The organism is Candidatus Methylomirabilota bacterium (genome assembly GCA_036001065.1).
Taxonomy (GTDB): domain Bacteria; phylum Methylomirabilota; class Methylomirabilia; order Rokubacteriales; family CSP1-6; genus MNEF01.
The window spans coordinates 1-47,049 of record DASYUQ010000203.1; the positions used below are offsets into that span (position 1 = coordinate 1).

Annotated in this window: 37 protein-coding genes, 2 tRNA genes and 3 pseudogenes; 13 read left to right on the forward strand and 29 right to left on the reverse strand. The window is 71.1% G+C overall.

Annotation, left to right across the window (positions count from 1 at the left end; genetic code table 11):
• Positions 1-299 precede the first annotated feature (299 nt).
• The 5 genes from VGV13_19495 to VGV13_19515 all read right to left on the reverse strand — a co-directional run bounded on the left by VGV13_19495 (position 300) and on the right by VGV13_19515 (position 7,030).
• Positions 300-375, reverse strand: a tRNA-Glu gene (locus VGV13_19495).
• A gap of 21 nt (positions 376-396) precedes the next feature.
• Positions 397-470 (reverse strand) — tRNA-Gln (locus tag VGV13_19500).
• A 203-nt stretch (positions 471-673) separates the two neighbouring features.
• Positions 674-946, reverse strand: coding sequence for an HU family DNA-binding protein (locus tag VGV13_19505; GenBank protein ID HEV8643274.1), 273 nt, complete (start codon positions 944-946; stop codon positions 674-676).
• 64 nt (positions 947-1,010) lie between these two features.
• Positions 1,011-6,290 carry a GAF domain-containing protein gene (locus VGV13_19510; GenBank protein ID HEV8643275.1) on the reverse strand — a complete coding sequence of 1,760 codons (5,280 nt, stop codon included), beginning with the start codon at positions 6,288-6,290 and terminating at the stop codon, positions 1,011-1,013.
• 104 nt (positions 6,291-6,394) lie between these two features.
• Entirely contained in the window at positions 6,395-7,030 is a 636-nt protein-coding gene (locus VGV13_19515) for an NIPSNAP family protein (protein HEV8643276.1), read from the reverse strand.
• Positions 7,031-7,179: 149 nt separating this feature from the next.
• On the opposite strand from VGV13_19515, the gene VGV13_19520 reads away from it, so the two are divergent.
• The 3 genes from VGV13_19520 (at position 7,180) to VGV13_19530 (ending at position 10,260) form a co-directional block, all read left to right on the forward strand.
• Positions 7,180-8,634: a menaquinone biosynthesis decarboxylase gene (locus tag VGV13_19520; protein HEV8643277.1), complete on the forward strand. Its 1,455-nt coding sequence runs from the start codon at positions 7,180-7,182 to the stop codon at positions 8,632-8,634.
• Entirely contained in the window at positions 8,559-9,491 is a 933-nt protein-coding gene (locus VGV13_19525) for a UbiA-like polyprenyltransferase (protein ID HEV8643278.1), read from the forward strand. The genes VGV13_19520 and VGV13_19525 overlap by 76 nt, the downstream gene beginning before the upstream one ends.
• 76 nt (positions 9,492-9,567) lie before the next feature.
• Complete coding sequence (locus VGV13_19530; GenBank protein ID HEV8643279.1) at positions 9,568-10,260, forward strand: ubiquinone/menaquinone biosynthesis methyltransferase; 693 nt, start codon at positions 9,568-9,570, stop codon at positions 10,258-10,260.
• Between the two features lie 181 nt (positions 10,261-10,441).
• On the opposite strand, the gene VGV13_19535 is transcribed toward VGV13_19530, so the two are convergent.
• Positions 10,442-11,287, reverse strand: a complete 846-nt coding sequence (locus tag VGV13_19535; GenBank protein HEV8643280.1) for an alpha/beta hydrolase — start codon at positions 11,285-11,287, stop codon at positions 10,442-10,444.
• Between the two features lie 83 nt (positions 11,288-11,370).
• On the opposite strand from VGV13_19535, the gene VGV13_19540 reads away from it, so the two are divergent.
• Positions 11,371-12,783 carry a putative glycoside hydrolase gene (locus VGV13_19540; GenBank protein ID HEV8643281.1) on the forward strand — a complete coding sequence of 471 codons (1,413 nt, stop codon included), beginning with the start codon at positions 11,371-11,373 and terminating at the stop codon, positions 12,781-12,783.
• The gene (locus VGV13_19545; GenBank protein HEV8643282.1) at positions 12,780-13,733 is read left to right on the forward strand and encodes a polysaccharide deacetylase family protein; all 954 of its coding nucleotides are present in this window, start codon (positions 12,780-12,782) and stop codon (positions 13,731-13,733) included. The genes VGV13_19540 and VGV13_19545 overlap by 4 nt, the downstream gene beginning before the upstream one ends.
• A gap of 28 nt (positions 13,734-13,761) precedes the next feature.
• On the opposite strand, the gene VGV13_19550 is transcribed toward VGV13_19545, so the two are convergent.
• On the reverse strand, positions 13,762-16,134 hold the full coding sequence (locus VGV13_19550) for an exo-beta-N-acetylmuramidase NamZ domain-containing protein (protein ID HEV8643283.1): 2,373 nt from the start codon (positions 16,132-16,134) through the stop codon (positions 13,762-13,764).
• 59 nt (positions 16,135-16,193) lie between these two features.
• Between VGV13_19550 and VGV13_19555 the strand changes: the two genes are divergently transcribed.
• Both VGV13_19555 and VGV13_19560 read left to right on the forward strand, forming a co-directional pair.
• Positions 16,194-17,081 (forward strand): complex I NDUFA9 subunit family protein, encoded by an 888-nt coding sequence (locus tag VGV13_19555; GenBank protein ID HEV8643284.1) that lies wholly within the window; start codon positions 16,194-16,196, stop codon positions 17,079-17,081.
• Positions 17,082-17,091: 10 nt separating this feature from the next.
• On the forward strand, positions 17,092-17,541 hold the full coding sequence (locus VGV13_19560) for a hypothetical protein (GenBank protein HEV8643285.1): 450 nt from the start codon (positions 17,092-17,094) through the stop codon (positions 17,539-17,541).
• Positions 17,542-17,704: 163 nt separating this feature from the next.
• Here the strand turns inward: VGV13_19560 and VGV13_19565 are convergent, their stop codons facing one another.
• The gene (locus VGV13_19565; GenBank protein ID HEV8643286.1) at positions 17,705-17,998 is read right to left on the reverse strand and encodes a hypothetical protein; all 294 of its coding nucleotides are present in this window, start codon (positions 17,996-17,998) and stop codon (positions 17,705-17,707) included.
• 126 nt (positions 17,999-18,124) lie between these two features.
• Here VGV13_19565 and VGV13_19570 point away from each other — a divergent pair, with 126 nt between their 5' ends.
• From VGV13_19570 to VGV13_19585, 4 genes are all read left to right on the forward strand, one after another.
• Positions 18,125-19,075: a chromate resistance protein ChrB domain-containing protein gene (locus VGV13_19570; protein ID HEV8643287.1), complete on the forward strand. Its 951-nt coding sequence runs from the start codon at positions 18,125-18,127 to the stop codon at positions 19,073-19,075.
• A complete protein-coding gene (locus VGV13_19575; GenBank protein ID HEV8643288.1) occupies positions 19,072-19,464 on the forward strand; it encodes a chromate transporter in 393 nt (130 codons plus the stop codon). Before VGV13_19570 ends, VGV13_19575 begins: the two co-directional genes overlap by 4 nt.
• 125 nt (positions 19,465-19,589) lie before the next feature.
• On the forward strand, positions 19,590-20,027 hold the full coding sequence (locus VGV13_19580; protein ID HEV8643289.1) for a chromate resistance protein ChrB domain-containing protein: 438 nt from the start codon (positions 19,590-19,592) through the stop codon (positions 20,025-20,027).
• A complete protein-coding gene (locus VGV13_19585) occupies positions 20,011-21,174 on the forward strand; it encodes an MFS transporter (GenBank protein HEV8643290.1) in 1,164 nt (387 codons plus the stop codon). The genes VGV13_19580 and VGV13_19585 overlap by 17 nt, the downstream gene beginning before the upstream one ends.
• A gap of 191 nt (positions 21,175-21,365) precedes the next feature.
• Here the strand turns inward: VGV13_19585 and VGV13_19590 are convergent, their stop codons facing one another.
• The 14 genes and pseudogenes from VGV13_19590 to VGV13_19655 form a co-directional block, all read right to left on the reverse strand.
• Entirely contained in the window at positions 21,366-23,657 is a 2,292-nt protein-coding gene (locus tag VGV13_19590; protein HEV8643291.1) for a GspE/PulE family protein, read from the reverse strand.
• A gap of 27 nt (positions 23,658-23,684) precedes the next feature.
• Positions 23,685-25,367, reverse strand: a complete 1,683-nt coding sequence (locus VGV13_19595; GenBank protein ID HEV8643292.1) for a methylmalonyl-CoA mutase family protein — start codon at positions 25,365-25,367, stop codon at positions 23,685-23,687.
• Entirely contained in the window at positions 25,354-26,805 is a 1,452-nt protein-coding gene (locus VGV13_19600) for an AMP-binding protein (GenBank protein HEV8643293.1), read from the reverse strand. The genes VGV13_19595 and VGV13_19600 overlap by 14 nt, the downstream gene beginning before the upstream one ends.
• Complete coding sequence (locus VGV13_19605; GenBank protein HEV8643294.1) at positions 26,802-27,212, reverse strand: cobalamin B12-binding domain-containing protein; 411 nt, start codon at positions 27,210-27,212, stop codon at positions 26,802-26,804. The genes VGV13_19600 and VGV13_19605 overlap by 4 nt, the downstream gene beginning before the upstream one ends.
• 160 nt (positions 27,213-27,372) lie before the next feature.
• On the reverse strand, positions 27,373-27,747 hold the full coding sequence (locus tag VGV13_19610) for a DUF393 domain-containing protein (protein ID HEV8643295.1): 375 nt from the start codon (positions 27,745-27,747) through the stop codon (positions 27,373-27,375).
• Positions 27,748-27,773: 26 nt separating this feature from the next.
• Positions 27,774-27,968 carry a hypothetical protein gene (locus tag VGV13_19615; protein HEV8643296.1) on the reverse strand — a complete coding sequence of 65 codons (195 nt, stop codon included), beginning with the start codon at positions 27,966-27,968 and terminating at the stop codon, positions 27,774-27,776.
• Between the two features lie 12 nt (positions 27,969-27,980).
• Positions 27,981-29,360, reverse strand: coding sequence for an aspartate aminotransferase family protein (locus tag VGV13_19620; GenBank protein ID HEV8643297.1), 1,380 nt, complete (start codon positions 29,358-29,360; stop codon positions 27,981-27,983).
• The gene (locus VGV13_19625) at positions 29,351-29,704 is read right to left on the reverse strand and encodes a gamma-glutamylcyclotransferase family protein (GenBank protein HEV8643298.1); all 354 of its coding nucleotides are present in this window, start codon (positions 29,702-29,704) and stop codon (positions 29,351-29,353) included. Before VGV13_19625 ends, VGV13_19620 begins: the two co-directional genes overlap by 10 nt.
• 43 nt (positions 29,705-29,747) lie before the next feature.
• The gene (locus tag VGV13_19630; protein HEV8643299.1) at positions 29,748-30,020 is read right to left on the reverse strand and encodes a redoxin domain-containing protein; all 273 of its coding nucleotides are present in this window, start codon (positions 30,018-30,020) and stop codon (positions 29,748-29,750) included.
• Positions 30,017-30,277 carry a redoxin domain-containing protein gene (locus tag VGV13_19635; protein ID HEV8643300.1) on the reverse strand — a complete coding sequence of 87 codons (261 nt, stop codon included), beginning with the start codon at positions 30,275-30,277 and terminating at the stop codon, positions 30,017-30,019. Before VGV13_19635 ends, VGV13_19630 begins: the two co-directional genes overlap by 4 nt.
• Before the next feature lie 21 nt (positions 30,278-30,298).
• Positions 30,299-30,511: pseudogene (locus tag VGV13_19640) on the reverse strand (thioredoxin family protein).
• Positions 30,512-30,523: 12 nt separating this feature from the next.
• Complete coding sequence (locus VGV13_19645) at positions 30,524-30,949, reverse strand: hypothetical protein (GenBank protein HEV8643301.1); 426 nt, start codon at positions 30,947-30,949, stop codon at positions 30,524-30,526.
• A gap of 7 nt (positions 30,950-30,956) precedes the next feature.
• On the reverse strand, positions 30,957-32,438 hold the full coding sequence (locus tag VGV13_19650) for a thiamine pyrophosphate-dependent enzyme (protein ID HEV8643302.1): 1,482 nt from the start codon (positions 32,436-32,438) through the stop codon (positions 30,957-30,959).
• 7 nt (positions 32,439-32,445) lie between these two features.
• Positions 32,446-33,615 (reverse strand): pyridoxal phosphate-dependent aminotransferase, encoded by a 1,170-nt coding sequence (locus tag VGV13_19655; protein ID HEV8643303.1) that lies wholly within the window; start codon positions 33,613-33,615, stop codon positions 32,446-32,448.
• A gap of 59 nt (positions 33,616-33,674) precedes the next feature.
• Between VGV13_19655 and VGV13_19660 the strand changes: the two genes are divergently transcribed.
• Both VGV13_19660 and VGV13_19665 read left to right on the forward strand, forming a co-directional pair.
• On the forward strand, positions 33,675-34,316 hold the full coding sequence (locus VGV13_19660) for an SUMF1/EgtB/PvdO family nonheme iron enzyme (protein ID HEV8643304.1): 642 nt from the start codon (positions 33,675-33,677) through the stop codon (positions 34,314-34,316).
• Between the two features lie 18 nt (positions 34,317-34,334).
• Complete coding sequence (locus VGV13_19665) at positions 34,335-35,279, forward strand: hypothetical protein (GenBank protein ID HEV8643305.1); 945 nt, start codon at positions 34,335-34,337, stop codon at positions 35,277-35,279.
• Between the two features lie 182 nt (positions 35,280-35,461).
• Here VGV13_19665 and VGV13_19670 read toward each other — a convergent pair whose 3' ends face one another.
• From VGV13_19670 to pyk, 7 genes and pseudogenes are all read right to left on the reverse strand, one after another.
• Positions 35,462-36,067, reverse strand: coding sequence for a DinB family protein (locus tag VGV13_19670; GenBank protein HEV8643306.1), 606 nt, complete (start codon positions 36,065-36,067; stop codon positions 35,462-35,464).
• A pseudogene (locus tag VGV13_19675) lies at positions 36,041-36,157 on the reverse strand (glutaredoxin domain-containing protein). The gene VGV13_19670 and the pseudogene VGV13_19675 overlap by 27 nt, the downstream one beginning before the upstream one ends.
• Positions 36,158-36,207: 50 nt before the next feature.
• Complete coding sequence (locus VGV13_19680) at positions 36,208-36,816, reverse strand: ABC transporter substrate-binding protein (protein ID HEV8643307.1); 609 nt, start codon at positions 36,814-36,816, stop codon at positions 36,208-36,210.
• Positions 36,741-37,205 (reverse strand): annotated as a pseudogene (locus tag VGV13_19685) (ABC transporter substrate binding protein). The gene VGV13_19680 and the pseudogene VGV13_19685 overlap by 76 nt, the downstream one beginning before the upstream one ends.
• A 429-nt stretch (positions 37,206-37,634) precedes the next feature.
• Complete coding sequence (locus VGV13_19690) at positions 37,635-38,423, reverse strand: enoyl-CoA hydratase (protein ID HEV8643308.1); 789 nt, start codon at positions 38,421-38,423, stop codon at positions 37,635-37,637.
• Entirely contained in the window at positions 38,423-45,616 is a 7,194-nt protein-coding gene (locus tag VGV13_19695; GenBank protein HEV8643309.1) for a GAF domain-containing protein, read from the reverse strand. Before VGV13_19695 ends, VGV13_19690 begins: the two co-directional genes overlap by 1 nt.
• A gap of 8 nt (positions 45,617-45,624) precedes the next feature.
• Positions 45,625-47,049: pyruvate kinase (gene pyk, locus VGV13_19700; GenBank protein HEV8643310.1), on the reverse strand; the 1,425-nt coding region annotated here is incomplete at its 5' end.

Below are 47,049 nucleotides of genomic sequence, written 5' to 3' on the forward strand. Positions count from 1 at the left end.
CCGGGATCATCCTCGGGCGGTGGCGGCGCCGGCCCCTGCTGCGGCTCTCTCACGAGCAGCTGGTCGCCTTCAGTCCTGACGAGAACGTGACGGTCACCCGCACTCACGATTTCCGGTATCCATCTCACGTCGTATCGTTTCCCCATTTGTCGGCCGCCCTCCCTTTTAGGCCCGCCTCACTTCCGCTGCACCAGCTGCTGCACCAAACCTGTCCGCAAGTGGCCGTTTCGTGTCCTCATCACTCTGAGCGCTCGTTGACCGAACCGCGCGAGAAGTCGCGAAAATACGAGGGAGAAAGGTGGTGGCCCCAACGGGATTCGAACCCGTGTTTCAGCCTTGAGAGGGCCGTGTCCTAGGCCTCTAGACGATGGGGCCGCTGAGCTGGAGCGACTAAAATGGCTGGGGGAGGAGGGCTCGAACCCCCATTACCAGGGCCAGAACCTGGCGTCCTACCATTAGACGATCCCCCACCACCGAGTGGTCATTCTACGCGGGGCGTCGGAGGGCGTCAACCCCGCCAGAGAACCGATGACGCGATGACAAGCCAGTATTCATGCGGGTTGTCACCACATTCGGACGACAAGTTGTCACCACGTCTGAAACGATGCCCAAAGCAACGACAACGCGCTCCCAGAGCGGCTTGTCATCGTGTCATCGGTCTGCGCGAGCCGTTTCAGCGGACGGCGGACTTGAGCAAGCGGCTGGGCTTGAAGCGCGGCGCCTTGGTCGCGGGGATGCGGATCACCTTGCCGGTGCGCGGGTTCCGGCCGTTCCGCTCGGCGCGGCGGGTGACCATGAACGTGCCGAAGCCGCCGAGGGTCACCTTCCGGCCCTTCCGGAGCGAGTCGAAGACGCAATCGACGAACGCGTTGAGGGCGCGTTCCGAGGACACCTTCGAGCCGGCGGAGGCCTTCGCCATGGCGGTGACGAGATCGGCCTTGGTCACAGGCCACTTCTACTCGACGCGAGTCGGCGAAGTCAAGTGAGCGACCGGTCCGAGCGTCGAGCGCTCACGCGAGGAGCTGCTCCACCCCGCGTAGCAGCGCCTCCGCGGTGAACGGCTTCGCGAGGACGGGCGCCTTCGTCTCCTCCAGGAACTTCCACGCGTCGGGATTCGCGGTGTCGCCCGTCACGAACAGGAAGCGGCCGGTCAGCTCGGGCCGCGCGACGGTGGCCGCGCGATAGAACTCCTCGCCGCTGCCGTCGGGCATGCGCATGTCCGACACGATGAGGTCGTAGCCCGTCGTGTGCACACGCTCCAGGGCCGGTCGGCCACCGTCCGAGACGTCCACCCGCCAGCCGGTCTGCGTCAGCAGCGTCGTGACCAGATCCACGATGTCGAGCTCGTCCTCGACCACGAGGGCGTGGCGGCCGGCGCCGATCGAGCGGGGCGCGGCGGCGCCGGGAGCGGCCGGCTCTGCCGCCGCGCGGCGGCGGCCGACGGCCGGGAGCTCGACGGTGAAGACGGTATGGCCGGGGCGGCTCTCGGCGACGAGGCGACCGCCGTGCTGCTCCACGATGCCGTAGGACACGCTGAGGCCGAGCCCGGTGCCCTTGCCCACCGGCTTGGTGGTGAAGAACGGATCGAAGATCCGCGGCAGCACCTCGGGCGGGATGCCGGGGCCGTTGTCGCCCACCTCCACCACCGTCCGCTCGGCGCCGCCGTCGGCGCGGGCGCGCGTGCGGACCCAGATCCGACCACCCGCCTGGCTCCCGAGAATGGCCTGCTCGGCGTTCAGGACGAGGTTCAGGAAGACCTGCTGGAGCTGATGGGCATCTCCCGACGCGTAGAGCGGCTGCACCTCGTGCTCGACGTCGAGGCCGATGCTCGACAGGCGAAGCTGGGCCGTGCGCAGGTCCAGGATCTGCCCCACGATGTGCGTCACGTCCACCGGACCGCGCGTGGGCTCGCGCTGGCGCGAGAAGAGGAGGAGCCCCTGGACGATCTTCGCCATCCGATCGCCCTGGGAGACGATCAGCTCGACCGGGCGGCGGATGTCGGGCGGCAGGTCCTTGGTGAGCATGAGCTGGCCGTGCCCGATCACGACCGAGAGCGGGTTGTTCAGCTCGTGGGCGACGCCGGACACGAGCTGGCCCACCGCCGAGAGCTTGGCCACCTGGACGAGCTGCGCCTGCGTCTCCTGAAGCTCCCGGAGATGGGCCTCGAGCCGCTCGTAGAGCCGGCTGTGCTCGATGGCGAGCGCGGCCGGCGCGGCGAGGATCGTAAGCTGCTCGAGGTCGGCCTCGGTGTAGCGCCGGGCGGGGTCGTGCACCCCGACCGACAGCGCTCCGATCACCTCGTCGCGGATCAGGAGCGGACAGGCGATCACCGCGTGAACGGGCCGCTCGCCCTGGCGCTCGATCACGTAGGCGAGGCGCTCGGGCCATGCCTGATAGTCGTTGACGAGCACGGTCTCCCGGCGGCTGGCCGCCAGCCCGAGCCCGCCCGACCCGAGCGGGATCTCGACACCGGCCTCGCCCTCGAAGAGGCGGTAGCCGGCGCGAATGACGAGGGTGTCGCCGCTCTCGGACATGAGGGCGACGGTGGCGCGGTCGGAGTCGAGCAGCTCGGCGGCCTTGCGGGCGATGAGGCTGAGCCGGTCCTCGAGGCTGAAGGATCCGAGGATCTGCTCCACCACCTCGCGCACGGAGTCGACCTGCCGGAGTCGCTGGCGCGTCTGCTCGTAGAGCCGGGCGTTGTCGAGGGCGAGCGCGGCCTGGTCGGCGAACGCCTCCGCGAGGGCCACCTCCTCGTCGGTGAAGGCGCGCCCGAGGAGGGCGCCGAGGGTGAGGGCGCCGATGATCTCGTCGCCCACACGGAGGGGCACGCCGACGACGGAGCGGGCGCCGGACTGCACGAGGACCTGGCGCAGGTCGTCGGTCAGTAGCAGGGCGGGATCGGTGAGCGCGTCCGTGTACCGCACGGTGCGGCCCTCGACGACAGCCCGGCCCGCGGCGCCGAAGCCGGGAGGAAGCGCGGCACCGAGATGCTCGGCGGTGGACCCGGCGCCGGCCACGGCACGGAGCGAGCCGTCGGGCAGCTTCAGGCGGAGGCGGGCGAAGCTCGCGCGGAACATGGGCAGCACGCTGTCGACGATCCGCCGGCCCACCTCCGCCACGTCGAGGCTTCCCGTGAGCATCCTCGCCAGGCGCGCCAGCTCTTCCGCCTCGCGGCGGCGCCGGGTCGATTCCACGTAGAGCCGCGCGTTCTCCAGGACCAGGGCCGCCTCGTCGGCGAACGCCTGGGCCAGCCGGACGTCGGCCTCGTCGAAGAGGCGGCCGCGCGCGTCGCCGAGGGACAGCGCGCCGATCATGCGGCCCCGGACCATGAGCGGCACCGCCAGCTCCGCCTGGATCCCTTCCTGGTAAAGCCGGGCGCGCATCTCGGGCGAGACGCGCGCGTCGATACGGAGATCGGCGCTGGCCACCGGACGCTCGTCGCGCACGGCGAGGCCGGCGAGCGCGGTGCCCCGCGGGAAGGGCGGACCGCTGGGCGCCATCTGCCCGAACGCGCCGAAGGAGACCCAGGCCTCCAGCTCCCCCGCCTCTCCGAGCCGGAACAGGATGGCCGAGCGGACCGCGAAGAGGGCCTGCAGGCTCTCGACGATCTGGCGCGCGACCACGTCGGGGTCGAGGCTCTGGGCGAGGGCGCGGCCGACGCGGGCCAGCTCCTCCGCCTCGCGCCGCCGCTGCTCGACGATCGCGAAGAGGCGCGCGTCCTCGAGGGCCACCGCCGCCTGGTCGCCGAAGGCCTCGAGCAGGCTCGCCTCGGCGCCCGAGAAGTCGCGCACGGTCTCGTCGGCGACCGACAGCACCCCGATGATGTGTCCCTTCACGCGCAAGGGCACGGCGAGCACCGCCCGGTTGCCGGCGGCGACGATGCGCCGGCGCATGTCGTCGGGGAGGTCCAGGCCCGGCTCGCTCAGCACGTCGCGGCACCACGCGGGGGCGCCGGAGGCGGCGGCGCGCGCCATGATGCCGACCCCGCGCGGAAAGAGATGATCGACCTCGAAATGGTGCTGGGCCCGGCCGCCCCAGGCGACGGCCCGCATCGAGCCGCTGGGCTCCAGGAGGTAGAGCGCCGACGAGACGGCGCGGAACAAGGGGAGGACGCTGTCGACCACGCGCCGGCCCACCTCGCTCAGGTCCAGGCTCTCGGCGAGCATGCGCGCCACCCGCGTCAGCTCCTCCGCCTCGCGGCGCCGCGCCGTCACCTCGGCGAACAGCCGGGCGTTTCCGAGCGCGAGCGCGGCCTGGTCGGCGAAAGTCTGGGCCAGGCGAACCTCGTCCGACGTGAACGTGTGGCCCTCCCGATGTCCCACCGCCAGCACCCCGATCACGGCGTCCTTGACGACCAGCGGCACGGCGAGGGCGGCCCGGAACGACGCTCGCCCGACGCGAGCGCGCGCCTCTGGGGTGAAGACGACGCGGTCGTCGGTGAGGAGGTTCGGCGTGGTCAGCAGGCGCCGCTCGCGCACGGCGAGCCCGACGAGGCCGTGCTCGGACGGGAACGACAGGGGCCGGTCGGCGTGAGCGCCGACGTCGCCGGACAGCGCCAGCGCGGCCAGATCGCCGGTGTCGGGATCGACGCGATACAGTCCCGAGGCGCACGCGCCGAGCAGGGCGAGGATGTTGTCGGCGATCCGGGGCGCCACCAGGTCCGCATCGAGCGCCTGGGCCAGGACGCGGCCCATCTCCGCCACCGCTTCCGCCGCCGCGCTGCGCGCGCGAGCCTCGGCGAAGAGGCGCGCATTGCGGACGGCTACCGCGGCCTGGGAGGCGAACGTCAGGAGCAGCGCGAGGTCGTCGGCACCGAACGTCCGGCCCCGCTCGAGGTTGAGCGAGAGCACGCCCACCAGCTCGTCACCCGCCACCACCGGGACGCCGGCCAGCGCGCGCAGGTCGTGGCGGATGGCCCAGTCGGGCACGAGGACGCGCGCATCACTGGCGACGTCGGGCACGAACAGCGGCTCCCGGTGGCTCGCGATCCATCCGGCCCCGCCCTGCTCGAAGCCCACCATCATCGGCAGCTCGAAGTCGACCACCGAGGGATCGATCGTCCAGGCCCGTCGCACCAGCCGGCGCTCGGCCACCTCCGCTCCCCAGAAGACCACCACCTGGGCGCCGGTGAGCCGCACGAGGGCGTCCGTGATCTGCTGGAGCAAGCGCTCGAGATCGAGCTGCTGCGAGAGCGACAGGTTGATCTCGGCCAGCGCCTCCAGGCGCCGCTGCCGCGCCTCGAGCGCGCCCTCGGTGGCCTCGCGCTCGTCGATCGCCCGGTTGAACTGGTCGGCGAGCTCGGCCAGCTCGTCACTGCCGCGCACGGCGACCGGCGTGGGCTGCCCCGCGGCAAGCCGACGGGCGGCGCCGGTGAGGGAGTGCACCGCCCGCGTCATCTGAAGCCCGATCAGCCACGCGACGAGGAGCGCGAGGAGGGTGACGGCGGCGAGACCCGAGAGGTTCGTGTAGAGACGGCCCTCGACCGGGTCGGCGGCCATCGCGGCCGGAATCGTGGCGAGCACCACCCAGGGCGTCCGGGACAGGCCGGAGATGCCGACGAGGTAGGCGGCGCCGGCGGGAGACGTCCACTCGGCGGCGCCTCCCCGCGGGCGCGCGAGACGCGCGGCGTCCGCGCCGGCGACGAGGCTCGTCCCGCCGGCGACGGTCGCCGCCGCCGAGCGGGCGACGAGCGCGCCGTCGGGGGCCACGACGGTGACGCCGGCGGCGCCGAGCGGGAACACGTCGAGGAAGGTCGAGAGGGCGGCCGAGTCGAGCTCCACCACCGCGACGCCGCGCGGGGCCCGCGTGGCGTCCTGCACGGCGAGGGCGATGGGCACCACGGACCGGCCATCGATCGGGCTCGGCTGCGGGCCGCCGACGACCGGCTCGCCGCTGCGGAGAGCCTCGTGAAGCAGCGCCCAGCGCGGGAGGGGCGGGCGCGACCGTCCGCCGATGCTGCTCGCGAGCACCGTCCCGTCGGTGGAGAGCGCGAGGAAGGCGCGGACGAAGGGATGCGTGGCCTGGACCCGCCGGGCCAGCGCGGCCAGCCGGTCGGTCTCGATGCGCTCGACGTCGCGGAGGGCGGCCAGCGTCTCGAGGTTCTCGATCTGGCCGGTGACGACCTCGTCGAGCTGCCGCGCCACGCCTTGCGCGGTCAGGAGCAGCCGCTCCTGGGCCCGTTCGCGCGCCTCGCGCTGCTCGTGCCAGAACTTGACGAGGGCGCCCGCTACCAGCGGCAGCAGCACCGCCAGCACGAGGGTTACGAGCTTCGCTCGGATGCTCCAGCGCATACGCGGGGGCCGCGCGCTCAGTATAGCGTGGCGGCGCTGGCGCGCGCGCTTGGACCGAGCCCCCTCTCCCCCGAGAACCCCGGGGGAGAGGGGAGGTTGGGAGGCTACCGCATCTTCGAGAACGACGCCGGGTTCAGGATCACCGAGCGCATCTCGGCCAGCAGCGGCGAGGCCTTGGCCACGAAGCCAGCCCACTGGGGGTCCTGGAGCGCCTGGCTTCGGACGTCTCGACGGTGGTTCAGGTCGCGATAGGCCCACATGTGCACGACCTCGTTGAGCTGGGAGACTTCCGTCTGCCAGACGCCGACCGGCTTCGAGTACTTCTGGCGGACGGGCTGGATCTCCTTGAAGAGCCCGAGCCACTCGGCGAGCTTGCCCACCTGGGCGCGATACGTGCGGAGCTCGTAGATGAGCCCCGTCTCGACGGGCGGCTCGAACGGCAGGACGGTGGAGAGAATCTTGTTCTCCTGGGCGAGGAGGAACCCCCGCGTCTGCGGGATGTACTCCTTCGTCCACGCCTCGTTCTTCGACAGCTCCTGGCGCAGCCGCTCGCGCTCGTTCAGATCGGCGTAGCTCCAGAGGTGCACGAGCTGGTTGAGGGTGCCGGTCTCGGTGGTCCAGAAGCCTTCCTGCTTTCCGTAGTTGTCGCCGCGGATCTTGCGGCCAACCTCGCCGGAGAGCTTGAGGTAGTCCCCCTGGGTGCCCGGTCGCAGCGTGTACGTGCGCAGCTCGAAGATCATTGCCGCTCCTTTCGCGGGGGTATCTCGATGGGCGGCCCCAATACTGCGCCGGGCGCTGCGGGCCGTCAAGGTCACCGGCGGTGTCGGAACGCAAGACCTGACCCCGCGCGATGTTGGAATGCAAGACCTGACCCCATATACTCCTCGCGATGGCTTTTGCCGACTTGCGCGAGTTCGTTGGGCACCTGGAGAAGGCGGGGCAGCTCCGGCGCGTCACCGCGCCCGTCTCCCGTGATCTCGAGATCACCGAGATCACCGACCGCGTGTCCCAGGGGCCGGCGGCGGCCAACGTCGCCCTCCTCTTCGAGAACGTGCAGGGCTTCTCGACGCCGGTGCTGATCAACGCGTTCGGATCCGCCCAGCGGATGGCGGCCGCCCTCGGCGTGGAGCAGCTCGACGACCTCGGGGCCCGCGTGGCCAAGCTCCTGGACCTCCGCATGCCCGGCACCTTCTTCGAGAAGCTGCGGAAGCTCGGGGACCTCTTCGATCTCGCCAAGGCCGGCCCCAAGCGCGTGAGCTCGGCGCCGTGCCAGGAGGTGGTGGACACGGCGAATCCGTCGCTGGCCCAGCTCCCGATCCTCACGTGCTGGCCGGGCGACGCCGGCCGCTACATCACGCTGCCGCTGGTGTTCACGCGGGACCCGGTGACCGGGGCCCGCAACGTCGGCATGTATCGCCTCCAGGTCTTCGACGACCGCACCCTCGGCATGCACTGGCAGATGCACAAGGGCTCGGCCGAGCACGAGCGCGTGGCCGTCGAGACCGGGCGGCCGCTGATGGAGGTGGCGATCGCGCTGGGCGGCGACCCGGTCGCGATCTACTCGGGCTCGGCGCCGCTGCCGCCCGGCGTGGACGAGATGGTCTTCTCGGGCTGGCTCCGCGGCGCGGGGGTGCCGATGGTGCGAGCGAAGACGGTGGACGTGGACGTGCCGGCCGGCGCCGAGTACGTCCTCGAGGGCTACGTCGACCCCACCGAGCGCCGCGTGGAGGGCCCCTTCGGCGATCACACCGGCTACTACTCGCTGGCGCGCGAGTACCCGGTCTTCCACCTCACCGCCGTCACGCGACGCGGGCGTCCCCTCTATCCGACGACGATCGTCGGCCGCCCGCCGCAGGAGGACTACTGGCTGGGCAAGGCCACCGAGCGGCTGTTCCTGCCGATCATCAAGATGATGCTGCCCGAGGTCGTCGATCTGAACATGCCGGCCGAGGGCGTCTTCCACAATCTGGTGATCGTGTCGATCAAGAAGCGCTACCCGGGCCACGCCCGCAAAGTGATGATGGCGCTGTGGGGAATGGGACTCATGGCCCTGGCCAAGACGATCGTCGTCGTCAGCGACCACGTGAACGTCCACGATCTGTCCGAGGTCGCCTGGCGCGCCACCGGCAACATCGACCCCAAGCGCGACCTGATGATCCTGGAGGGTCCGATGGACGACCTCGATCACGCGGCGCTGCGCCACCGCTACGGCGGCAAGCTGGGGGTCGACGCCACCGACAAGGGGGCGCTCGACGACATCGTCCAGCCGTGGCCGGACGAGATCGTGATGAGCGAGGAGATCCGAGAGCGGGTGACGCGCCGCTGGAAGGACTACGGGTTCTGAGCCTGGCCGGCACGAAGGTCGCGCACGTCCTCGACGCGATCAAGTTCGAGCACACGGTCTTCGCGCTGCCCTTCGCCTACATCGCGATGGTGCTGGCGGCGCGAGGCTGGCCCGGCTGGTGGACCGTCGTCTGGGTCACGGTGGCGATGGCAGGCGGGCGCACATGCGCGATGGCCACCAACCGAGTCATCGACCGATTCCTCGACGCGCTCAACCCGCGCACGGCGGCGCGCCACCTGCCACGCGGCGTGCTGCGCGCCTGGGAGCTGAAGGCGCTGGCGGCGGCAGGCGCCGCCCTCATGGTCGTCGCCGCCGGGATGCTGAACCCCCTCTGCCTGGCGCTGGCGCCGCTGGCGCTCGTGTTCCTCCTCGGCTATTCCTACACGAAGTACGTCACGTGGACGTCCCACTGGATCCTGGGCTTCACCGACGGCATCGCCGCCGGCGGGGGCTGGATCGCCGTCACCGGGCGCCTCGATCCGCCGGCGCTCACGCTGTGGTTCGCGCTGACCGTGTGGATCGCCGGCTTCGACCTGATCTACGCCTGCCAGGACGTCGACTTCGACCGCGCCCACGGGCTTCACTCCGTGCCCGCGCGCTTCGGCATCGCCGCCGCGCTCACCATGGCGCGCCTCAATCACGCGCTGACGGCGGTGGCCCTCGCCGCGCTCGGCTGGATGACCGGCCTCGGCCCGCTCTACTGGGTCGGCTGGCTCGTCATCGTGGCGCTCCTCGCGTACGAGCACTCGCTGGTGCGCCCCCACGATCTCTCGCGACTGAACATCGCGTTCTTCAACGTCAACGGCTACATCGCGGTGATCGCCTTCATCGCCGTCCTCGCCGGACTGGAATGGTAGTGCGAGCCGCAGGGCGGCCAGGGGCGGGGGCCCCTGCGCCCGAGGCGAGCCTGGGGACACTCGTGCGAGCCGAGCCGTGAGCAAAGCGCGCGACGTCCGCGTGATGTTCACGCGCATCGCCGCCCGCTACGACCTGATGAACTCCCTCATGACCGCCGGACGCCACCACGCCTGGCGCCGCCTGGTGGCCCGGGCGGTGGCCGCCGCGCCGCCCGGCCTCGTGCTCGACCTGGCGACGGGCACGGGGGACCTGGCGCTGGCCATCCATGACCGCCGCCCAGAGCGTCTGGTGGTCGGCGCCGATTTCTCCGAAGGGATGCTCCGCCAGGCCCGCCCCAAGCTCAGCGCGCGGCGCGCAACGCGCATCCTCTTGCTCGCCGCCGACGCGCTGGCCCTGCCCTTCGCCGACAAGACGTTTGCCTGCGTCAGCTCGACCTTTCTCCTGCGCAACCTGGAACATCTCGGGCGGGGCCTGGAAGAGATGCGGCGGGTGACGCTGCCGGGCGGACGGGTCGTCGCCCTCGACATCGTACGGCCGGCGATCCCGCTCTGGGGCACGCTCTTCGGCTTGTACTTCCACCGCGTCGTCCCCGCCATGGGCGCCCTGGTGGCCGGTAACCGCCACGCCTACACGTACCTGCCGCAGTCGGTCGACCGGTTCGTCACGCCGGCCGAGCTGGCCCGGATGATGGCACAGACGGGACTGCGCGACGTCACGTATCGCACCCTCGGCCTGGGGACGGTCGCCCTCCACATCGGCATCGCCTAGTGCCGGTCCAATTAACTTCGCCATACTTCGTTCTCGGTCGGCGCCGGTCCTCGACGTACAACCGCGTACGCCTCCGGCCGGCGCCTCCCTCGGGCCTCGTCTGGCTCGTTACTTGGACCGGCACCGCGGGCACCCGTTGGGGCATCGCCGGAACTAGTTGGAGGCGCACTAGTCGGGCCGGTCAGCCCAGCGAGGCCAGGAACCCGGCGAGCACCTCGACGAACGCCTGGGGGGCGTCGAGCACGAGATGATGATACGCGCCCGGAATCCCCACGAGCGTGGCGTGCGGGATTGCCGCCCGCATCCGCTCGGCCAGCTCGGGCGCCAGGATCGGGCTCCATTCGCCCCGCACGATCAGCGTCGGCGCGCCGATGCGCCCGAGCAGCGCCCACGTGTCCGCGGGCCGACGTAGCCGATTGCAGTCGGGGTCGAACCGGTACGTCCACCCGCCAGGGCGCGGGACGACGCCCGCCCGGGCCAGATGCGCGAGCAGCGCGGGCTCGGCAACGGTCTCGCGGGGAAGCAGGCGGAACACGGCCACAGCCTCCTCGAGTGTCGGATGGAGGCGGAGGGCCCGGTGGCCCCGCTGGCGCAGGCGATTCAGGCGCTCCTCGGGGATCGATGGCCGCGAATCGATGATCACCAGCGCCCTCACCCGCTCCGGGTGCCAGGCCGTGAACGCCATGGCGTTGTGGCCACCCATCGAGTGCCCCACGACGACCGCGCGCGGCCAGCCCAGCGCGTCCAGCACGCCGCGCAGGTCGCCGGCGAACTGCTCGGTGCCGTACACGGGGGGATTCGGCCAGTCGCTCTCGCCGTGGCCACGTTGATCGAGCGCTACGACGTGAAAGCGGTCTGCGAACGCGGGTGCGACACGGTCGAACCAGTGGGCGTGGGCCGAGCCCCCGTGAAGGAAACAGATCGCGGGCTGACCGGGCGCCCCCCACTCCAGCAGGTGCAATCGGAGCCCATCGACGCTCAGGGTTCGGCTCCGGGCCGATTCACAGCCGAATTGTAATTTTGTCACCGCGTGATTGTACTGGATGCAGGATGTTGGTAAGATTTTTATTGGATCGAGTACATCACGTCGCTACTGTCATGACCGAAGGAATGAGCGAAGTTCCCACGCAGTCCGCGAGCCGCCACCTTCTCGATGGCGGCTACGCGCTGTTGCTGTTGGCGGTCGCCATCGTCTTCGGTTACGGGCTGCTCCTCCCCACCTCTCTCCGGGCAAGGACCCTGCCCTTCAAGGAAGCGGCGTTCAGTCTGACCACGGGGCGCGTCGAAGCGCCGCGCCCCGTCCGCACGTGGCCGGCGCGCGTCATCGGTCGGATCATGGACGCCGAGCGCAAGCCGCTCGCCGGCGCCTCGGTGACGGCCGCCGGCAAGGAGAGCCGCGTGAACGCCGAGGGCACGTTCGCGCTCGACGCGCCGCCGCCACCAGACACCCCGTTGGTGGTCAAGCTCCCCGGCTACGAGAGGGTCGTGGTGCAGCCCACCCACGGGTCGATCGAGGTGGTGCTGAAGCCGCAGATGGTCAAGGCGGCCTACCTCACCTACTACGGCGTGGCCGACCGCGGCATCCGCGGGCGCGTGCTCGAGCTGCTGGCGAGGACGGAGCTCAACGCCGTCGTCATCGACATCAAGGGTGACCGCGGCTGGATTCCCTACCGGACGGAGGTGGCGGCAGCCCGGGCGGCCGGCGCCCAGGGCCCGGTGATCATCAAGGACTTCGACGGCATGATCGCCGATCTCAAGGCGCGCGGCATCTACACGATCGCCCGCGTGGTGACGTTCAAGGACAACGTCCTGGCCAATCACCGCCCCGATCTCGCGATCATCGACGCGCGCACCGGGCGCCCCTGGGCCGACAACGAGAAGCTGGCCTGGGTCGACCCGTTCCAGGAGGAGGTCTGGAGCTACAACCTCGCCATCGCCAAGGAAGCCGCGCGCAAGGGGTTCGACGAGATCCAGTTCGACTACGTCCGCTTCCCGACCGATGGCCGGATCTCGGCGGCGCAGTACTCGAAGCCCAACACCCGCGGGACGCGACTACCGACGATCGTCGCGTTCCTGGAGCGCGCCCGGCGCGAGCTGGGCGCCCTGGGCGTCTTCGTCGCCGCCGATTTCTTCGGCTACACCGCCTTCAACGAGAACGACACGGACATCGGGCAGCGGATCGAGGAGCTGGCGCCACACCTCGACTACATCTGCCCCATGGTCTATCCGTCGGGCTACCACCTGGGGATCCCGGGCTATCCCAATCCCGTCGATCACCCGTACGAGGTCGTCTACGAGAGCGTGAAGCTCATCCGCAAGCGTGCCGGGGGGGCCCAAGTGCGGCCGTGGCTGCAGGACTTCAAGGACTACGCCTTCGACCGGCGCGTCTTCGGTCCGGTCCAGATCCGCGCCCAGATCCAGGGCGCCAACGACGCGGGGGCGCTGGGCTGGATGCTGTGGAACCCCCGCAACGACTACACCGGCGCGGCGCTGCGCCCGAAAGGATCGCTCGCCGCCAAGTGATCCGCCTCCTCGCCGTCACCTCGCTGCTCGCCGCCGCTCTGGCCCCCCCCGCCCTCGCCCAGTCGCGGATGCCCAACGAGCTGGGCCGCGTCATGATCCTCGAGTACCACAAGATCGATTACCCCGAGGAGCGCTGGACCCGCACCCCCGAGAACTTCCGCCGGGACCTCGAAACGCTGTACGCCCGCGGCTACCGTCTGCTCGCCCTCAACGACCTGCTCGACGCCCGCATCGCGCTGCCCGCCGGCATGACGCCGGTGGTGCTGACCTTCGACGACTCCTCGCCAGGCCAGTTCCGCTACCTCGAGCGCAACGGTACCCTGGAGATCGACCCGAAGTCGGGCGTCGGCATTTTGGAAACGTTCTTCCGGGAGCGCCCGGACTTCGGGCGGGCGGCGACGTTCTTCGTCCTGCCCGGCGCCAGCCGCCCGAACCGGCTGTTCGATCAGCCGGAGCACGAGGGCCGCAAGCTGAAGCACCTCGTCCGGCAAGGCTACGAGATCGGCAACCACACGCTCTGGCACGCGAACCTGGGCAAGTACGAGGAGGCGACCGTGCGTGCCCAGATCGCCGAGGCGCAGGTGTGGATCCAGCGCCACGTCCCTGACTACCGCCCGCGCACGCTCGCGCTGCCGCACGGCGTCTATCCCCGGGAGGTCGGCTGGGCGCTGCGCGGCACCGCCAAGGGCGCCACCTACAGCCACGACGCCATTCTGATGGTCGCCGGCGGCGCGGCGCCCTCGCCGTTCTCGCGCGGGTTCGACCCGGCCCGGCTGCCCCGCATCCAGGCCCTCGAGCGGGACCTGGCCTACTGGCTGGCGTACTTCGACCGCAACCCGGACGAGCGCTTCGTGAGCGACGGCGATCCCGCGACGGTGACGGTTCCCGCGAAGTGGCGCGAGCGCCTCCGCACGTCCATGCCCCGCGCCCTCCGCGTCATTGAACGCTAGCGCGCCCCCGTCGCGAGGTCGAGGGAGGCTACGGGTAGATGAGATACGATGCCCGCCGATTCAAGAAGCTCTCGCGCTCCATCTCCGCCCAGCCCACCAGCCGGTCCAGCGGCTCGCTCCTGAGGAAGGCCCACATCGTCGGCCGGTGGACCAGGAGAAGCTGGATGTTCTCCGGCCTGAACTGGTCGCGATGCTGAGTCCGTAGCGCGCTGGCCAGCGCGAAGGCGACGGTCACGGGGCGGATCGCCTCGCGATCGGTGACGACGAGCCGCACGCCCCAGCAGGTGACGCGGGCGTAGCTGTCGTCGGTGGGCGTGAACATCACCGGCTCGAAGCGGAGGCCCGGCAGACGCTGGGCGTTCAGGGCGTCCGCGAGCGCGTGGGGATCGATCCAGGGCGCCCCCACCAGCTCGAACGGCGTGTCCGTTCCCCGCCCGACCGAGAGATTGGTCCCCTCCAGCAGCCCGATCCCGGAGTAGAGGAGCGCCTGCGTCACCGAGCGAATGTTCGGGGACGGGTTCACCCACGGCAGTCCCGTCTCGTCGTACCACCGCGACCGCTCCCAGCCGGCCACGGGCACGACGGTGAGCGAGACGGCAAGCTTGCGCTCGGCGGCCACCAGCCGCGCGAACTCGCCGATCGTGAGGCCGGTGCGCACCGGCAACGGATGGGGGGCGGTGAACGACCGGAGATCGGGATCCATCACCGGCCCCTCCACGATACGACCGGTGATCGGGTTGGGCCGGTCGAGCACGATGACCGGGATGCCCCGCCGTGCTGCCTCTTCCATCACGTACACGAGCGTCGTGAGGTAGGTGTAGTACCGCACGCCGATATCCTGGACGTCGAAGACCAGCACGCTGACCCCCCGGAGCATCTCGGACGTCGGGCGGCGGGAGGGGCCGTACAGGCTCCAGATCGGGGTCCCCGTCAGCGCGTCCCGCCCGTGCGGCACCTCCGCGGTCGCGTCGCCCGTGAGGCCGTGCTCCGGCGAGAAGATCGCCGCCAGGCGCACGCCCGGGGCCGACGCGAACAGGTCGATGGCCCGCCGCCCCCGCGCGTCGATCCCCGTCTGGTTGGTGATGAGCCCGACGGCGTGGCCCTGAAAGGGCGCGAAGTTCTGCGCGACGAGGACGTCGAGCCCGGTCCGCACGACCCCGGCGGCGCGGGACGGGAGCATCAGCCGGGCGCCGCTGCCGGTGTCGCCCTCGTCGGCGGCCGGCCCGGTGGCGCTGGCCACCGGCACGGGCAGAGATGGGGGCATGAACAGCGCGGCGCCGACCGCCGCCGCCACGCGTATCCGGAGCTCGCGGATCCTGGCGGCGCCGCCTCCGCTCGGATGCACGCGGTTGGTTAGCACGATCATGTAGGTCCGGGTCGGCGGGTCGACCCACACTGCGGTGCCGGTGAACCCGGTGTGCCCGACCGATTCCGGCGGAAAGAACGGCGACATCGCGCGGGAAAACGACGAGGACATGTCCCAGCCGAGCGCGCGGGCGCCGTCGACGTCGGGCGCGCGCGCCCACATCGTGTGGACGGTGGAGTCGCGCAGCACCCGCCGGCCGTCCAGCTCCCCACCGTTGAGGAGCATCCGGCAGATGCGGGCCAGGTCGGCCGCCGTCGAGAACATGCCGGCGTGACCGGCGACGCCGCCGAGCAAGCGAGCGCGCGGGTCGTGGACCTGGCCCTGGAGCAGCGCGCCGTTCTGGAAGTCGGTCGGGGCGACCCGCGCCCGCATCGCCCCGCTGGGGCGAAACGCGGTGTCGCGCAGCCCCAGCGGGCGGACGAGGATGTGCTCGAGATAGCGGTCGAGGGGCTCCCCGCCCACGCGGCGAACCACTTCGCCGAGGAGGATGAAGCCGGTGTCGCTGTACTGGAAGCCAGTGCCAGGTGAATAGTCGAGCGGCCGCTGCGCCAGCGCCCTGGCGGCGGCCGGGAATCCGCCGTTGAGGGTCCCGTTGGCGGGCAGCGCGGGGAAGCCCGCGCTGTGCGTGAGGATCCGATGGATCGTCACCTGCTCGAACGACCGGCCGCGGAACTCGCGGAGATAGCGGCCGAGCGGCGCGTCGAGCTTGAGGGCGCCGCGCTCGACGAGCGCCATGACGGCGACGGTCGTCCCCAGCGGCTTCGTCAGCGATGCGATGTCGAAGATGGTATCGGCCGTCATGGGCACCGGCGCGGGGACGAGGGTGCGCCAGCCCCAGGCGCGGTGGTACAGCGTCTCGTCGCCGCGCCCCACCAGCACCACCACGCCGGGAATATCGCCCGACGCCACGGCGTCGCGCGCCGCCTCGTCGACCCCGGTGAAGTCGGGCATGTCGGCGAAGACCTGGGAGGACCCGGTCAGCGCAAGCGAGACGACGACCGCGATCAGGAACCGAACGCCGTGAGCCGAGCGCACGGTGCGATCTTACCACTGATATATCCTTGTGTTAGGGTTAGAGGCGTCTTATGCAGTGTGTGTTCGTCACCGGGGCGACGGGGTTCGTGGGGCGGGCCGTCATCCAAGCCCTTCGAGCCGACAGGTACACGGTCCGCTGTCTCGTTCGCCGGGGGTCCGAGCGCGACCTGCAGGGACTGGGCGCCATCGAGCGCGTGGAGGGCGACGTCCTGGTTCGGCGCGGCCTGGAGGAGGACATGGCGGGCTGCCAGGCCGTCATCCACCTCGTCGGCATCATCCGCGAGCGCCCGGCGGTCGCCTCCACCTTCGAGCTGGTGCACACGCAGGGCACCATCAACATCATCGAGGCGGCCGCCGCGGCCGGTGTCCGCCGGTATCTGCACATGAGCGCGCTGGGCACGCGGCCGGGCGCGCGGTCGCGCTACCACCAGACGAAGTGGGCGGCGGAAGAGGCGGTGCGCGCCAGCGGGCTCGGCTGGACGATCTTCCGCCCGTCGATAATCTACGGCCGGGGCGACGCCTTCATCACGATGCTGGCACAGCTGGAGCGGCGGCTGCCGGTGGTGCCGGTCATCGGCACCGGCCGCCAGCGATTGCAGCCGGTGCCGGTGGAGCACGTGGCCGAGGGTTTCGCGGGCGCGCTGGTCCTGCCGGGGACGGAGAAGCAGACGTACGAGGTAGGCGGGCCGGATACGGTCACGATGGTCGAGCTGCTCGATATGATCGCCGCCGCCCTCGGCCGGCGGCGGGTCCGGAAGGTCTATATCCCGCTGAGCGTCATGCGTCCCCTGGCCCGCGTCCTTCATCCGCTGCCCGGATTTCCGGTGACGCCCGACCAGCTCCTCATGCTCCAGGAAGACAACGTGTGCGATCCGGCCCCCTTCTACTCCACGCTCGGCATCCGGCCCGTGCCGCTCGCGACCGGCATCGGCCGGATGCTCGAGTGAGCCGATCGACGTGCCCTTCCGGACCCGACCGGGGCAGCCGCGCGACCTCCTGGCCCTGGTGGACAGCGAGCTGCGGGAGCGGATCGAGGACGCGGTCGACCAGGTGAGCCTCGACGTGATGGTGCAGACGCGTCGCGCGCGCGGGCTGCCGGCGCCAGCGGTGGACAGCGCGCGCGATCGGAAGGAGTTCAGCGCCGGCGTCCGGAAGTTCCTCGAGCGGCTGCGCACCGTGCTCTTGCCCGAGCTGGCCGCGGAGCGGCAACGCAAGGCCGAGGAGGCCCTGGCAGGCGCCGCCGGAGAGGACCCGATCCCTCGCCTGGTCAGTGTCCAGGCGGTGCTGGCCAAGGAGCTGCCCGACTACTGGCAGCGCTTCGAGGTCGTCCGCGTGGCGTACACCTCGGAGCAGGTCGAATCAGGCCGCGAGCGCCGGGGGCTGCTGGGCCGGCTCTTATCCCGCTGAGGGATGTGCGGGCTGGCAACGACAGGGCCGCCCGCCAGAGCGCAGGCCCGATGTCGATCGAGTCTCTCGCCCGGGTGGGGCCGCCGATCACGCCGAGGACCCACGCGGAGCAGATCGCCAAGACGACCCGGCTCCAACGGGAAGAGGCGGCCGACTCCCCTGACTACGCGGCGTCGCTGATCCGGCTGACCTCGGTGATGACCTCGGGTGCCGCTGACTTCCAGGCGGCCAGGGCCCAGAGGTTCTCCAGGTCCTCGAGGGAGCGGCGCCAGCGGCCGTAGCCCTCCAACATAGCGGCCCGGACGGCCGCCATCTGACCCTCGACTTCGTCCAGACGCTTCCGCAGCGCCGGGTTGCGGGCGGCGATAGTCTCCAGACAGCCCCCGGGCACGGCGCCTGCCAGGCGGTCCAGGAGACCGCTCGCCTCCTCGTTCAGGACCTTCTCGAGTCGGTTCATCGGGACACCTCCCACCACCCCCGGCAAACCCGGGGCCCATATACTCGTCACGTGATGAGTTATATGTCAAGCGATCGGCCTGGGGGAGCTTGCCTTGATGTAACACTTGATGTACTCATGTAACCAATGATGCAGGACACGACCTGGCTCGTCTTGATCGTGAGTCTGCCCCGCGAGCCCTCGAGTCTGAGAGTGCGGGCGTGGCGGCGGCTCCGCGCGCTGGGCGCGCTGGCCCTCAAGAACGGCGTCTGGGTCCTGCCCGCCAGCGCCGAGAGCACGGAGCAGTTCCAGTGGCTGGCCCAGGAGGTTGGGCGCGACGGCGGTGACGCCACTCTGCTCCGCGTCGAGCGCGTCGAGAACCTGAGCGAGGAGGACATCGTCCGGCGCTTCCGCCAGGCGCGCGAGGCGGACTACCGCGCGCTCGGCGAGCGCTACCGCCGGCTCCTGCGCGCGCTCGACCGCGCGCGGCGGGCGTCCGAGCGCGCGCGCGCCCACGAGGAGGCGGCGCGCCTGGCCCGCGAGCTGAGCCGCCTGCGCGAGATCGACTACTTCGAGGCGCCGGCGGGCGTGGAGGTGCTCCGGGCCAAGGAGGCGGTGGACGCGCGGCTGGCCTCGCCGGCGCCTCCGGCCCCGCCCGCCGGGCGGCTGCGCGAGCTGCAGGGCCGCACCTGGGTCACCCGCCCGCGGCCGCACGTCGACCGTCTGGCCTCGGCCTGGTTCATCCGGCGGTTCGTCGATCCCGAGGCCCGCTTCGTGTTCGCCGCGCCGGAGGACCGGCCTCCCGACGCCGTGCCCTTCGACATGGTAGGGGCGGAGATCGGTCATCACGGTGACCGCTGCACGTTCGAGACCCTGCTGGTCATGAGCGGGCTCCAGGACCCGCGCCTGGGCGCCCTGGCCGAGATCGTCCACGAGGCCGACCTGCGCGACGGCAAGTTCCCGCGTGAGGAGGCCCGCGGGCTGGACCTGACGATTCGCGGCCTGCTGGCCGCCACCCCCGACGATGACGCGGTGCTGGCCACCGGCTTCACGCTCTTCGAGGGCCTACACGCCGCGCTAGGAGGAGCCGGACGATGAGCACCACCACCATTGGGTTTCATGGCTGGCACCACGCCACGGACCTGGGCGTGGCCGGGGCCATGCTGGGGGCGTTGATCGCGACGTACTTCACCTTCATGCCCTGCTTCCTCTGCATCTTCCTGGGCGCCCCCTACGGGGAGCAGAGCCGGGGGAACCGCCTTCTGGCCGGGGCCCTGGCCACGATCACGGCCGCGGTGGTGGGCGTGGTCCTCAACCTGGCGATGTGGTTCGCGCTCCACGTGCTGGTGCCCGGCGGCCGCCTGGACGCCTTCGCGCTGGTGGTGGCCATGGCGGCCTTCGTCGCCCTGCAGCGCTTCGGGTGGGACATCGTCCCGGTCGTCCTCGGCGCCGCCGGGCTGGGCCTGATCTACCGGATGATCGGATGACGCGCTCGAGAAAAGACTGAGGAGGCCGTGATGCATCACCAGATCCTTCCGATTCCCTGTAAGCCGTGGACGCTACACTGGCTGCCCGAGCGGCTGGCCCCCGGGACCCGCGAGGAGGTCGCCCCATGAAGTGGGTCACCCGAGAGAAAGCGAGAGTGGATCGCATCGCCTGTCCCTGGCTGGTCAGCCGCTTCGTCGATCGTGAGCCCGTCTTCCTCTTCGTGCCGCCCACCGAGGTGAGGCGGGTGGCCGAGCGGGAGGGCGCGATTCCGTACGACGTGCCGGATGTCGAGCTGGGCCACCACGGCGACCGGTGCTCGTTCGATGCCTTCCTCGAGAAGTACGGGCTCGAGGATCCCGCGCTGCGGGCGCTGGCCCGGATCGTCCGCGGCGCGGACACCGACGCCCGGCATCTGGCGCCGGAGTCCCCCGGTCTCTACGCGGTCGCCTCCGGCTTCCGGACGATCGCGGCCGACGACCACGACAACATGCGGCTGCAGTTCCCAGCGTACGACGCGCTCTACGCCTACTGCCAGGCGCGGGTCCGTGGCGGCACCGCCTGAAGTCATCGCCGTCTTCGCGGCGAAGACCGCCCGCACGTTCTGCTACGGCTTCCTGGGGATCGTGCTCCCCGTCTATCTCGGCGAGCTGGGTGTCGGCCCGCTGGGGGTGGGCACCGCGGTGACGCTGACCCTCGCCGCCAGCGCGGCCCTGACGTGGATGGTGCGGAGGCCGGCCGAACGCTACGGTGCGCGCGTCGCCCTGCTGGGGCTCGTGGTCCTGAGCGCCCTGTCGGCGCTCATGCTCCTGGCGTCGCGGAGCCCGTGGGTGGTCGTGGCCGCGGCGATGCTCGGCAACGTCGCCGTCGGGACCGGGGAGACCGGCCCGTTTCTGACGATCGAGCAGGTCGTCGTCGCGCGCGCGGTGACGGGCGTCCGCCGGACGACGCTCCTCAGCGTCTACAACCTGCTGGGCTACGGCGCGGCGGCGCTCGGCGCCGCCGCGGTCCGAGGCGTGGCCGGGTACGATGCCCTGTTCCTGCTCTTCCTCGCCGGCGCCGCCCTGCAGGCGATCGCCTACCGGTTCCTCCCCCCCAGGGCCCGCGCCGCGGCCGCGCGGCCCCACGGTCCCCTCACCTCGGCGCCGCTGATCCGCCGGCTGGCCGCGCTCTTCGCGCTCGATTCCTTCGCGGGGGGCTTCGTGCTGCAGTCGCTGGTCGCGTACTTCCTGCACGTGCGGTTCGGGCTCGACCTGGCTGCGCTCGGGCTCATTTTCTTCGTCGCGCAGCTCCTGACCGCCGCCTCCCTCCTGCTCGCCGCTCGGTGCGCCGCGCGGTTCGGCCTCCTGGCCACCATGGTGGTGTCGCACCTGGCCTCGAACGTCTTCCTCATCGGGATGGCGGCGGCCCCCAGCGGAGCGGTGGCCGTCGCGCTCTTGCTCCTCCGGCAGCTGCTCTCGCAGATGGACGTCCCCACCCGGCAGGCTTACGTCATGGCCGTCGTCGAGGACCACGAGCGCGAAGCGGCTGCCAGCACCACCAATCTCGCGCGGACGCTCGCGCAGGCGATCACCCCGGCGCTCACCGGCTGGACGATGCAGGCGCTGGCGCTGGCGGCGCCCTTCGTGCTGGGCGGGGGCTTGAAGATCGTCTACGACGTGCTCCTCTACTTCACCTTCAAGGACGTGAAGCTGAAGAGCGAGACGCAGTAGCGCGGCCCCGGTCGGGGATGAGCCCGCGAGCCCCGTGATGCTCGACGCGGAAGTAGCACGCGAGCGGGGTGGGGACCGATCCTGCGAGAGCCGTAGCTTCTGGACGCCGTGGCGGCTCGGGTGACGGAATGGGCGCTTGGCGGCGTTGCCAGCGTGCTCGAGCAGGATCGGTCCCGACCCCGCTCGACTTGCTACTTGATCGCGGCGGCTTTGACTTGTCGGTGGTCGGTGAGGCCGCTGAGCGTCTTGAGGATGCCGTCCTGGACGAGGGTGGTCATGCCCTCGGCCTTGGCCTGCGCGAGCATTTCGGGGACGCGCGCCTTGGTCTGGATGAGGCGTTTCATCTCGTCGGAGGCCAGGAGCAGCTCGTGGATGCCGGCCCGCCCGCGGTAGCCGGTCTTGTTACAGCTCGGGCAGCCCTTGCCCCGATAGAGCTTGAACTTGTCGTCGTACTTGGGGCCGAGCGCCTCGAACTCCTCTTTGCCGTAGGCTTGGGCCAGCGCCTCGTACTCCGCCCGCTCCGGATGGTACGGCCCCTTGCAGTCCTCACAGATGCGCTTGACGAGCCGCTGGGAGAGCACGCCGAGCAGCGCGTCGGCGAAGTTGAAGGAATCGAGACCCATGTCGAGCAGGCGCACGACGGTCTCCACCGCGCTGTTCGTGTGCAACGTGCTCAGAACGAGGTGGCCGGTCAGCGAGGCTTCGATGCCGGTGGCGGCCGTCTCCTCGTCGCGCATCTCGCCGACCATGATGACGTCCGGGTCGGCGCGCAGGAAGGCCCGCATGGCCGCCGCGAAGGTGAAGCCGATCTTGGTATTCACCTGGACCTGGCGCAGCCCGTACTGCGTGATCTCGACGGGGTCCTCGGCCGTCCAGATCTTCCGATCGGGCTTGTTGATGTAGCCCAGGACCGAATGCAGCGTGGTCGTCTTGCCCGATCCGGTGGGCCCCACGCAGAGGATGAGTCCGTAAGGCTTCTGGGCGACGGCCTTCAGCTCTCTCAAATTTCGCTCGGTCATGCCCAGCTTGTCGATGGGGATCGGCTCGTTGGACGCCAGGATGCGCATGACCACGTCCTCGTTGCCGCCGGCGGTCGGCACGGTGGCCACGCGGAGCTCGATCTCCCGGTTGTCGGGGAGCTTGAACTTGATCTTGCCGTCCTGGGGCTTGCGGCGCTCGGCGATGTCGAGCTGGGCCATGATCTTGATCCGGGCCACGATCGCCCGCCGGTAGGCGCCGGGGATCTTCTGGTACTCCATGTTGGAGCCGTCCACCCGGATGCGGATGACGGTGTCGCGCTGGGACCCGTAGGGCTCGATGTGGATGTCCGACGCGCGGGCCTTGTGGGCGTCGACGACCATCTGGTTGGCGAGCCGGATGATCGCGCTGTCGTTCTCGTCGACCTCGGCGCCGCTGATCTCCTCCCGTTCGACGGTGTCCTCGGCCTTGAGGTCGCCGAGGATCTCGCCGATCGTGCCCTTGGCCGCCAGCTCGCCGCCGGCGGTGGAGAGGAACTCGAGGATGTCCTTCCGCAGCCCGACCGCCAGGTTGATCTTGTGGCGCGGCAGGAGCTGGTGGATCGCGTCGACCTTCTGGATGTCCTGGGGATTGTCGACGAGAACGGTGAGGCCCTGGTCGTCGCGCCGGAGTGGCAGCCACAAGGCCTTCTTCAGATACTCGAGCTTCAGGTCCCGCATCAGGTCGGAGGGCGGAGCGATCTTGTCGTCGAACTCGACGAAGGGGCAGCGGTAGAACTGGCTGAGCGCCGTCCCCAGCTCCGCCTTGGGGACCTTGTACTGCTCGAACAGGACCGTCTCCACATCGGTCTGCTTGCGGCGGGCCTCGGCGATGGCACTGTTGAGCTCGTCCTGGGTGATCAGCTCCTGGGCCAGGAGGTAGTCGAACTTCCCCGCCCGCTTCTGGGCCAACTGGAACTGGTTGTTGAGGGCGATGCCCAGCGTCTTGGCCAGGCGCACCACGCTGGTCTCGTCGTCCTTGGTGAACCGGGCGCCGCGCTTTCGGTTGAGGAGCTGGATGACGCCGACGGCGCGGTTCTCGTGCATGATGGGCAGCGCCAGGACCTGCTTGGTCCGGAACCCGGTCTTCTGGTCCCAGCTGCTGTCGAAGCTGAGCGTGGGCGCGATGCGCGTCAGCTCGGCGCCGTCGTAGGCGTCGGTGATGTTCACCGGGCGGCGCGCCGACGCCACGTACCCGGCGATGCTCTTCTCGCTGATGGGCACGCGGATCTCACGGACCTCGCCCACGTCGCCGGCCACGAATCTCGAGTAGAGCTCTTTCTTGTCCTGGTCCACCGCGTAGAGCGTCATACGCTCGGCCTCGATGAGACCCAGGATATCGCCCTGCAGTTCGAGGAAGATGCTGTCGAGGCTCTTGGCCGAGTGGATGCGGTCCACGAGCTGCACGAGCTTCTGCTCGTAGGCCAGCTTCTCCTGGAGGGCCTGGACGCTCTCGAGCTGAGCCACGCTATTTTCCAGTCTAGCAGAAGACCGCTAAAAAACGGGGCGTTCTACATAGGTCCCCCAGACGCGGCGGAGACGGGCGACGATCTCTCCCAGCGAGGCTCGAGCCCTCACCAGCTCGATCGTCACCGGCATGAGGTTGACCGAAGGCTCTGGCGCCTCGCGCTCGAGCCGGTCCAGGAGCGCCGCCACTCGTCCGGCGTCCCGCCGGGCGCGGACGTCGCGTAACCGCTCGATCTGGCGTGCTTCCACGTCCCGGGCGACCTGGTGGATCTCGAGCCCGCCGGGCTCCGGCGGCTCCACGTATTTGTTCACGCCGATGACGGTCTCCTCGCCGGAGGCCTTGCGGCGCGCGAAGTCGTACGCCGACTCGGCGATCTCGCGCTGGAAGTAGCCCTCCTCGATCGCCTTGAGCGTCCCGCCCATCGCGTCCACCTTGCCAAGGATCTCGAAGACGGCCGCCGCGAACTGGTTGGTGAGCGCCTCCACGTAGTAGGACCCGCCCAGCGGATCCACCACGTTGGGCACGCGCGTCTCCTCCGCGATGATCTGCTGCGTGCGGAGGGCGATCTTCATGGCCTGCTCGGAGGGGATCGCGTAGGCCTCGTCCAGGCCGTTGGTGTGGAGCGACTGGGCGCCGCCGAGGACGGCCGACAGCGCCTGCAGCGCCGTGCGCACGATGTTGTTGAGGGGCTGGGCCTTCGTCAGGGTGGCCGCCGCCGTCTGGCAGTGGAAGCGCAGGCGCATGGACTCCGGCTTGGTGGCCCCGAAGCGCTCCTTCATGAGCTTGGCCCAGATCCGGCGCGCCGCCCGGAATTTCGCCACCTCCTCGAAGAAGTCGGCCTGGGCGACGAAGTAGAAGGCCAGCCGGGGCGCGAACGCGTCCACGGGGACGCCAGCCCGCGTCACCTCCTCGACGTAGGCGATGGCGTTGGCCATCGTGAACGCCACCTCCTGGACGGACGTCGCGCCCGCCTCCGAGATGTGGTAGCCGCTGATGTTGATGGGGTTGTAGCGGGCCATCCGCTCGGCGCCGAAGACGATCATGTCGCGGACCAGCCGCAGCGAGGAGCGGATGGGGAAGATCCACTCCTTCTGGGCGACGTACTCCTTCAGGATGTCGGCCTGGGTCGTCCCCGAGAGCCGGTGGGCGTCGTATCCGCGGGCCTCGGCCAGCGCGACATACATGGCCAGGAGGATCCAGGCCGTGGGGTTGATCGTCATCGACACCGAGATGCGCTCGAGGTCGATCCCCTCGAAGAGCGCCTCCATGTCCTCGATGGTGTCGATCGCCACGCCCTCGCGCCCGACCTCGCCCAGCGCCCGGGGATCGTCCGAGTCGTAGCCCATCAATGTTGGCATGTCGAAGTCGACGGACAGTCCCGTTTGTCCTTGTTCGATCAGGTATCGGAAACGGCGATTGGTGTCGCTTCCGGTCCCATAGCCGGCGATCTGCCGCATCGTCCACAGCCGGCCCCGGTACATGGTAGGGTACGGCCCCCGCGTGAACGGATAGCGGCCGGGCAGGCCGATCTCCTCGAAGGGGGTGGCGGCGATGTCCTCGGGGCTGTAGGCGCGCTTGACCGGCAAGCCGGACGCGGTTCGGTACTCCGCTCGACCCTCGGGCTGGCGGGCGAGGAACTCCCGCAGCTCGCTGGCCTCCCATTCGCGGCGCCGGGCCGCCGCCCGCTCGATGGCTTCAGGGTCGAACATGGCTCGTCCTCTCTCGGTACAGGTCGCGATCGTCGATCACGCGCCGGGCCTTGAACTCCGCGCGTGGGATCTCGCCCGCCGGCACCAGCTCGATCACCGGGCGCACGCCGAGCCGGGCCCGGAGGCGCTCCTCCATGGTCGCGCGCAAGCGCTGCTGAGCGTCCGCGGCCGCGTGCGTCGCCGCGTGCTCGGCGCGGATGAGCAGCTCGTCCATCGCCTCGCGGCGCGAGATGATCACCCGGAACTCGCCGCCGAAGCCGTCGATGGCGCGGAGCGTATCCTCGATGGCGCCGGGATAGATGTTCTCGCCCCGCACGATGAACATGTCGTCGATCCGGCCGTAGAGCCCGTCCGGCAGCCGCGGATAGGTACGGCCGCAGGGGCACGGCTCGTCGGTCCAGCGGGCGAGATCGCCGGACACCAGACGGATCATCGGCTGCGAGGTGCGTTCCAGGTGCGTGTAGACGGGCGTGCCCTCGGCGCCGAACGGCACCGGCTCGAACGTCGCCGGGTCGCAGAGCTGGGTGTAGACGAGATCCTGCCAGAGGTGCATGCCGGTGCGGCGGCGACACTCGCCGTTCGTCATCCACGGCGTCATCTCCGCCATGCTGCCCATGTCGATGCAGATCCCGTCGAACGTCTCCTCGATTCGGCGCTTGGTGGCCGGGATGCCCGCCCCCGGCTCGCCCGAGAAGAAGAGAATGCGGAACCCGAATTCCCGCGGGTCGATGCCCTGGCGGCGCGCCGTCTCGGCCAGGTGGAGCGCGTAGGAGGGCGTGCCGTAGAAGGCGGTCGGTGTGAGGTCACGCGCCCAGCCCACCGCCATCAGCGTCTGGCCGGCCAGGCCGGCGCCGAACGGAAACATCGTGGCGCCGAGGCGCTCGCCGCCCTTCAGCGCCCCCCAGGACCCCAGATAGAGGCTGAAGAACGAGCAGACCATGATGCGATCGGCAGGGCGCAGCCCGGCGCTCCAGAGAATGCGCGCATGGGCCTCGCCCAGGCGGTCCCAGTCGTCGGCGCCGATGCCGAAGACCGTGGGGCGTCCGGTGGTGCCGCTGGTGCCGTGGATGCGCGCCACCTGATGGGGCTCGATGCAGAGCGCGTCGCCGAACGGCGGCCGGGCGGCCTGCGCCTCGCGCAGCTCCGCCTTCTGGAGCACCGGGAAGCGCGCGAGATCGTCCAGGCTCTCGAGCGTGTCGGGCGACACTCCGGCCGCCTCCCACTTGCGACGGTAGAAGGCGCTCCGCTCCCACGCATAGCGGACCTGCCGCCGGAGCTTGCCCAGGATGATCGCGTCGCGCTCGGCCGGGTCCCCGCACTCGAGCTCCGGCAACCAGTGTTCGACGCTGGGATCGGGCCGGTACGTCGCGTCGTAGCGCGGCGGCCACACGCGCAGATCCACGCCGCGTGTGCGCGCCAGCGCGGCCAGGTCGATCATCGCTCCGATCGCGCCGCCGCCGCCCCCCGCACGCGCCGCACGACTTCCTCGGGTGGCGTGTCCTGCAGCACCACGTCGCGGACGCCCATCGCCTTGAGGGCGGGCACGTCCTCGTCCGGGATGACGCCGCCCACGACGAGCGCGATGTCCTCGGCATCGGACTCGCGCAGGAGCTGGAGCAGGCGGGGGATGAGCGTCATGTGGGCGCCCGAGAGCAGACTGACGCCGACGACGTCGACGTCTTCCTGGACGGCCGCCGCCACGACTTCCTCCGGCGTGCGGTGAAGACCGGTGTAGATCACGTCCACCCCGCCGTCGCGGAGGCAGCGGGCGACGATCTTGGCGCCGCGGTCGTGCCCGTCGAGGCCGACCTTGGCGATGAGTACGCGGAGGGGACCGTCGCTCATGGAAGCGTATTGTACGCCGGAGTGCCGGGGGACCGGACGGCGCGCGGAGGCGGCTCGCCAGGTCGGAGGGGGCGGACGTTACGGCCCCCTCCGAGGCCTCTCCCAGGAAGGATTACGCGGGCGAAGCCCACGCTCGAACGGTGCTTACTCAGCCGCGCGCCTAGCGGGGCCGGCCGGCGGCACAGCTGATGCGCATGCGGTTGCGGGCGACCCAGGCGTAGAGGCGACGCGACAGGGGGCGGACGCCCGGCAGATCGAAGAGCCGGGCCAGCCAGCGCCAGCGCGGGATCCGGACCAGGATCTCCGGCACGGCGTCGGCGCCGCTGAGCACGCGGCCGTCGGGCAGCACGAGCTGCATGGCCGTCAGGCACGCCGTGTCGTCGATCTGGGGAAAGCGCGCGCGACGCGCCGGAGACTGGCAGGGCAGGATCTCGAGCTCGCTGGCGCCGCCCGCCAGCGCCCGGCGCATGAGCCAGAGCGCGCTGGCCCGGCACATGGAGCACTCGCCATCGTAGATCAGCACCGCCGACGCCATGACCGCCGACCCTGGCAGGGCTCGCGCTACCGCTGGCCCCACCCCCGTAACGTCCGATAATAGAGGATAAGCCCGACCGTCACCGCCGCCGAGACGGCGGCCTGCACGAGATCGGACGTGGGCGCCCCGCCCAGATAGCGGCGCAGGCGCCAGCCGGCAAAGAACGAGAAGAAGAGGATGCCCGCCGCGATGAGAATCCGGTGAGCCGTGATCAGGCGCACGGCCGCGGCCGGCTAGGCGCCGAGGACCGCCCGGACGGCGTCGCGCGTGATCTCGACGATCCTATCGACGTCGGCCGCCGTCACGACGAGCGGCGGCGCATAGTAGACGGTATCCCCCGGCGCGGGGTGGGGGCCGCCCACCGCGCGGGTGCGCGTCACCATGCCGCGCTTCATCATCTCGGCCTGCAGGCGCGGGGCGACCTTGCGGTCGGCGGGGAAGTTCCTTTTGGTCGCCCGATCCTCCACCAGCTCGAGCGCCGCCAGCAGCCCCTTACCTCCTCGGATATCGCCGACGTGCGGATGGCTGCCGAACGTGGCCCGGAGCCCATCGTGGAGGCGGGCGCCCATCCGCGCCGCGTTCTCCCCCAGCCGCTCGCGGTCCATGATGTCGATGTTGGCGAGCGCCACCGCGCAGCAGGTGGGATGGCCGGAGTAGGTGTAGGCGTGCATCCACCGGTCCTCGGGCTTGACCGAGTCCATCGCGTCTTTAATGGCGCGGCTCACCATGATCCCGCCCAGCGGCAGATAGCCGGAGGTGACGCCCTTGGCGAAGGCGCGGATGTCGGGCTGCACGTTCCAGTGCCCGGTGGCGAACCACCGGCCCGTCCGGCAAAAGCCCGTGATGACCTCGTCGGCGATGAAGAGCACCTCGTGCTTGGTGCAGATTTGCCGCACCAGCGGGAAGTAATCGTCCGTGGGGTAGATCACGCCGCCGCCGCCGTGGATCGGCTCGGCGATGAAGGCCGCGACGGTCTCGGGCCCTTCGCGCAGGATCGTCTCCTCCAGCTCCCGCGCCGCCGCCTGCCCCACGGTCTCGCCCGGCCTGGCGCCCTGAAAGCGGTAGGGGTAACAGGTCTGAATGTGCACGAAGCCCGGCACGCGCGGCTCGAACATCTTCCAGTAGGCGGCCATGCCGGTGGCGCTCATGGCCTGCAGCGTGAGGCCGTGATAGCCCTGCTGGCGCGCGATGATCTTCACCTTGCCGGGCTTGCCCATCGCCTTCCAGTAGAAGCGCACGGTCTTGAAGGCCGATTCGTTGGCCTCGGCGCCGCCGGAGGCGAAGAAGACGGCGTGCACGTCGCCGGCCAGCTCCACCAGGCGGCTGGCCAGCGTGATGGCGGGAATACTGGAGGACCCTACGTAGCCGGAGAAGTACGCGAGGTCCTTCATCTGGGCGGCGGCCGCGTCGGCCAGCTCCGCACGCCCGTGGCCGACGTTGACGTTCCACAGCCCACTGAGGCCGTCGATGTACTGCCGACCGCCGATGTCCTCGACGGTGGCGCCCCGCCCCCGCACGTAGATCATGGGCTCGGCGTTGTCCACCGGGTGGTGCAGCGGATGGATCAGGTGCTCCTGGTCGGCCTTGATGAGCTCGGCGGCGGTCAGCGCCATCGACTCCTCCAATCGCCCTCGGGTATGGGAAGCGCGCGCTGCCGTGGACCCTGATACCAGTAGATCCATGCGCGCGCGCGGCGCCCGTCGGCGCGTGTCACCGTGGTGAGGCGACGCTCGAAATTGTACCCTTCCTCCCGATCGATCGGGCCCAGAACTTCGCGACCGTGCAGGCGGTAGAGCTCGCCCCGCACGCTCCCCGGGCCGGGGACGAGGCCGGGGTAGTCGCGCAGATCCAGCAGCTGCGCCGTCACCCGCGCCTCGCCCAGGAGGGTGGCGGCCCCCGTCAGGAGCCGGTGCCGCGCGAATCCGCTCATCAGCGTACCGTAGGCGAACAAGAGCACGGACGCACCGGGGCGGGGCCGGGTCCTGCGCTCCGAACGCCCGCTACTTCGATTTCGCAAGGCGGGAAACCGCCTCGAGCGTGCGGCTGGTCTCGACCGCCAGGCTGCCGGTCTCGACGAACCGGACGCGGCGGGTGCGATCGATCACGAAGGTCACGCGCCGGTCGAGGTTCCACGTGTCATCCCAGACGCCGAACAGCCGCCCCACCTCTCCCTGGCGGTCGCTGAGCAGGCGAAACGGCAGCCTGAGCTCGCGGTTCCAGGCCAGGTTCCGCTCCGGCGGGTCGGCGGAGACGCCGACGATCTCGGCACTCAGCGCCGCGTACCTGGGTCCGTCGTCCCGGAACCGGGAGAATTCGAGATCTCAGCCGCCGGTGTGAAGGCCTTGACGTAAAAGGCCAGCACGACGAAGTCGCGGCCGGCCAGGGCCGCGGACAGGCGGAAGGGCTTGCCGTGCTGATCGACGAGGGTGAAGTCGGGCGCCAGCTCGTCGGGCTTGAGTGGGACTTGGCGTGGCGCAGCGCCCACCGCGCCCATCAGCACCGCGGCGGCCAGCAGGAGCCCTGGGGACAACCCGTATCAGAACGAGGCCCCTCAGGGGCCGGCGCCGGCGGCCTGCAGAACAGCCCCCAGGAAGTCGGGCTCGGGCAGCGCGCCCTCGAAGTGGACGCGATCGTTGATGACGACCTTGGGCACCGCCATCACCTGATAGGCGCGGCTGAGGTCGGGGAACTCCGTCGCCTCGATCGCCGTCGCGCGCACGCGGTCGGAGGCGACCGCCATGTGGTGCGCCAGGCGCACGGCCCGGGGACAGTAGGGTCAGGTCGGCGTCGAGAAGACCTTGATGTCGACGTCCGCCGTCAGCCCGGCCAGCGCGGTCCGGGTCTCCTGGGAGAGGGCGGGCTCGCCGGTAGAGGCGACCACGATGGCGTCGATCAGGTTGCTGAACTCGTAGCCGGTGGGGACGCCGTAAAAGCGGATTCCGAAGTCCCGCGCACCCTCCACCACGATCGCGGGGACCCTGTCGATCCCGTACTGGGCGGAGCGCTCGCGATCGATGGCGAGGTTCAGCACCTCGACGGAGATCTTGTCGCTCAGCGTGACGACTTCGCGCACGAGCTGCTCGTTCTCTGCGCAGAGATCGGCCGCTTCCAGCGACTGCGAGAAGACGACGAGCTTCACGGGGTCACGGAGCTGGGCGAAGGCCTGGCGCACTTCCTTCTCGTTCTGCGGGTTGAGGAACATGGCCCGATTATACCGTCGAGCGCACGCGGGCGCCGACCAGCGCCGGCGCGCGGCTTTCGAGCGCGCGCTGGAGCGCCTCCCGGAGGGCCTCCTCGTCGCCGGCCGTGGCCACGGCGAGGCCGGCGCGGCGGGCCGCGCCCTCGGCGGAGACGGCCAGCGCGGCGGCGCTCAGGACCACGACCACGATCGGCAGCGCCAGGCGGGCCGCGGTCCCGAGCTCGGGCGCCATCTCGGCGAGACCGGGCGGTCCCGTGAAGCAAACGACGCGACGCTCGCGGTGGGCGAGCTGGGCGGCGATGGCCGCCGGGAGCGCGAAGCCCGTCGTGGCCAGTCGGTTGGAGGCGAGGAACTCGTTCGGGGCGTCGGCGTCCCAGGCGGCGGCCACGGCGAGCATCTCCTCGCCGGCATCCACGACGGCGATCGTTCCGCCCGCCGCCATCTGGCGGGCGATCTCGGCGGCGCGTCGGAAAGAAAGGCCGGGCCCCGGGACCGCTTGGTGGGGGCGCCGGGAGCGCTTGAGCCGGTCCAGCTCGGCCACGTCCCAGTCGGCGCGGACGCAGCCGCGCAGCCGGGGCGCGAGCTCCGCGATGACGAGGCCGATCTCGCCGACCACCTGCGCGACCGGCCGATACGGCGCGCCGGCGGGCGGTGCCTCCCCCACGTGCAGGACGTTCGCGCCCACCGGCCAGCCATGCACCTCCACGGCCTCCACACCGAGGGTCACGATGAGATCGGCGCGGGCGAGGAGCGCCCCCGCAGTCTCCTCCTCCGCCATCAGCCCGAGATTCAGCGGATGCCGATCGGGCAGCACGCCCTTGGCCTTGCAGGTGACGAGCACGGGAGCGGGCACCGCCTCGGCGAAGGGCCAGAGCCACTTGGCGCCCTCGGCGGCTCGACACTGGGCCCCGGCGACGATCACGGGCCGAGCGGCGGCGACGAGGACGCGGGCGGCGGCGTCGAGAGCCCGGGCGTCCGGGGGCGGCAGGGGCGCCGGCGGCGCGGTGGTGGCGACGCCGAGCGCCGAGCGCCGGGCGGCGCCCGCCGCCAGATCGAGGTGCACCGGGCCGCGCGGCGCAGCCAGCGCGAGACGACTGGCCTGAGCGACTGCCGGCCCCGCCGAGGCGGGGTCGACGCCGAGACTCGCCTTGGTGAGCGGCGCCAGGAGGTTGCGGGCCCGGGGGGCGCCTTCGGTCAGCGCGATCAACGGCGCGCGATCGTGGCGGGCGTGGGCGATGCCGGGGATCGCGCTCTCGAGCTCCGGCCCGCTGCCGGCCAGGACCGCGCCCGGCGCGCCGGCCAGCTCGCCCGTCACCGCGGCCATGATGCACGCGGCGGCGGTGCCCTCGGCCCAGACCACCTCGAGCCGGCGCTGGCGCGCCGCCTCCGGCAGGCTCTCGCTGGCGCCTGCACCGGCGGCTCCGAAGACCCGCGGAGTCCCCGCTCTCACGAGGCCGTCGACGAGGACGTCGGCGACCGTGGCGCGGCTCATCCCCCTGCTACGTCCCCAGGCGTTCGAAGAGGGGACGCATCCGCTCAAGCGCGCCGCGCAGGTTGGCCTCCGAGTTGGCGTACGAGAACCGGAGATACCCCTCCCCGTACTCGCCGAAGGCCGTGCCCGCCAGCGCGGCGACCCCGGCCTCGTTCAGCAGCCGCTCGGCGACCTCGCTCGACGAGCGCCGGGTCCCCTTGATGTTCGGAAACACGTAGAAGGCGCCGCGAGGCCGCGCGCACCTGACGCCGGGCAGCTGGTTGAGACCGTCCACGATCAGGTCCCGGCGCCGCTTGAACTCGGCGACCATGCGGGCCACGGGCGTCTGGTCCCCCTGGAGCGCCGCGATGCCGGCGAGCTGCACGAACGAGGCCGTGCACGACGCCGAGTTGACCATGAGGCGCGTGATCTGCTCGGCCAGCGGCACCGGCATCACGCCGTAGCCCAGGCGCCAGCCCGTCATCGCGTAGGACTTGGAGAAGCCGTCCAGCAGGACGGTCAGCTCCCGCAGGCCCGGCAGCCCCATGATCGACACGAACTCGCCTTCGTAGAGGAACTGGCGGTAGATCTCATCGGCCAAAATGGGGATGCCGCGACGACGCGCAACGTCCGCAACGAGCTCGAGCTGACCGCGGTCGAGCACGCCGCCGGTGGGATTCTCGGGCGAGTTGATGATGATCAGCCGCGTCTTCGATGAGACCTTGCGTTCGAAGAGGTCGAGATCGAAGCCGAAGCCGGTCTCCTCGCGCAGCGGGATGGGGACCGGCACGCCGCCGACGAAGTTGATGACCGATTCGTAGATGGGAAATCCCGGGTTGGGGTAGATCACCTCGTCGCCGCGGCCGACCAGCGCCAGGATGGTGAAGAACATGATCGGCTTGGCGCCCGGCGTCACCACCACCTCCTCGGGCGACACCGGCACCCCGCGCGTCTCGGTCACGTGCTTGGCGATCGCCTCGCGCAGCTCCGGCAGCCCGGCCGACGGTCCGTAGTGCGTCGCCCCCCCGTCGAGCGCCTGCTTGGCGGCCTCCTTGATGTGGGCGGGAGTGTCGAAGTCCGGCTCGCCGATCTCCAGATGGATGATGGTCCGCCCCTGGCGCTCCAGCGCCTTCGCGCGGGCGAGCACTTCGAACGCCGATTCGGTGCCGAGCCGGGCCATGCGCTGGGCGAAGTCCATGGGATCTCCTCCGGGTGAGGCGCTTTCCGCGCGACATTATATATGTAGACTCGACCCCGATGGACTTCGTCCCCCTCGCCGCCGGCGCCTTCGCGATGGGCTCGGACGACGGGCACCCGAGTGAGCGGCCCGTGCACGTCGTCTGGCTCGACGCGTTCCTCATCGCGCTCACGCCGCTCACGAACGCCGACTACGCCGAGTTTCTGGAATCCACCGGAGCGCCGCCGCCGGCGTTCTGGGGCCAGCCGGGCTTCTCGCACCCGCGCCAGCCGGTGGTCGGGCTCTCGTGGCCCGAGGCCGTCGCCGTCACGGCGTGGGCGGGCGCGCGCCTGCCCACGGAGGCGGAATGGGAGAAGGCGGCGCGCGGTGGCCTCGACGGCGCCCGCTATCCCTGGGGCGACGACAAGCCCGCCGTCCGCTTCGGGCGCCTGCCGGAGGTCGGAGCGACGCCCGTCAACCCGCTGGGACTCACCGACCTGTCCGGCGTCTGCCACGAGTGGTGCGCCGACTGGTTCGACGACGCGTACTACGCGCTTTCGCCCCAGCGCAACCCAGGGGGGCCGGCCACGGGCACGCGGCGGGCCAGCCGGGGCGGCGCCTGGCGCCACGCGGACCCCTGGAGCCCGGTCGGGCACCGCTCCTCCCTGCCGCCGCATCTCCGGTACTCCGACTACGGCGTCCGCCTCGCGCGGGATGCATGAGTCGGCTAGAATCTCCCCATGGCGCGCGCCAGCGCTCCGATTCTGAGAGAGGGTGTCGTCGGGGGGCTGATCGGCGCGGCGGTCGTCGCCCTGTGGTTCCTCCTCTTCGACTTCGCGCGCGGCAAACCGCTCCTGACCCCCGCGCTCCTGGGGGCCGCCGTCTTCTACGGCGTCAACAACCCGATCGGCCTCGAGATCGCGCTGGCCCCGGTGGTGGGCTACACGATCATCCACCTGCTGGCCTTCGTCGCCTTCGGCATCATCGCGGCCAGCGTCATCGCGGCCAGCGAGCGCGAGCCCACCCTCGTCATCGCGGTGGTCATCCTCTTCGCGGCCTTCGAGACGTTCTTCCTCGGCGTCGTCAGCGTGCTGGGCCGGGCGGTGACGGACGTCCTCGCCTGGTGGGCGATCCTCATCGCCAACTTCCTCGCCGCCGTCGCGATGCTCTGGTACTTCCTGCTCCGCCACCGCGCGCTGCCCCGCCTCCTGGTCGGGTCGTGGGCGGGCGTGCTGCGCGAGGGGATCACCGCCGGGATGATCGGGGCGGCCGTCGTCGCCGTCTGGTTCCTGGCCATCGACGCCGTCCAGGGCGAGCCGCTCCGCACTCCGCGCCTGCTCGGCGGCGCCTTCCTCAAGATCTGGTCCGGGCCGCCGGGGATCCTCCTCTACACCATCGTCCACGGCCTGGCGTTCGCGCTGTTCGGCGTCGTCGCTGCGGTGCTCATCGCCGGCGCCGAGCGCGAGCCGATGTTCGTCTTTGCGCTGATGATCCTCTTCACGGCCTTCGAGGTCTTCTTCTTCGCCGCGCTGGTAATCGGCGCCACGTGGGTGCTCGACGAGCTCAGCGCCTGGACGGTCTTCGTGGGAAATCTGCTGGCGGCGGCCTCGATGCTGGCCTACTTCTTCAAGAACCATCGGACGTTGGCGCGCCGGATGGCCGCGGCCTGGGCCGAGGAGGATTGAATTCGGAGGGGGCGGACGTTACGGCCCCCTCCGAGGCCTCCCCCAGGACCGATTGCGCCGGCAAAGCCGGCGGATTCACCACATCGGAGGGGGCGAGCCGCCCCCTCCGATGCCTCCCCACTTCTCTTCGTTGCGCCGGCAAAGCCGGCGCTCGAACGGCCGTCATTCCGGGACGGTCCCGCTCACCAGAGGGCATCGGGCAGAGGCAGGCCGCGGAACGCGTCGACGGGCATGGGGGCCGGCGGCGTCACCCCCAGCCGGTCGGCCAGCACGTAGAGCTGGCGGAGGTGCTGGGCGGCGTGCCAGGCGGTGCGCTCCAGCAACTCGTGTCCCGACTGCGGGCCGTAGTAGGTTTTCACGACGCCCGCGTATTCCCCGGCCGCCGCGCCCTGGAACCAGCCCTGCAGCCGCGCCCTGACCAGCGCCCCGTAGCTGCCGAGCGCGGCGCCGTCGCGAATCCCGGCGGGCGCCGTCTCCTGGAACCACGACTCGGGCAGCGCGCCGAGATCCATGGCGTCGATGAACGCCAGGCTCAGCCGGAAGACGTGGTAGCCGAGGTCTCTTAGACTGCGATCGCGCTCGGGAGGCTTGAAGTCCAGGTGCGCGTCGGGGAGCGCGCGCAGCAGCCTCTCGGTCGATTCCAGGATTTGATCGAGCCGGGCCGCCAGCTCGGCCGGCGGCAGCTTCGCCGCCGCTTCGTACGCCACTCCCAGCAGGCGCGCGTACTCCGGCGGGTTCCAGCCGTGCACCGCCTGGTCGCCGACGGCGACGGCGGGCACCCGGGGCACCCCCAGCCGCTTCAGCTCGGCCAGCGCCGTCGGGTCGCCTTCCACGTTCACCGGGTCGAACTCGACCCTCCAAGACGCCAGCAACTCCTTCGTCTTGGCGCACGACGATCAGCCGGGTCGGTAGTACAGTCGCGGCTTCATCATTCGATCACCTGATCGGCCCTCAGCAGCAGCGACGGCGGAATCGTGAGGCCGAGGGCCTTGGCGGTCTTGAGGTTGATCACCAGCTCGAACGTCGTCGCCTGCTCAATTGGAAGATCCCCGGGGTTGGCACCCTTCAGGACTTTGTCCACGTGAATCGCAGCCCGCCGGTAAAGGTCGCGAAGACTGGGTCCAGAGGCCATGAGGCCTCCAGCATCTGCATACTCCCGCTCCGGATATATGGCCGGGAGACGGGCTCTCATCGCAAACTCCACGACCTGTTGTCGGTGAGTATGGACGAGGGTATCGGCTAGCGTGACGAGCGCGTCAGAACGTGCAGTGCGGATCGCTGCCCAGGCCGACTCCCAATCTCCTGGCTGTCGCACCTCCACCGGCTGAAGGCTCATACCCAGTGTTCGGGTCGCCGCTTGCAATCTCCCGAGTTCCGGGACCAGCGAGGGATTGAGAGGATTCCAGAGGACGGCGAAGCGAGAACTCTTGGGCGCGGCTTCCTTGAGTAGCTCAGCCGCTTGACGACCAGTTCTGCAACAATCGTCAGTCCGGTAATGTTCCCGCCCGCCTTGGCGAGGCTGCTCAGGAGCCCGAATTCGACCGGATTGCCAGTGATTGCCACGATAGGCAGGCTGGCGGTTGCTCGCTTGGCGGCCAGAGCCGCGGGCGTTCCCCGCGTGAAGAGAACGTCAACCTTGAGCCTGAGGAGCTCTTCGGCGAGATCGGAAAGCTTCTCAGCCCTGCCCTCCGCCCATCGCGCCTCGATGGTCATCGTGTGCCCGTCTGAGTAACCGAGCTGGCGCAGGCCCCGGCGGAACTCATCGACGAGGTGAGCCTCGGAGGTCGCGCCGCCGCCTGAGAGGTAACCAATCCGCGCCACCTTCCCCGCCTTATACTCCTGCGCCTCGGCGGCCAGCGGCGCGGCCAGAAGGCTGAGCGCCAGCCCTGCGACGGTGACGGCCGAGCGTGCGACCTTCACGTTCACCTCCGGCTTGATCTGCGAGGGAGGCCACGAACCTATCGCGCGATCTGCGAGGCGTCAAGCCGAGATGCTTCACGCGGGCCCGGAGAAGAGGCCGGCGACCGGTGCGCGGTAGCTGCGCAGCGGCCGGGGCCCGGGGAGGCCTCGCCGCGACCCGTTCCCGCCGCGGGGGCCGCCCTCGCGCGCTGATGGGAAATCACGACGCGACATTCGCCGCCGGCCTCGTGGTCGCGCTGCTTCACGCGGGCGCCATGAGAAGATGCCGCCGACCGGTGCGCGGTAGCCACCGCGACGGCCGGGGCCGGGGAGGCCCCGCCGCGACCCGTTCCCGCCGCGCGGTTCGCCCTCGCGCGCTGATGGGAAATCACGACGCGACCATCGCCGCCGGCCTCGTGGTCGCGCGGGGCCTCCCCGGCCCCGGCCGTCGCGTGACTACCGCCCGCGGAACGTCGGCGTCTTCTTGTTGACGAACGCCGTCACCCCTTCACGGAAGTCGTCGGTCCGGCCGCAGGCGGCGATCGCCTGCGCCTCCAACTCCATCTGCGTCTCCAGACTCTCCCAGGTGGACTGGTGCAAGAGGCGCTTGGCCCCACCGAATGCTTTGGTCGGGCCCTGCGCCAGCCCCAGCGCGAGCGCCTCGACGGTCGCCCTCAGCTCGGCGTCCGGCACCACCCGGGTCACCAGCCCCCACTCGTGAGCCTCGCGGGCCGAGAGCACGCGGTTGGTGAAGTAGAGCTCCATCGCGCGCCGCAGCCCGGCCAGCCGCGGCAGGAAGTAGGACGACGAGCCGTCGGGCGTCGCCGCGATCTTCGAGTACGCCATCGTGAAGCGGGCGGACTCGGCCGCGATGACGAGATCACCCGACAGCGCGAAGGAGAACCCTCCGCCGGCGGCGACGCCGTTGACGGCCATGATCACGGGCTTGTCGCTCCGGCAGAGGCGCGAGACGGCGCCGTGCAGATACGTCGTCAGCTCCTTGACCAGCGCGCCGATCCGCTCCAGATTGTCGGCGAAGTCCTTCACGTCGCCGCCCGCGCAGAAGGCCCGGCCCGCGCCCGTGATCACGACGCAGCGGACCTCCGGGTCGTCGTCCACCTCGAGGACGGCATGGAAGATGTCCCGCCCCAGCGCCAGGTTCAGCGCATTGTAGGCGTCGGGACGGTTGAGCGTGAGGGTCGCCACGTGGTCCCGGCGTTCGAGAATCAGGTGCTCGTAGCCCATCAGCGTTCCTCCGGTCCGTTCGTGCTCGCGCGCTTCCGCGCGACCTGCGCGATCGCCTCCACGATGTCCTCGATCTTCAGCGGCTTCGAGAAGATCGCCTCCACTCCGTGGGCTCGGCGCTCCTCGGGCGACAGCTCGACGCCGAACCCGGTAACGACGAACACCGGCACCTCGGGCGCCGCCTCCTTGACGGCCCGGGCGACCTGCCAGCCCGAGACGCCGGGCATGGCCAGATCGGTGAAGACGACATCGAACGGCTCGGCCCGGAAGCGGGCGATGGCGGTGGCGCCGTCGGTGAGCACCACCGCCTTGTGCCCCACCGTCTCCAGCACGTCGCCGATGACCTCCCCTACCGTCTCCTCGTCGTCGACGACGAGACAGCGGAGCACGCCGGCGGGAAACGACGGGGCCAGCACCGGCCCGCGCGCTTCGGCGGTGTCGGTGGGCGGGAAGCGCAGGCGGAAGGTCGAGCCCCGTCCCTTCTCGCTGTGAACGACGATGCTGGCGCCGTGGCGCGAAAGGATCCCGTAGGTCATCGACAGCCCGAGCCCCGTTCCCTGCGGCCCCTTGGTCGTGAAGAACGGGTCGAAGATCCTGTCGCGGATCGTCGTGGGGATGCCGACGCCGGTATCGCTCACCGTGACCGCGATCTCGCCGTGCCCGACGGCGGTCGTCAGCGTCAGCACGCCGCCGTCGGGCATCGCGTCCACCGCGTTGAGGATCAGGTTCGTCAGCGCCTCGCGGAGCTCGACGGGGTCGCCGGCGACTTTCGGGAGGGCGGCCAGATCGTTGCGCACCTCGAGCGGCACGCCGCGGCTCACGGCCTCATCGCGCCACCGCGACTGCGTGATTTCGAGCGCCTCACGCACCACCTCGTTCAGGTCGACAGCGACGAACGGCTCGTCGCGCCGGATCCGTGTGAACTCCTGGAGGCGCCGGACCGTCTGGGCGCCGTCGAGGGCCGCGCGCTCGATCACCTGGAGCCACTGGCGGAGCTGCGGGTTCTGGACCCGCTGCAGGACGAGCTGGGCGCGCCCGAGGATCGAGGCGAGCAGGTTGTTGAAGTCGTGGGCGACGCCCGACGCCATCTCGCCGAGGGCGCGAAGCTTCTCGGTGCGCACGAGCTGGTCCTGGGCGGCGGCCAGCTCGCCGTACGCGCGAGTGCGCTCTTCGAAGAGCCGCGCGCTCCGGAGCGCGAGCGCGGCGAGGTGCGCGATGTTGGTCAGAAGCCGCTCGTCGCGCTCGGTGAAGGGGCGCTCCCCACCGCGGAGCGCCAGCACGCCCAGGACGCGGTCGCCCGCGACCATCGGCACGCCGAGCCAGCGCCCGAGCTCGGCGGAGGTCCGGATGGGCTCGACGCCGTGCCGCGCGCACTCGGCGGCGTAGTCGTCGGTCCGAATCGCGCGCCCCGTTTCGCGCACGACCGACATCAGCCCCGACGCGCGCTCCGGGTCGTGGAGCGGGGGCTGCGCGTCGGGCACGCCGCCCGCGAGCCGGAGCACGACCTCGAACTCGTGCCGCTCCTCGTCGTGGAGCGCGACGACCATGTTGCGGGCGTCGAGCACGCGCGCGACCTGGGCGTGGATCGCGTCGATCAGCGCCGCCCGCTCGAGCTGGCCCGTGACGGCCTGCGACAACTCGAGGAGGACCGAGAGCTCCTGGACCTGCCGACGGTTCTCCTCGAAGAGCCGCGCGTTGTCGATCGCCACGCCCGCGTGGTTGGCGATCGCCTCCATCAGCGCCAGCTCGCTCTCGGAGAACTCGCACGCGCGCTCGTACCAGATCAGGCCGAACCCGCCGATCACTCGCTCCTTGGCGACGATCGGCACGAAGAGCTGGCTCCGGTGCGGCAGCACGTCTCGCACGACCGCCGAGGCGCGGGGATCCGCCGCCACGTCCGACGAGGAGAGGGGCCGCCTCGTGCGCGCCGCCTCCGCCAGGAACGGGTCCTGCACGAGCGAGAGCCGGATCGTGCGGAGCTTCTCCAGGTGCTCCGGCGGGAGGTGGTAGCCGACGACGGGCTCCAGCCACTCCCCGTCGCCCTCACGCAGCCAGACGCCGCCGGCATCCGCGTCGACGGCCCGCGCGACGCGACGGAGGAAATGGCGCAGCAGGGCCTGGAGGTCGAGCGTCGAGGAGAACGTGCGGCTCACGGCGAGCAGCGTCTCCGTCTGCCGCAGCTTGACCTCGCTCTGGCGGGCCAGCTCCGCGTTTTCCATCACGAGGCCCACCTGCGCGGCGACGCCCTCGATGAGGCGGGCCTCGGAGGGCTGAAACTGGCGTCCCGGCCGCCACCAGACGACGAACAGCGCGCCGATCGGCTCGCGGCGCGCGGTCGCCGACGCCAGGAGCACCGAGTGCGGTGGGAGCGCGCTCAACCAGTCGCGATCGAAGCGCGGATCGTTCAGGGTGTCGGAGCTCCACACGGCGCGGCCTTCGCGCCACGCCGACAGCAGCTCGGGGACCCGCGCGAGCACGATCGGCCGCGTCGTGAACCACGCGAGGAGTTCCGGCGGCACGTGGTAGCCGCCCAGCGGCGCCAGCGTCTCCTTCCGCTCGTCGAGGAAGTACGCGCCGACCATGTCGGCGCCGAATGCCAGCGCGACCTCCCTCGCGACCTGCCGCATCCGCTCGGCGGCGGGCCCCGGCCGCGAGAGGATCTGGCCGACGTTCATGAGCGTCGTCGTCTCGCGGAGGCGCTCCTGGACCTCCGTGTAGAGGCGGGTGTTCTCCAGCGAGAGCGCGAGCTGGCCCGCGATCGTCATCGCGAGGTCCACCTGCGACGGCTCGAAGGGCACCGGCCGCTCACAGTGGTCGAGCGTCATCACGCCGATGACCTGGTCCTGCCGGATCATCGGCACGACGAGGTAGGACTTCAGGCCGAAGGTCTCGAGCCACTCGCGCGGCACGAGGTCGCTCTCACGCGCGTCGTTCACGACGACCGGGCGGCGCGTCTCGCGGGCACGCGCGTTCGCCGGGATCTCGAGGAACGGCCGCGAGGCCACCGCCTGGAAGGCGACCCACTGCGCGGGAGCCTTCCGTCCGTCGGCGTATTGCGACACGAGCGGCGTGACCTGGCCGCCCTCCCACAGCACGAGCGAGCAGCGGTCGACGCGGCACACCTGGGCAATCTTGATCGCGACGCGCTTGAGCAGTCGCTTCGTGTCGAGCGTGGAGTTGAGGATCTCGACGACCTCGAGCAGCGCGCCCGTCTCCTCCAGGCGCCGCGCGGTCTCCGAGTAGAGCCGGGCGTTCTCGAGCGCGATCGCGGCCTGCGCCGCGAGCGAACCGAGCAGGGACGCCGTCTCCGGGGTGACCGGCGAGGGCACGGCGCGGTGGACCGCGAACGCGCCCAGCACGCTCTCGCCGATGGCGATCGGGTACGCCGTGACGTAGCGGAGGCCGCGGCGGACGAGCCGGGCGCCGTCCGCCACCCGCGGGTCCTTCGCGGCGTCGGCCCAGAAGATCGGTTGCCGGTGGAGCGCGACCCAGCCGATAGAGCCCTCGCCAAGGGCAACCTCGCGCTCGAGCTTGCCGGCGACTGCCGGGTCGCCGTGGACCAGCCAGCGCGAGAGGCGGCGGTTCGCCGGGTCGAGCACCCACACGCTCACGTAGGGCGCGTCGAAGAACCGCGCGACCGCCGCGGCGATGTTCGTCAAGACTTCGTCGATCTTGAGCGACGAGGAGACGAGGCGGTTCACCTCCTCGAGCGCCGCGAGCCGCTCGGCGCGCTCCCGCGCCTCGCGGTAGAGCCGCGCGTTCTCGAGCGCGATCGCCGCCCGGCCGGCGAAGGACTTCAAGACCTCCAGGTCCTCCTGGAGGAACGGCGCTGCGCCATTGCCCGTCCGGTGCAGGGCGATGACGCCGAGGAGCCGGTCCTGGACCGTGAGGGGGTGCGCCATCGCCCGCCGGACGCCGACGTCCTTTCCCCTTGGGCGCGCGAGCAGCGAGCTGGGGTAGTCGTTGACGATGAGCCCGTGCCCGAGCTGCGCGGAGGACCCGACCACGCCCTGGCCGAACGGGACCGTCACGCGCTGGAAGGGGCTCCCCTCGGTCCACGCGCGCGGGACGAGGGCGCGTCCGTCCTCCATCAGGTAGATCACGCCGTTGGCGTCGAAGAGGCGCGTCGCCCGCTCGACGACCATCCTGAGCAGCGGATCCGGGTCCAGCTCGGCCGCGAACTCGCGCTCGATCTCGGCGAGCGTCGCGATCTGCGCGCGCCGCGCGGTCTCGAGCGAGAACAGGCGGGCGTTCTCCAGCGCGAGCGCCGCCTGGTCGGCGAACGCCTGGAGCAGCTCGATCTCCGCCTCCGTGAAGACGCGGCCGACGCGGTCGGCGAGCGCCAGCGTGCCGATGAGGCGGGCCTTCACCCGGAGCGGGACCGCGACGAGGGAGCCGTCGCCCGCGGCGCGGATCGCGTCCCGCAGATCATCGGTCAGGACGAGGACGGGGTCGCTGAGGATGTCGGCAGACGCCACGGTCCGCCCCTCGGCGACGGCACGCCCGGACACGCTGACGCCAGGGGGCAGCAGGTGGCCGACCCGCAGCGTCTCGCGGCTCGTGCCACCGACCGCGAGCAGTGTGAGCGAGCCGTCGGACTGGAGGATCCAGAGCCCGGACGACCGGGCGGCGAAGAGCGTGAGAACGCTCTCGACGATGCGGTTGCCGACCGCGCCGACCTCGAGGCTCTCGGTGAGCGTCTTCGCCAGGCGCGCCAGCTCCTCGGCCTCGAGCCGCCGGCGCGTCGCCTCGGCGGTCTGGCGCGTGGCCTCGCGGTAGAGCCGCGCGTGGTCGAGCGCGATCGCGGCCTGGTCGGCGAACGCCTCGGCGATCTCCCGGTCGCGCGCCGTGAACGCTCGTCGCGCACGGAAGGTCAACACGCCGATCGTCCGGTCGCCCACCCTCAGCGGCACGCCGAGGAACATCGTGTAGCCGAGCCGTCGGTCCGCGTCGAGATGCTCGGGGACGACGTCCGGGACGCTCTGGATCTCACAGATCAGCGTCCGGCCGGTCGCCACCACCTTACCGCTCAGGCTCTCGCCCACCCGCATCCGCGGACGGACCATCGTCTGCGACGCCGTGCCGGCAAGACCGGCGAGGACGAGGTCCTCGCCGTCGAGCAGCCGGAAGCCGGCGTTGTCCACGTCGAGGAGCCGCGCCGCCTCGTCGGCGATCGACGAGAGCAGCGTCTCCGTCGGCGCCATGCTCCCGATCTTCGTGTTGATCTCGAGGAGCGCGCTGAGGTACGCGCGTCGGGCGCTCTCCTCCGAGTACCGGCGAGCGTTGTTGATCGCGTTCGCGGCGTGGAGGGTGAGCGAGCCAAGCACGCTGAGTTCCTCGCCGGTGTACTCATGTCGCTCGCGCACGCCGACCGACAGCGCCCCGAGCACCCGGTCGCCGATCAGGAGTGGAACGATCGCGGCCGACGCCGTGCCCTCCGCACGGAGCTCCTCGACGTTGCGCGTGCGCGGGTCGTTGAGGACGTCGGACACCGTCAGGGGCTCGCGCGTGGCGACAACCGTTCCGACGAGCCCCTCGCCGACGCGGACCCGGCGCGGCCCCTCCACCGACGCCCGCGCGCCGACCGACGCCCGCAGCGAGACGTGCTCACCGTCGTCCTCGACGAGCCAGAGCCGCGCGACGCTCGAGTCGAACAGCTCGGCGGCCGCGTCCACCACGCGCTGGAGCACCTCGTCCAGCGACAGCGTCGCCGTGAGCGTCTGCGCGAGCCGCGTGAGCGTCTCCAGGCGCCGGGTCGTCGCGCGAGTCTCCACGAAGAGGGCGGCGCGCGCGACGGCTTGGCCGACGTGGTGGGCGACCGCCTGCAGGAGCGCCAGCTCGTCGCCGTCGAACGTGCGCGGCTCCCTGGAGATCAGCGCCATGACGCCCCAGATCCGGTCGTCCACGGTGATCGGCAGCGCGAGCTGGGTGTGATAGCCGCCGGCGGCGACTCGCTCGCGCACCGCGGGCGTCAGCACGCGCGAGCGCGTCAGGTCGGTCACGACGAGATGGCCCGCGCGCACCGCCTCGCCGACGTGGCTCTCGTCCAGCGGCCGCACGCGCAGCTCGGCGGCGTCCTTCGGCGAGAGGCCCCGGTGAGCGACGAGCGCGAGCGCCCGTGCCGCGGGGTCGAAGCGGAAGAGTCCGCCGACCGCCATCCGCGCGACGCCGCAGACGACCTCGAGCGTGCGCTCGGCGGCGACCACGAGGTCGTCGCCGCTGCCCGTCGCGACCGCGACGGCGTAGAGCGCCTCGAGCTCTGGGCGTAGCGGTGCCGTGGGAGCGAGTGGGACTGACTTCGTTTCAAGCGCGGGCTTCGTTTCGAGCGCGGGCTTCGCCCGCGCAACCGATCCTGGGGGTGGCTCGGAGGGGGCCGTCGCGGCCCCCTTCGATGACCACACGGACCCCGCGGCGACAGCCACGCCGACCGCGGCGACGAGCGAGAGGGCCCACCAGAACCAGAACCACTGTTCGGCGGCGCGCCGCTTCCCCTCGGAGACCAGCGCCCAGAGACTCCCGCCGGCCGCCCCGGCGAGCGGCCGCACGAGCCACAGCTCGCCGTTGACCACGACCTTTCCCGCCCGCGCTGCGTCCAGCCAGCCGCGCGCGGGGACGCCGGGCAGCGTTCCGCCGATGGCCAGGTCGCCGGCCACCACCACGACCGCCGGCCGCGACGGCAGCGCCGCGAGGAGCCGCTCGAGCGACTCGACGCGTCGGCCGACCACGACCATCCCGGCGGGCAGCGGTGCCAGGCCGAGGAGGTAGGCGCGGTCGTTCACGACGGCGACGCGCGCGACGGCCTCGGTGGGCCGCGGGATCCCGAGGCCCTCGACGCGCGGCACCGGGGGCACCTGGACGAGCGGCGCGCCGCTCGCGTCGACCACCAGGAGCAGGTCGGCGACCCGCTCCAGCGTGAGCGCGAGCATCCGGGGCGAGGCGCCGCGCGCCAGCGTCGCCCAGTCGCTCTTGAGTGCGCCCTCGACGATCGCCGGGTCCTTCGCGAGGATCCCGGCCTCGCGGCGCAGCTCGTTCTGCGTCGCGTTGACGAGCGCGCCGAGGGCCGCGAGGGTATCGCCCACCGCGGCCTCGTAGCGCTCCGTCGCACGCCGCGAGAGCGCAAGCCCGCCCGTGCCCCAGACGACGACGAGCGCCAGGAGCACCAGGGCGAAGCGCGCGAGGCCCGGACGCCGCACCGCCGCGCTCAGCGACGCTCGCCCACGCGGTGGAGCTTCAGCAGGTTCGTCGTCCCTGAAACCCACATGGGCGAGCCGGAGATGATGACGAGGACATCGCCCGGCGTGACCGACCCGTCGCGCAGCAGCGTCGCTTCGACCTCCTCGATCATCTCGTCGGTCGTCTGGACCTTGCGGATGAGCCGCGAGTCCACTCCCCATGACAGGGCGAGCCGCCGTTGGACCTCGACGAACGGCGTCAGCGCGATGATCGGCACCCTCGGGCGCGCGCGGGAGATGAGGCGCGCCGAGGAGCCCGACTCCGTGAATGCGACGATCGCGTGCGCCCCGAGCGCGTGCGCGGCCTGGGAGGCCGCGTCCGAGAGCGCCTCGGGGAAGCCGGCGTCGTGGAGCGGCCGGCGCGGGGCCTCGATCGCCAGCACCGCCCGCTCGGCGCGCACGGCGACGCGGGCCATGACCTCGACCGCTTCTGACGGATAGCGGCCCGTCGCCGTCTCGGCGGACAGCATGAGCGCGTCGGCGCCGTCGAAGATCGCCGTCGAGACGTCGGAGACCTCCGCCCGCGTCGGTCGGAGGTGGGTGACCATCGACTCCAGCATCTGCGTCGCCACGATCACCGGCGCGCCCGCCTCCCGCGCCTGCCGGACGATCTCCTTCTGGAGATGGGGCACGTCCTCGATCGGGACGTCGACGCCGAGGTCGCCGCGCGCCACCATGACCGCCGCGACCGATCGCAGGATGCCGGGGAGGTTCACGATGCCCTCGTGGCGCTCGAGCTTGGCGACGATCGGTACGTCGGCACCGAGCTCGTGCAGAAAGGCACGCACCTCCGCGATGTCCGCCTCCGACCGCACGAACGAGACGGCGACGAAGTCCACGCCGTACGCCAGGCCGAAACGGAGATCCTCGCGGTCCTTGTCCGTGAGGCACGAGACGGGCAGCGGCACGCGCGGGAGCGAGATCCCCTTATGATCGCTGAGACGCCCGCCGACGACGACGCGGCAGCGCACCTCCTCGGGCGACGCCTCCTCGACGCGGAGCTGGATCATCCCGTCGTCCATCCAGATCTGGTCACCCGGGTGCACGTTCGCGAGGTACTCGGGGTGGTTCAGCGACGCGCGCTCCGCCGTGCCCACGACGGGCTTCGCGCAGAGCGTGAAAATCTGGCCGGGCTCGAGATCGACCCGCGCGCCGCCCGCGGGACCGAAGGTGCCGAGCCGGATCTTCGGCCCCTGCAAATCTTGAAGGATCGCGATCGGTCGGCCCCAGCGAGTCTCGCCCTCGCGGATGAGCCGGATGACCTCGGCGTGCTCGGCGTGGGTGCCGTGGGAGAAGTTCACGCGGGCGACGTCCATGCCCGCGGCGACGAGGCGGTCGAGCTCGGCCCGGCTGCTGCTGGCAGGACCGAGGGTGCAAACGATCTTGGTCCGCCG

What these genes read in the sequence shown, in the direction of transcription:
- VGV13_19660 (HEV8643304.1), top strand. Translation starts at nt 33,675, where the DNA reads ATGGACTTCGTCCCCCTCGCCGCCGGCGCCTTCGCGATGGGCTCGGAC.
- VGV13_19510 (HEV8643275.1), bottom strand. Translation starts at nt 6,290, where the DNA reads ATGCGCTGGAGCATCCGAGCGAAGCTCGTAACCCTCGTGCTGGCGGTG.
- VGV13_19605 (HEV8643294.1), bottom strand. Translation starts at nt 27,212, where the DNA reads ATGAGCGACGGTCCCCTCCGCGTACTCATCGCCAAGGTCGGCCTCGAC.
- VGV13_19565 (HEV8643286.1), bottom strand. Translation starts at nt 17,998, where the DNA reads ATGAACCGACTCGAGAAGGTCCTGAACGAGGAGGCGAGCGGTCTCCTG.
- VGV13_19665 (HEV8643305.1), top strand. Translation starts at nt 34,335, where the DNA reads ATGGCGCGCGCCAGCGCTCCGATTCTGAGAGAGGGTGTCGTCGGGGGG.
- VGV13_19515 (HEV8643276.1), bottom strand. Translation starts at nt 7,030, where the DNA reads ATGATCTTCGAGCTGCGCACGTACACGCTGCGACCGGGCACCCAGGGG.
- VGV13_19650 (HEV8643302.1), bottom strand. Translation starts at nt 32,438, where the DNA reads ATGAGCCGCGCCACGGTCGCCGACGTCCTCGTCGACGGCCTCGTGAGA.
- VGV13_19570 (HEV8643287.1), top strand. Translation starts at nt 18,125, where the DNA reads ATGATGCAGGACACGACCTGGCTCGTCTTGATCGTGAGTCTGCCCCGC.
- VGV13_19580 (HEV8643289.1), top strand. Translation starts at nt 19,590, where the DNA reads ATGAAGTGGGTCACCCGAGAGAAAGCGAGAGTGGATCGCATCGCCTGT.
- VGV13_19595 (HEV8643292.1), bottom strand. Translation starts at nt 25,367, where the DNA reads ATGTTCGACCCTGAAGCCATCGAGCGGGCGGCGGCCCGGCGCCGCGAA.
- VGV13_19620 (HEV8643297.1), bottom strand. Translation starts at nt 29,360, where the DNA reads ATGGCGCTGACCGCCGCCGAGCTCATCAAGGCCGACCAGGAGCACCTG.
- VGV13_19540 (HEV8643281.1), top strand. Translation starts at nt 11,371, where the DNA reads ATGAGCGAAGTTCCCACGCAGTCCGCGAGCCGCCACCTTCTCGATGGC.
- VGV13_19575 (HEV8643288.1), top strand. Translation starts at nt 19,072, where the DNA reads ATGAGCACCACCACCATTGGGTTTCATGGCTGGCACCACGCCACGGAC.
- VGV13_19645 (HEV8643301.1), bottom strand. Translation starts at nt 30,949, where the DNA reads ATGTTCCTCAACCCGCAGAACGAGAAGGAAGTGCGCCAGGCCTTCGCC.
- VGV13_19610 (HEV8643295.1), bottom strand. Translation starts at nt 27,747, where the DNA reads ATGGCGTCGGCGGTGCTGATCTACGATGGCGAGTGCTCCATGTGCCGG.
- VGV13_19520 (HEV8643277.1), top strand. Translation starts at nt 7,180, where the DNA reads ATGGCTTTTGCCGACTTGCGCGAGTTCGTTGGGCACCTGGAGAAGGCG.
- VGV13_19600 (HEV8643293.1), bottom strand. Translation starts at nt 26,805, where the DNA reads ATGATCGACCTGGCCGCGCTGGCGCGCACACGCGGCGTGGATCTGCGC.
- VGV13_19690 (HEV8643308.1), bottom strand. Translation starts at nt 38,423, where the DNA reads ATGGGCTACGAGCACCTGATTCTCGAACGCCGGGACCACGTGGCGACC.
- VGV13_19655 (HEV8643303.1), bottom strand. Translation starts at nt 33,615, where the DNA reads ATGGACTTCGCCCAGCGCATGGCCCGGCTCGGCACCGAATCGGCGTTC.